Source organism: Mycolicibacterium sp. XJ879 (assembly GCF_053483935.1).
Window position 1 is genome coordinate 284029 of the sequence record NZ_JBEFTH010000005.1, and the last position, 55945, is coordinate 339973.

At 67.5% G+C, this 55945-nt stretch carries 57 protein-coding genes and 1 pseudogene (2 of these 58 running past the window's edge); 29 read left to right on the forward strand and 29 right to left on the reverse strand.

The window, feature by feature from the left end; genetic code table 11:
- Nucleotides 1-189 carry the 5' portion of a GntR family transcriptional regulator gene (locus ABQF13_RS14230; RefSeq protein WP_448393391.1) on the reverse strand. It extends 462 nt beyond the left edge of the window, so the window shows 189 of its 651 coding nt (coding positions 1-189); the start codon lies at nt 187-189; its stop codon lies off the left edge, out of view.
- Between the two features lie 76 nt (nt 190-265).
- Between ABQF13_RS14230 and ABQF13_RS14235 the strand changes: the two genes are divergently transcribed.
- Nucleotides 266-2173, forward strand: a complete 1908-nt coding sequence (locus ABQF13_RS14235) for an ABC transporter family substrate-binding protein (RefSeq protein ID WP_448393392.1) — start codon at nt 266-268, stop codon at nt 2171-2173.
- A gap of 100 nt (nt 2174-2273) precedes the next feature.
- Here the strand turns inward: ABQF13_RS14235 and ABQF13_RS14240 are convergent, their stop codons facing one another.
- The gene (locus ABQF13_RS14240) at nt 2274-3521 is read right to left on the reverse strand and encodes an ICP22 family protein (RefSeq protein WP_448393393.1); all 1248 of its coding nucleotides are present in this window, start codon (nt 3519-3521) and stop codon (nt 2274-2276) included.
- 406 nt (nt 3522-3927) lie between these two features.
- Nucleotides 3928-5160: a chloride channel protein gene (locus ABQF13_RS14245; protein ID WP_448393394.1), complete on the reverse strand. Its 1233-nt coding sequence runs from the start codon at nt 5158-5160 to the stop codon at nt 3928-3930.
- Nucleotides 5161-5564: 404 nt separating this feature from the next.
- Between ABQF13_RS14245 and ABQF13_RS14250 the strand changes: the two genes are divergently transcribed.
- The 3 genes from ABQF13_RS14250 to ABQF13_RS14260 all read left to right on the forward strand — a co-directional run bounded on the left by ABQF13_RS14250 (nt 5565) and on the right by ABQF13_RS14260 (nt 8762).
- Nucleotides 5565-6902, forward strand: a complete 1338-nt coding sequence (locus ABQF13_RS14250; RefSeq protein WP_448393395.1) for a hypothetical protein — start codon at nt 5565-5567, stop codon at nt 6900-6902.
- 448 nt (nt 6903-7350) lie between these two features.
- Nucleotides 7351-8226: an N-acetyl-1-D-myo-inositol-2-amino-2-deoxy-alpha-D-glucopyranoside deacetylase gene (gene mshB, locus ABQF13_RS14255; protein ID WP_448393396.1), complete on the forward strand. Its 876-nt coding sequence runs from the start codon at nt 7351-7353 to the stop codon at nt 8224-8226.
- 107 nt (nt 8227-8333) lie between these two features.
- Nucleotides 8334-8762 carry a hypothetical protein gene (locus tag ABQF13_RS14260; RefSeq protein ID WP_448393397.1) on the forward strand — a complete coding sequence of 143 codons (429 nt, stop codon included), beginning with the start codon at nt 8334-8336 and terminating at the stop codon, nt 8760-8762.
- Here the strand turns inward: ABQF13_RS14260 and ABQF13_RS14265 are convergent.
- Nucleotides 8759-9805 carry a hypothetical protein gene (locus tag ABQF13_RS14265; RefSeq protein WP_448393398.1) on the reverse strand — a complete coding sequence of 349 codons (1047 nt, stop codon included), beginning with the start codon at nt 9803-9805 and terminating at the stop codon, nt 8759-8761. The two genes, ABQF13_RS14260 and ABQF13_RS14265, sit on opposite strands and share 4 nt — an antisense overlap.
- A gap of 191 nt (nt 9806-9996) precedes the next feature.
- On the opposite strand from ABQF13_RS14265, the gene ABQF13_RS14270 reads away from it, so the two are divergent.
- Nucleotides 9997-12576 (forward strand): bifunctional FO biosynthesis protein CofGH, encoded by a 2580-nt coding sequence (locus tag ABQF13_RS14270; RefSeq protein WP_448393399.1) that lies wholly within the window; start codon nt 9997-9999, stop codon nt 12574-12576.
- A gap of 87 nt (nt 12577-12663) precedes the next feature.
- Here the strand turns inward: ABQF13_RS14270 and ABQF13_RS14275 are convergent, their stop codons facing one another.
- The 3 genes and pseudogenes from ABQF13_RS14275 to ABQF13_RS14285 form a co-directional block, all read right to left on the reverse strand.
- Nucleotides 12664-13197 (reverse strand): DUF1353 domain-containing protein, encoded by a 534-nt coding sequence (locus tag ABQF13_RS14275; protein ID WP_448393400.1) that lies wholly within the window; start codon nt 13195-13197, stop codon nt 12664-12666.
- Between the two features lie 192 nt (nt 13198-13389).
- A pseudogene (locus tag ABQF13_RS14280) lies at nt 13390-13476 on the reverse strand (hypothetical protein); the annotation flags it as partial.
- On the reverse strand, nt 13473-14027 hold the full coding sequence (locus tag ABQF13_RS14285; protein WP_448393401.1) for a PadR family transcriptional regulator: 555 nt from the start codon (nt 14025-14027) through the stop codon (nt 13473-13475). The pseudogene ABQF13_RS14280 and the gene ABQF13_RS14285, both read right to left, overlap by 4 nt.
- A 212-nt stretch (nt 14028-14239) precedes the next feature.
- Between ABQF13_RS14285 and fdxA the strand changes: the two genes are divergently transcribed.
- Both fdxA and dapC read left to right on the forward strand, forming a co-directional pair.
- Nucleotides 14240-14563 (forward strand): ferredoxin, encoded by a 324-nt coding sequence (gene fdxA / locus ABQF13_RS14290; RefSeq protein ID WP_069407480.1) that lies wholly within the window; start codon nt 14240-14242, stop codon nt 14561-14563.
- A gap of 26 nt (nt 14564-14589) precedes the next feature.
- Nucleotides 14590-15711 carry a succinyldiaminopimelate transaminase gene (gene dapC / locus ABQF13_RS14295; RefSeq protein WP_448393402.1) on the forward strand — a complete coding sequence of 374 codons (1122 nt, stop codon included), beginning with the start codon at nt 14590-14592 and terminating at the stop codon, nt 15709-15711.
- Nucleotides 15712-15731: 20 nt separating this feature from the next.
- Here the strand turns inward: dapC and ABQF13_RS14300 are convergent, their stop codons facing one another.
- From ABQF13_RS14300 to ABQF13_RS14320, 5 genes are all read right to left on the reverse strand, one after another.
- Entirely contained in the window at nt 15732-16313 is a 582-nt protein-coding gene (locus ABQF13_RS14300) for an MPT63 family protein (RefSeq protein ID WP_448393403.1), read from the reverse strand.
- Nucleotides 16314-16415: 102 nt separating this feature from the next.
- Nucleotides 16416-16568: a helix-turn-helix domain-containing protein gene (locus ABQF13_RS14305; protein ID WP_448393404.1), complete on the reverse strand. Its 153-nt coding sequence runs from the start codon at nt 16566-16568 to the stop codon at nt 16416-16418.
- Between the two features lie 313 nt (nt 16569-16881).
- Nucleotides 16882-17385 (reverse strand): Rv2253 family sensor-like surface protein, encoded by a 504-nt coding sequence (locus tag ABQF13_RS14310; RefSeq protein WP_448393405.1) that lies wholly within the window; start codon nt 17383-17385, stop codon nt 16882-16884.
- A 281-nt stretch (nt 17386-17666) separates the two neighbouring features.
- A complete protein-coding gene (locus ABQF13_RS14315) occupies nt 17667-18044 on the reverse strand; it encodes a VOC family protein (RefSeq protein WP_448393406.1) in 378 nt (125 codons plus the stop codon).
- A 57-nt stretch (nt 18045-18101) separates the two neighbouring features.
- Nucleotides 18102-18593: an NUDIX domain-containing protein gene (locus tag ABQF13_RS14320; protein WP_448393576.1), complete on the reverse strand. Its 492-nt coding sequence runs from the start codon at nt 18591-18593 to the stop codon at nt 18102-18104.
- Nucleotides 18594-18671: 78 nt separating this feature from the next.
- On the opposite strand from ABQF13_RS14320, the gene ABQF13_RS14325 reads away from it, so the two are divergent.
- From ABQF13_RS14325 to ABQF13_RS14335, 3 genes are read left to right on the forward strand one after another with little or no spacing between them, the layout of a single operon-like run.
- A complete protein-coding gene (locus ABQF13_RS14325) occupies nt 18672-20078 on the forward strand; it encodes an acyl-CoA synthetase (protein ID WP_448393407.1) in 1407 nt (468 codons plus the stop codon).
- Nucleotides 20069-20428, forward strand: coding sequence for a VOC family protein (locus ABQF13_RS14330; protein ID WP_448393408.1), 360 nt, complete (start codon nt 20069-20071; stop codon nt 20426-20428). The genes ABQF13_RS14325 and ABQF13_RS14330 overlap by 10 nt, the downstream gene beginning before the upstream one ends.
- 58 nt (nt 20429-20486) lie before the next feature.
- Nucleotides 20487-21020 (forward strand): M15 family metallopeptidase, encoded by a 534-nt coding sequence (locus ABQF13_RS14335; RefSeq protein WP_448393409.1) that lies wholly within the window; start codon nt 20487-20489, stop codon nt 21018-21020.
- A 102-nt stretch (nt 21021-21122) separates the two neighbouring features.
- Here ABQF13_RS14335 and dapD read toward each other — a convergent pair whose 3' ends face one another.
- A complete protein-coding gene (gene dapD, locus ABQF13_RS14340) occupies nt 21123-22067 on the reverse strand; it encodes a 2,3,4,5-tetrahydropyridine-2,6-dicarboxylate N-succinyltransferase (RefSeq protein WP_448393410.1) in 945 nt (314 codons plus the stop codon).
- Between the two features lie 34 nt (nt 22068-22101).
- On the opposite strand from dapD, the gene dapE reads away from it, so the two are divergent.
- The 4 genes from dapE to ABQF13_RS14360 all read left to right on the forward strand — a co-directional run bounded on the left by dapE (nt 22102) and on the right by ABQF13_RS14360 (nt 26529).
- A complete protein-coding gene (gene dapE / locus ABQF13_RS14345; protein WP_448393411.1) occupies nt 22102-23169 on the forward strand; it encodes a succinyl-diaminopimelate desuccinylase in 1068 nt (355 codons plus the stop codon).
- Nucleotides 23170-23250: 81 nt separating this feature from the next.
- Nucleotides 23251-24858 (forward strand): ABC-F family ATP-binding cassette domain-containing protein, encoded by a 1608-nt coding sequence (locus tag ABQF13_RS14350; protein WP_448393412.1) that lies wholly within the window; start codon nt 23251-23253, stop codon nt 24856-24858.
- A 66-nt stretch (nt 24859-24924) separates the two neighbouring features.
- The gene (locus tag ABQF13_RS14355; RefSeq protein WP_448393413.1) at nt 24925-26037 is read left to right on the forward strand and encodes a hypothetical protein; all 1113 of its coding nucleotides are present in this window, start codon (nt 24925-24927) and stop codon (nt 26035-26037) included.
- 15 nt (nt 26038-26052) lie between these two features.
- A complete protein-coding gene (locus ABQF13_RS14360) occupies nt 26053-26529 on the forward strand; it encodes a hypothetical protein (protein WP_448393414.1) in 477 nt (158 codons plus the stop codon).
- A gap of 38 nt (nt 26530-26567) precedes the next feature.
- Here the strand turns inward: ABQF13_RS14360 and ABQF13_RS14365 are convergent, their stop codons facing one another.
- On the reverse strand, nt 26568-26888 hold the full coding sequence (locus ABQF13_RS14365) for an ESX-1 secretion-associated protein (protein WP_448393415.1): 321 nt from the start codon (nt 26886-26888) through the stop codon (nt 26568-26570).
- Nucleotides 26889-26931: 43 nt separating this feature from the next.
- Nucleotides 26932-29013, reverse strand: coding sequence for an AAA family ATPase (locus ABQF13_RS14370; RefSeq protein ID WP_448393416.1), 2082 nt, complete (start codon nt 29011-29013; stop codon nt 26932-26934).
- A gap of 28 nt (nt 29014-29041) precedes the next feature.
- Here ABQF13_RS14370 and ABQF13_RS14375 point away from each other — a divergent pair, with 28 nt between their 5' ends.
- The 7 genes from ABQF13_RS14375 to ABQF13_RS14405 all read left to right on the forward strand — a co-directional run bounded on the left by ABQF13_RS14375 (nt 29042) and on the right by ABQF13_RS14405 (nt 34655).
- Complete coding sequence (locus tag ABQF13_RS14375; RefSeq protein ID WP_448393417.1) at nt 29042-29602, forward strand: cytokinin riboside 5'-monophosphate phosphoribohydrolase; 561 nt, start codon at nt 29042-29044, stop codon at nt 29600-29602.
- A gap of 57 nt (nt 29603-29659) precedes the next feature.
- Nucleotides 29660-31438 (forward strand): long-chain-acyl-CoA synthetase FadD6, encoded by a 1779-nt coding sequence (gene fadD6 / locus ABQF13_RS14380; protein ID WP_448393418.1) that lies wholly within the window; start codon nt 29660-29662, stop codon nt 31436-31438.
- 74 nt (nt 31439-31512) lie between these two features.
- Nucleotides 31513-32388, forward strand: coding sequence for a dihydropteroate synthase (gene folP, locus ABQF13_RS14385; protein ID WP_448393419.1), 876 nt, complete (start codon nt 31513-31515; stop codon nt 32386-32388).
- Nucleotides 32385-33335, forward strand: a complete 951-nt coding sequence (locus tag ABQF13_RS14390) for a glucosyl-3-phosphoglycerate synthase (RefSeq protein WP_448393420.1) — start codon at nt 32385-32387, stop codon at nt 33333-33335. The genes folP and ABQF13_RS14390 overlap by 4 nt, the downstream gene beginning before the upstream one ends.
- Before the next feature lie 30 nt (nt 33336-33365).
- On the forward strand, nt 33366-33731 hold the full coding sequence (locus tag ABQF13_RS14395) for a DivIVA domain-containing protein (RefSeq protein ID WP_448393421.1): 366 nt from the start codon (nt 33366-33368) through the stop codon (nt 33729-33731).
- Nucleotides 33728-34330 carry a DNA-3-methyladenine glycosylase I gene (locus ABQF13_RS14400; protein WP_448393422.1) on the forward strand — a complete coding sequence of 201 codons (603 nt, stop codon included), beginning with the start codon at nt 33728-33730 and terminating at the stop codon, nt 34328-34330. The genes ABQF13_RS14395 and ABQF13_RS14400 overlap by 4 nt, the downstream gene beginning before the upstream one ends.
- A gap of 157 nt (nt 34331-34487) precedes the next feature.
- Nucleotides 34488-34655, forward strand: a complete 168-nt coding sequence (locus ABQF13_RS14405) for a DUF3117 domain-containing protein (RefSeq protein ID WP_066857137.1) — start codon at nt 34488-34490, stop codon at nt 34653-34655.
- Nucleotides 34656-34666: 11 nt separating this feature from the next.
- Here the strand turns inward: ABQF13_RS14405 and glgA are convergent, their stop codons facing one another.
- The gene (gene glgA / locus ABQF13_RS14410; RefSeq protein ID WP_448393423.1) at nt 34667-35830 is read right to left on the reverse strand and encodes a glycogen synthase; all 1164 of its coding nucleotides are present in this window, start codon (nt 35828-35830) and stop codon (nt 34667-34669) included.
- Between the two features lie 91 nt (nt 35831-35921).
- On the opposite strand from glgA, the gene glgC reads away from it, so the two are divergent.
- Nucleotides 35922-37136 carry a glucose-1-phosphate adenylyltransferase gene (gene glgC, locus ABQF13_RS14415; RefSeq protein WP_448393424.1) on the forward strand — a complete coding sequence of 405 codons (1215 nt, stop codon included), beginning with the start codon at nt 35922-35924 and terminating at the stop codon, nt 37134-37136.
- Here glgC and ABQF13_RS14420 read toward each other — a convergent pair.
- From ABQF13_RS14420 to ABQF13_RS14450, 7 genes are all read right to left on the reverse strand, one after another.
- Complete coding sequence (locus tag ABQF13_RS14420) at nt 37133-37711, reverse strand: DUF4126 domain-containing protein (RefSeq protein ID WP_448393425.1); 579 nt, start codon at nt 37709-37711, stop codon at nt 37133-37135. The two genes, glgC and ABQF13_RS14420, sit on opposite strands and share 4 nt — an antisense overlap.
- Nucleotides 37712-37750: 39 nt before the next feature.
- Nucleotides 37751-39034, reverse strand: a complete 1284-nt coding sequence (locus ABQF13_RS14425) for a DUF222 domain-containing protein (RefSeq protein WP_448393426.1) — start codon at nt 39032-39034, stop codon at nt 37751-37753.
- 299 nt (nt 39035-39333) lie between these two features.
- Nucleotides 39334-40008 carry a methyltransferase family protein gene (locus ABQF13_RS14430; RefSeq protein WP_448393427.1) on the reverse strand — a complete coding sequence of 225 codons (675 nt, stop codon included), beginning with the start codon at nt 40006-40008 and terminating at the stop codon, nt 39334-39336.
- A 3-nt stretch (nt 40009-40011) separates the two neighbouring features.
- Nucleotides 40012-41628 (reverse strand): ABC transporter permease, encoded by a 1617-nt coding sequence (locus ABQF13_RS14435; protein WP_448393428.1) that lies wholly within the window; start codon nt 41626-41628, stop codon nt 40012-40014.
- Nucleotides 41625-42539 carry an ABC transporter ATP-binding protein gene (locus ABQF13_RS14440; RefSeq protein WP_448393429.1) on the reverse strand — a complete coding sequence of 305 codons (915 nt, stop codon included), beginning with the start codon at nt 42537-42539 and terminating at the stop codon, nt 41625-41627. Before ABQF13_RS14440 ends, ABQF13_RS14435 begins: the two co-directional genes overlap by 4 nt.
- Complete coding sequence (locus ABQF13_RS14445) at nt 42514-43176, reverse strand: TetR/AcrR family transcriptional regulator (protein ID WP_448393430.1); 663 nt, start codon at nt 43174-43176, stop codon at nt 42514-42516. The genes ABQF13_RS14440 and ABQF13_RS14445 overlap by 26 nt, the downstream gene beginning before the upstream one ends.
- A 94-nt stretch (nt 43177-43270) precedes the next feature.
- Nucleotides 43271-43930 carry an O-methyltransferase gene (locus tag ABQF13_RS14450; RefSeq protein WP_448393431.1) on the reverse strand — a complete coding sequence of 220 codons (660 nt, stop codon included), beginning with the start codon at nt 43928-43930 and terminating at the stop codon, nt 43271-43273.
- Between the two features lie 176 nt (nt 43931-44106).
- Between ABQF13_RS14450 and sigE the strand changes: the two genes are divergently transcribed.
- The 4 genes from sigE (at nt 44107) to tatB (ending at nt 47296) form a co-directional block, all read left to right on the forward strand.
- Nucleotides 44107-44877: an RNA polymerase sigma factor SigE gene (sigE, locus tag ABQF13_RS14455; protein ID WP_448393432.1), complete on the forward strand. Its 771-nt coding sequence runs from the start codon at nt 44107-44109 to the stop codon at nt 44875-44877.
- 75 nt (nt 44878-44952) lie between these two features.
- Complete coding sequence (rseA, locus tag ABQF13_RS14460) at nt 44953-45348, forward strand: anti-sigma E factor RseA (RefSeq protein WP_448393433.1); 396 nt, start codon at nt 44953-44955, stop codon at nt 45346-45348.
- A 66-nt stretch (nt 45349-45414) separates the two neighbouring features.
- Complete coding sequence (gene htrA, locus ABQF13_RS14465; RefSeq protein WP_448393434.1) at nt 45415-46905, forward strand: serine protease HtrA; 1491 nt, start codon at nt 45415-45417, stop codon at nt 46903-46905.
- Between the two features lies 1 nt (nt 46906).
- Nucleotides 46907-47296, forward strand: coding sequence for a Sec-independent protein translocase protein TatB (gene tatB / locus ABQF13_RS14470; protein ID WP_448393435.1), 390 nt, complete (start codon nt 46907-46909; stop codon nt 47294-47296).
- A 7-nt stretch (nt 47297-47303) separates the two neighbouring features.
- Here the strand turns inward: tatB and ABQF13_RS14475 are convergent, their stop codons facing one another.
- The 5 genes from ABQF13_RS14475 to ABQF13_RS14495 form a co-directional block, all read right to left on the reverse strand.
- Entirely contained in the window at nt 47304-47957 is a 654-nt protein-coding gene (locus ABQF13_RS14475) for a VldE C-terminal domain-containing protein (RefSeq protein WP_448393436.1), read from the reverse strand.
- Nucleotides 47958-48011: 54 nt separating this feature from the next.
- On the reverse strand, nt 48012-49151 hold the full coding sequence (locus ABQF13_RS14480; RefSeq protein ID WP_448393437.1) for an Mrp/NBP35 family ATP-binding protein: 1140 nt from the start codon (nt 49149-49151) through the stop codon (nt 48012-48014).
- A gap of 35 nt (nt 49152-49186) precedes the next feature.
- Nucleotides 49187-50614, reverse strand: coding sequence for a lytic transglycosylase domain-containing protein (locus ABQF13_RS14485; protein ID WP_448393438.1), 1428 nt, complete (start codon nt 50612-50614; stop codon nt 49187-49189).
- 124 nt (nt 50615-50738) lie between these two features.
- Complete coding sequence (locus ABQF13_RS14490) at nt 50739-51251, reverse strand: DUF1003 domain-containing protein (RefSeq protein WP_448393439.1); 513 nt, start codon at nt 51249-51251, stop codon at nt 50739-50741.
- Nucleotides 51248-52540: a magnesium transporter MgtE N-terminal domain-containing protein gene (locus ABQF13_RS14495; protein WP_448393440.1), complete on the reverse strand. Its 1293-nt coding sequence runs from the start codon at nt 52538-52540 to the stop codon at nt 51248-51250. The genes ABQF13_RS14490 and ABQF13_RS14495 overlap by 4 nt, the downstream gene beginning before the upstream one ends.
- A gap of 25 nt (nt 52541-52565) precedes the next feature.
- Here ABQF13_RS14495 and ABQF13_RS14500 point away from each other — a divergent pair, with 25 nt between their 5' ends.
- The gene (locus tag ABQF13_RS14500) at nt 52566-53522 is read left to right on the forward strand and encodes an HpcH/HpaI aldolase/citrate lyase family protein (protein ID WP_448393577.1); all 957 of its coding nucleotides are present in this window, start codon (nt 52566-52568) and stop codon (nt 53520-53522) included.
- A 9-nt stretch (nt 53523-53531) separates the two neighbouring features.
- Here ABQF13_RS14500 and ABQF13_RS14505 read toward each other — a convergent pair whose 3' ends face one another.
- Nucleotides 53532-54155, reverse strand: a complete 624-nt coding sequence (locus ABQF13_RS14505; RefSeq protein WP_448393441.1) for a DUF4190 domain-containing protein — start codon at nt 54153-54155, stop codon at nt 53532-53534.
- 106 nt (nt 54156-54261) lie between these two features.
- Here ABQF13_RS14505 and ABQF13_RS14510 point away from each other — a divergent pair, with 106 nt between their 5' ends.
- On the forward strand, nt 54262-54789 hold the full coding sequence (locus ABQF13_RS14510) for a YflT domain-containing protein (RefSeq protein ID WP_448393442.1): 528 nt from the start codon (nt 54262-54264) through the stop codon (nt 54787-54789).
- 229 nt (nt 54790-55018) lie between these two features.
- Nucleotides 55019-55945 carry the 5' portion of an ABC transporter substrate-binding protein gene (locus ABQF13_RS14515; protein WP_448393578.1) on the forward strand. Its footprint extends 477 nt past the window's final position, so only the first 927 of its 1404 coding nucleotides appear in the window; its start codon is at nt 55019-55021; the stop codon falls past the right edge of the window.

Genomic DNA, 55945 nt, shown 5'->3' on the forward strand with positions numbered 1-55945 from the left:
CGTCGTCAGGATGCCGTCGTGTTCGAGTTGGGATATGGCCTCCTGAACCGGTATGCGGCTCAAGCCAAGTTCCCTGGTGATCGCGGTGCGGTCGATCCGGTCTCCGGTGCGCAATTTTCCGTTCAGGATCAGGTCGATGATGTGATCGACGACCTGATCCTTTTCCTTCACCCCGTAGATCTTCGGCATTTCCCCATCCCCCCTGCCGTTCGCTGAGCAAGTTTCTCACCGGCGGTCGGGTTTCGCGGGCGCAACATCACCAAAAATGGGCGGAACAGCTGATGCCGATACCCTGAACACCGTGTTGGGAGCCCTACGCGTCATTACCGCGCTATCCGCGCTGGTGACAGTGTTGGCGGCGTGTACGGTAAGCCCCCCGCCCGCGCCCCAGAGCACCGACACCACCGAGGTGGCGGCCCCGCCCCCGCCCCGGCTGACCCAGATCATCATGGCCATCGACTGGATCGGCCCAGGGTTCAACCCGCACCTGCTGTCCGATCAGTCACCGGTCAGCGCGGCGATCAGTTCGTTGGTGCTGCCCAGTTCGTTCCGCCCGATCCCTGATCCGAACACCCCGACGGGCTCGCGGTGGGAGCTCGACACGTCGCTGCTGGTATCTGCGGAGGTGACCGACGAGAACCCGTTCACGGTCACGTACCAGATCCGGCCGGAGGCGTCCTGGACCGACAACGCTCCCATCGTCGCCGACGACTACTGGTACTTGTGGCAGCAGATGGTCAGCCATCCCGGTGTCGTCGACCCGGCCGGCTATGACCTGATCACCGGCGTGCAGTCAGTGGAGGGCGGCAAGACCGCGGTGGTGACCTTCTCGCAGCCCTATCCGGCATGGCGCGAACTGTTCAACGACATCCTGCCCGCCCACATCGTCAAGGACATCCCGGGTGGATTCGGCGCGGGGCTCGCGCGGGCACTGCCCGTCACCGGCGGCCAGTTCCGGGTCGAGACCATCGACCCACAACGGGACGAGATCCTGCTGGCACGCAACGACCGTTACTGGGCACAACCTGCCAAACCCGACCAGATCCTGTTCCGCCGCGGCGGTGACTCCGCAGCGCTGGCCGACTCGATCCGAAACGGCGACACCCAGGTAGCGCAGGTGCACGGAGGCGCTGTCGTTTTTGCGCAGCTGTCCGCGATTCCGGATGTGCGCACGGCCCGCATCGTCGCTCCCCGGGTCATGCAGTTGACGCTGCGCGCCCAGCAGCTTCCGCTCGCCGACACCCTGGTGCGCAAGGCGATCCTGGGCCTGCTCGACGTCGATCTGCTCGCCTCGGTCGGTGCCGGTGACGACAACACGGTGACGTTGGCGCAGGCGCTGGTCCGCTCGCCGTCCGATCCGGGTTATGTGCCAACGGCACCACCGGCGATGACGCAGGGCGCGGCGCTGGACCTGCTTTTCGACGCCGGTTACGAACTCGAACCGGGCCAGACCGTGCCCGGTGCGCCCGGGCCGGTTGACACGCGCGGCAGCATCACCAAAGACGGTGTGCCGCTGACCTTGGTGCTGGGTGTGGCCGCAAACGATCCGACGTCGGTGGCCGTCGCGAACACCGCGGCCGACCAGCTGCGCAACGTCGGCATCACCGCGTCGGTTTCGGCACTGGATCCGGTGGTGCTGTACGGCGAGGCGTTGGCGAACAACCGCGTCGACGCCGTCATCGGCTGGCGTCAGGCCGGCGGTGATCTCGCGACCGCGCTGGCGTCGCGCTTCGGGTGCCGCGCCCTCGAGGCGACCGCGGTGGCGACCAAACCGGGCGCCCCGGCGGCGCCGGACGGAACGGGTGAGCCGACGGTGCCGCCCACGGACACACCGCCGCCGGAGCCGCCGGTGACCACGCCGACCGCCGCGACCACCACACCCAACCCGGAGCCGGAATCCGGTGAGCTCGTGCAGGCGCCGAGCAACATCACCGGCATCTGCGATCGCAGCATCCAGCCGAAAATCGATGCGGCACTGGATGGTACGGAGGCTATTGCCGACGTGATCACCGCCGTCGAACCGCGGCTGTGGAATATGGCGACGGTGCTGCCGATCCTGCAGGACACCACGATCGTCGCCGCTGGGCCCAGCGTGCGCAACGTCAGCCTTTCAGGTGCCGTGCCGGTGGGCATCGTGGGTGACGCAGGCAACTGGATCAAGACGCCGCAGTAGCACGGCGACGCCCGACCTCAGCGCCGAGTGTGGGCTTGATGCACGCATTTTTGCGCAGGACGTGTCCCAACCCCACACTCGGCGGTCGGTTAGCCGATTTTCACTCGCTGTCGGAGCCGTCGCCCGAATCGCTGTCGGTATCCGCGTCTGACTCCGCGGTGTCGGACTCTGCGGCGTCACCGGAATCGGCGGACTCGGTGTCCGCGTCGTCGCCGGCTGTATCGCCCGGGCTCACCTTGTTGCCGTCCGAGAGATCCGTTTGCCCGTTGTCGGATTCGGTCTCTTCCTCGGCTGTTGGGTTCTCGACGTTGACCTCTTCGTCAACCGCGGACTCGGTGGTGTCGTCCTCTTCGGCCGCTTCTTCTTTCCCAGCATCCTCGGCGTCGTCGGCCTCTTCGGTGGCGTCGGTTGCCGGAGTCTCGCCGCCCCGGTCGTCGCCGCCCGTGGTCGCCGTGCTGGTAGACGCCGCTTGCACCTCCGCGGCAGGAAATGCCGCCTCCACGTCAAGGTTGACCGTCAGGGCCGGGGAAGTGGTGGTGGCGGTGACGGCTGCGGTCTCCGGAGTGGCCTCGGTTTCTTCTGCCTCGTTCGCCGTGTCCGGGGTGATGGCGCCGAGGATCATGTCGCGGATGTCGACGATGACGCCGAGCGCACCGCCGCTCGGTCCGATGAGGCCGGGGAAACCGTTCTCGGGGTAACCGTTGATCACCCCGTTGAGGATGGTCGCCGGGGCGTTGATGAACGCGTTGACGACGCCAGTGAAGTCGCCGGCACCCACCGCGTCGACGACGTCCTGAACCGCCTCCGCGGTGGCCTGGAACAGCGAAAGCGGCGGGCTGATCAACCCGATGCCCACCATCGGAATGACTTGCGGAATGAGATCGATGACGGCGACGAGGTTGTTGATCGGCACCTGCAACGGTGGAAGTAGCGGAAGCGCCGCCAAAATCACGCCGGTGGACAACGTTTCGGCAGCCTGCTGGATCTGCCCGGCGGCTAGTTGGTCAATCGCCGTGCGGAACGTGGCGGGAATGCCGACGGGGTTGCTCGCTTCGAACAGGCGGTGAATGGCTGCACCGAGGTCCTGCACCATCGTGAGTTGATTGACGGCCACCTGCTGAAGAATCGGCGCGATGCCTTCCTCGAACAGGTCGTTGCCGAGATAACCCAAGCTCGACAACGTGTTGTCGAACAGTTCGGCGTATGTCGCGGTCAGGGCAACAGGTGGGGAGTAAATCGGAGTTGCTGCTATTTCGGGTACCGGCGGCGCGACCGGAGCGACGGCGATGACACCGGCACCGATCAAGGCAACACCTGTGGTGACAGTTGAGCGAACAGCAACTTGCATTGCATCTCCTTTGTTTCCACCGCGAACCGGACAGCCATGAAGGCTTGAGCAAGCCTAGGGCAAATGTACGTAACCCGTAAACCCAATGAACGCAGTATCTTTCGCGGGTGAGGCAATCTTGAATGAACTTTCGTGAGCTGTACGGTCGTGGCAAAGACCGCGTAGCGGTATATGACGTCGACGCACTGGATGTCATTTGTTGAGCGGTTCGTTGCGTGGATCCGCAAAGTACGTCACAAGCGCACCAAAACCGAATGGGTGTGACGGTAAACGAGGTTGCTGATAATGAGTGGTTGCGGTGTATGCATCGTCAACTGGCCGGGTTCCGCGCGTCAAGCGGCGCACTTGGCAATCTGGGCGGTCGAGCGCGGGATCGAAGTATTCGTCCGGCGTGCCGACGGCGCGGTTAACGGTTGTCGGTCGCGTGTCGTTCGCGCAGCAGGCGCAGTGCGTGGGCCGCGTAAGCGGCGACGGCGAACACAACCAGCAGCCAGTACGGCGGGTGTGCCAACTCCCAGACGAACAGCGCGGCAAAGCCAGGTGCACGCTGGGTGATGGCGAGGACGCCGGCCGCACAGGTCAACGACACTGCCGGCGCGTCGATGTTGGTGCCTGCCAAGCCATTCAGGCCGAGCACGACCACCGATCCCGCCGCTGCGCCGGTCGCCAGGGCCGGCGTGAGCATGCCGCCGACCGCGCCCGCGCGCAGGAACAACGCCGTCAGCAGCGGCTTGAGGAGCAGGATCACGGCCGCCGAGCCCAGCGTCAGGCTGCTGTTGATGCTCACCGTCAAGATGCTTCGGCCGTTGCCGGGTAGTTCGGGCCACCAGATCGAGCAGATTCCGATCGCCAGCCCGGCCGCCGCGATCGAGGGGATCAGCAGCCATGAGCGCAGTTGTTGGTGTGGCCGGGCTGCCGCCATGATGCGGTCGAAGGCCAATCCGACCGCGGCCGCAAGCGGCGAGATCGCCAACGCCAGGAACACGAACAGGTAGGAGAGATCGTCGTCCGGCCAGGTCAGCGCATGCTCGAAGTGCGTGACTGGGGAGGCTACTGCGACCGCGATGCTCGACGTGATCAGCGCCGTGCCCACCACCCTGGGATGCCACGTCCCGAGCAGGACCCTGGCGGCGAACAAGGCGCCGCCCAGCGGGACGCGGTACACCGCGCCCAGCCCGGCTCCGGCTGCGCATACCAACAGGATTTCGCGGTCGCGCGACGTCAGCGCCAGCCGGGCCGTACCGAAATCGCTGAGCGCGGCGGCGAACTGACGGGGCGCACCTTCGCGACCGAGCGATGCGCCCGAGCCGACGAGCAGCACTTGAAGTGCCGCGTCGATGGACAACGGCCACCGGGGCAGCCGCCGGGGCGCGGTGATCGCCGTCGACAGCGGCGGAACATCGGCCCGTCGCCGAAGCAGCCACCAACCGAACCCGGCGAGCGCGCCACCGACCGTCGGCCCTAGCGCACGCCGGACCGGGCTGCTGCCGCCGACACCGGTCAGCAGCGCGCCGAACGAATAGTGATAGGTGAGGTGTTCGACGCCGTGCAGCAGCAGCGTGGTGGCGGCACCCGCCAGGCCTGCCAGCAGGCCGACGACGACGATCGCGCAGCAGAACTCCAGGGTGCGCCGCGACACCACGTGAATCTATGCCAGGCGCGGGGCCGGCTGGTGGGAATGGGCGCGAAGCCCGAAACAATGTTTGCTAGAAGGAGGTTCGCAGACCGCCTAATATTTGCATCATCAAAGGTGGCGCCGGTGTTGGCCGGGCGAACGTGCGGGCAGGCCAGCTCCGCACTATTTGCCCGGTAGGTCGGGCTGGACTGCATGGAGAAGGGATGGCGCGGGGGTACTTCAGCTATCCGTGATCGGTGTGCGCACTGTGCGTAGCAAACGGTCGGTCGGCCCGGTGTGTGCTGAAACGGCCGCTGCGAACGCGGTGCGGAACTCGCTGAAAGCAAAATTTACTAAATCGTTAACAGTTAACTGACTCTCGGGTAACGTGTGCTTGACATGGTCGACGTCTACGTAAAGGAGAAGCCATGCAGGGAGCCGTTCGCCCCTACGTAACCGCGGGGGTGGCGTTGGTCGGAGCCAGTGTCATCGCCGTCAGCCCGGTGGCGCCGCCAGTTCCGGACATCAAGGTTGCAGCAGCACCGAGCGTCAGCACGGCGATGCAGCTCACCTCGACGTCCAACCCGCTGCTCGCATTCTCGGAGCTCTTCGCTAACACCCTGACCAACACGTCCGGGTTGTTCGAGCAGTTCGCAGCCTCCCCGGCGCCGATCCTGCAGCAGGTGCTGATCAACCAGGGCGCCAACTTCGGGCTGATCGCCGCGACGGCCGAACAAATCGCTTTCTTGCTTCCCGGCCTGGTGGAAGAGGTCGGCACCAATCTGCGTGAGGTGGCCACGCAGATAGCCGCTGGCGACTTCGTCGGCGCGGGAGAAACGCTGAACCAGACGTTGATTCTGGCGGGCCTTCCGCTGCTCGGCCTCATCGGGCCGCCGCTGACCATCTTGCAGAACACCACGCAGAATATCGCCAACGTGTTCGCCGAACTGCCGAACCAGGTGTTCCCGCTGCTCTCGGCGATCGTCCTGTCGCCGGTGAACTCGATCATCAACGGGACGGCCGATATCGCCCAGACGGTCTTCGACGCCGTCACCGCGGGTGACTTCCTCACCGCGGCAGGCGCGGTGATAAGTGCGCCCATCGTCATGGCTGATGTGGTCCTCAACGGCTTCAACGGTGTTCCGGGTCTGCTGACCCCGCAGGTGAACCCATTCACGGCAGGTCCGATCGGTGCCTTGCTGGGCCTGCGCAACGTGATCGCGGACGCGTTGCAGCCGATCGTCGTGCCCTCGAGCGCCGGGTTTGCGGCGAACGAGGCCCCCGACGTGGAGGCCGAGGTTCTCACGCTCAACGTCGACGCCGGCGCGAGGACCGCAGAGATCGCCGCCGCGTCTTCGGCCGAGGTCGAAGGTGACGAAACCGGCTCGGTCGCGGCCACCGGGGGCACCGACGGGTCCGGCGCCGCAGGCGCGCTCGATGAGGACGGCGAAGTCGAAGAGGTCGAAGCGGAAGAGGAGAAGGTCGTCGACGACGCGGCAGCGGACGAAGAGGCCGAACCCGTGACCGAGGAGACCGAGGAAACGGAGGAGAAGCCCGGCACCGGCGAGGTCCGTGAGAGCCTGAAGGCCGCTCCCGGCCAGACGGGTCTGAGCAGCGGCGGCGAAGCCGGCGACAGCGGTGACGCGTCGGACGACGGGCAGACGACCAACGCGGCCGACACCACTGCCGGCGACTCAGACAACGACGGTGACGCCGGTGACGGCGACACCGGTGGCTCGGAGTCCGGTTCGGGCGGCGACGAGTAACCAGGCACCAAACAGATCGGTCCCCCTCCCGTTTCGACAGGAGGGGGACCGATTGCTCTCAATTCGGGGCCGATGCCGAGTCCTCGGGGCCCGTATTCCCGCCGATATGTTAGCCAGGGTTAGGTTCGGCTAACTCGAAGTCTGTGCAACCATTTCTCTTGCTGGGTCGATCACGGCCTTATTTCGGCCATCGAACGGCAAATAGACACGGCCGTCAAGCCGGATATGCAGCACCGGTGATGTTGCCTGGCTAGCTATTACAGCGCCCGCCACGTGGTGGAACCGCGCTCTGGGAGGTGTCAGACCGCTCGATCTGTCTCGGTCGACAATCGGCGCAATTTTGTATATCGCGCCGATGCGGTAGCTGGAAATCGAGCGCGAGGGTCGAAAGTGCCGATCCACCGATATGGCTGGCGGGTGCGCGCAGCCACCGGGCAAGCTGTTGCGAATGGAGACCCCGCGACTGCTCTTCGTCCACGCCCATCCCGACGACGAGACCATCGCCACCGGCGCGACGATCGCCCACTATGTCGCCCGGGGAGCGCAGGTGCGGGTGGTCACGTGCACGTTGGGTGAAGAGGGCGAAGTGATCGGCGAGCGGTGGGCGCAACTCGCCGTCGACGAAGCCGACCAACTCGGTGGCTTCCGCGTCGCCGAACTGACCGCCGCACTGCGCGCCTTGGGCCTCGATGAACCGGTCTATCTGGGTGGCGCTGGCCGGTGGCGCGACTCAGGCATGGCGGGGACACCGCCGCGGCACAGGCAGAGATTCATCGACGCCGACCCGCGTGAAACGGTCGGCGCGCTGGTGGCGCACATCCGCGAGCTGCGCCCGCACGTCGTCGTCACCTACGACCCGCAAGGCGGCTACGGGCATCCGGACCACATCCACACCCACGAGGTGACGATGGCCGCCGTCGCCGCCGCCGCCGGTTCCGAACATCCCGGCGAACCGTGGAGCGTGCCGAAGGTCTACTGGTCGGTCTTCGCGAGATCCGCGGTCGCCGAAGGGTTGGCGGCCCTGACCGACGTGCCGTCCGGATGGATCCGGGTGTCCGCCGACGACCTGGGGTTCGGCTTCGAAGACGACGCGATCGACGCGGTCATCGACGTCGAAGAGCAGCTGTCCGCCAAGACCGCGGCGCTGCGTGCCCACGCCACACAGGTCACTGTCGCGCTCGACGGACGGTCTTTCGCGCTGTCCAACAACATCGCGCTGCCGATCGGCGCGATCGAGCACTACGTCCTTGCGGCGGGCACCGCGGGACAGCGCGATGCTCGCGGCTGGGAGACCGATCTGCTTGCGGGGCTCAACCTGCAGTAGGCGAAGGGGTAAGCTGCCGACAACACCGGCGCGTGGAAGGGACGACAGATGGACCAGGACCTCGATCCCAACCTGCAGCACTGGCAGGACCGGTTCGACAACTTCCAGTGGGTGATCGGCTCCATGGTGTCGCTGCTCGACAGCATCCCGACCTGACCCCTCCGGCCACCACCACCGATCGTCTGCGCGTGGTGGTTCTGACGTTGCTTGCGCTCGACGGCGTGCTGTGCGCCATCGCCGCGGCGTTCCTCCTGCCATTGCGGATCGGCTCGGTGCCGTTTCCGATCAGCGCACTTCTCGCGGGCTTGGTCAACGCGGCGCTGGTGTGGGCGGCGCTGCACTGGACGTCGTCGCCCCGCATCGCCGCGCTGCCGCTGTGGACCTGGCTGGCCACGGTGGCCGTGATGTTCTTGGGTGGGCCGGGTGACGATGTCGTCTTCGGAGGTTCCGGGGTCATGGCGTACGCGGTGTTGCTGCTGCTCGTGCTCGGTGCGCTGCCGCCGGCCGCGGTGCTTTGGCGGTACGTGACGCCCTAGGCCTGACCACCATCCCCGTCGTCGCCTGCGTCGCCTGCGTCGCCTTCGTCACCGCTGTCGCCATCGGCCGCATCGACGCTGGGTGACTGCGTCACGGTGTCGCCGCTGTCGGTCGAGTACTCGGCCGCCTCGTCGGCGTCGTCGATCGCCGCTGCTTCCTCGACATTCTCGATCTCTTGGGCTTCGGTGACCTCGGTGGCGTCCTCGATGTCCTCGAGCTCGTCGACCTCGGTGGCCTCGGTGGCCTCGGTGGCCTCTTCGGTCTCTTCAACTTCCTCGGCCGGCCCCTCGGCCTCTTCGGTTACCTCGACCGGCTCCTCGGCCTCTTCGGCTTCGTCTGTTGATTCGGTGGTCTCGGGGGCCGATTCGGCGGGCTCTTCGGAGGCCTCTTCAGGCTCGGCTTCTTCGGGCACCGTTGTCTCCTCCTCGGTGGCCGCGAGCGACATCGCCGCCATCGGCTCCTCGACCGCTGACTGCAGCGGCGGGATCGGCGGGAGCGGCGGGATGAGCCAACCGAAGAAGAAGTTGAACTCGGCGATCACGAAGTTCTGCAGCGAGTTCCACGTCACCGAGCCGAGCGTGGACAGCCCGTCGATGTAGCTGTCGAGGTTGAGTGGGTCGTCGACGACGGGCGCGACGAGATCCACCACAAAGCTGTTGGCGATCGGCCGGATCAGGGTGAAGTAGAAGATGTCGATCTGAGCGCTGATGTCGTAGCCGATCGGGATGAAGTAGCCGAACGGGATGAAGTCGGCGGCGTAGGCCGCGAGCTCGACCCAGTAGTCGATCCAGGGCAGCACCCTGTTCCAGGCGTTGATGATGGCGTCGCCGGTGGCGTTGAGCGTTACCGGGTCCGCGGTCGCCGTGACCGGTTGGACCGCCGCGAGCAGTTCGATGAACTCATCGGAGACCACCCGAACGGGGGCTGAGTGATAGCTGGTGCTGATATCGGGTGGCGGCGCCTGAACCGGGGCGATCGCGATGGCGGTGGCTCCGACGACGGAGATGCCCGACATCAGAACAGACTTGACGGATACGGCCATTCGAGGCTCCTCTGGTGCCTGCCACCGCGGTGGGTGGAACTTACGTTGCTGTCAATCTACGGGGATTATCGCGCAGATGGGGTGTACGCCACGGCGGACCGACCGGACTACTGTGGCCGGTATGCCAGGCGCAGTCGTTTCAATATGTGAGACAGGCGGATGATCGCCGCCGACGTCGGGGTTACACGAGAGTGGCTCTGAACCCGCAGCGCGGCGCCGACCTGCCCAATCCGTTGCTCCCACCGAAGTCCGACGTACCGAGTTCCGCCGCCCTGCGGCGTGTCCTGCGCCGTGCTCGCGACGGCGTGGCGCTCAACGTAGACGAAGCCGCGATTGCGATGACCGCGCGCGGCGACGACCTCGCCGACCTGTGCACCAGCGCGGCACGGGTGCGTGACGCGGGACTCGAGGCGGCCGGCCGACGCGGCCCCAACGGCCGCCTACCGGTCACCTATTCACCCAAGGTGTTCATCCCGGTCACCCATCTCTGCCGCGACACCTGCCACTACTGCACCTTCGTCACCGTTCCCGGCAAGCTGCGCGCGGCCGGGCTGGGCATGTACATGGAGCCCGACGAGATCCTCGACGTGGCGCGCCGCGGGGCCGAATTAGGTTGTAAGGAAGCGTTGTTCACGCTCGGCGACCGACCCGAGACGCGCTGGGACGAGGCAAAGCAATGGCTCGACGAACGCGGCTACGACTCCACGCTGGACTACGTGCGGGCGATGGCGATCCGGGTGCTGGAGGAGACCGGCCTGCTGCCGCATTTGAACCCCGGGGTGATGAGCTGGTCGGAGCTGTCGCGGCTCAAGCCGGTGGCCCCGTCGATGGGCATGATGCTGGAAACCACGTCGCGGCGACTGTTCGAGACCAAGGGCCTGGCGCACTACGGCAGCCCGGACAAGGACCCGCAGGTTCGCCTGCGCGTGCTGGCCGACGCGGGCCGGTTGTCCATCCCGTTCACCACCGGCCTGCTCGTCGGCATCGGCGAAAACCTGACCGAACGTGCCGAAACCATCCACGCGATCCGGCGCTCCCATAAGGAGTTCGGCCATGTGCAGGAAGTCATCGTGCAGAACTTCCGCGCCAAGGACCACACCGCGATGGCATCGTCGCCGGACGCTGCGTTCGACGACTTCATCGCGACCGTGGCGGTCACCCGGCTGGTGATGGGGCCCAAGATGCGGGTGCAGGCGCCGCCGAACCTGGTATCGCGCTCGGAGTGCCTGACGTTGGTCGGCGCGGGTGTCGACGACTGGGGCGGCGTGTCACCCCTGACGCCCGACCACGTCAACCCGGAGCGCCCGTGGCCGGGGTTAGACGAGTTGTCCTCGGTCACCGCCGAAGCCGGCTACGACCTGATGCAGCGGCTCACCGCCCAACCGCAGTACGTCCAGGCGGGCGCGGCGTGGATCGATCCGCGGGTGCGTGGCCACGTCGACGCGCTCGCCGATCCGGCGACCGGGTTGGCAGCCGATGTCAATCCCGTGGGGCAGCCGTGGCAGGAGCCCGACGAGGCATGGGAGTCCCTGGGCCGCACCGACCTTCATTCGGCCATCGATACCGCGGGACGGTTGACCGACACCCGCAGCGATCTTGGCAGCGCGTTCGGCGACTGGGAGTCGATCCGGGAGAAGGTGAACGAACTGGCCGCTCGGGCGCCCGAGCGCATTGACACCGACGTGCTGGCCGCGCTGCGCAAAGCCGAACAGGATCCGGCGGGCCTGTCCGACGACGAGTACCTGGCGCTCGCGGTGGCCGACGGACCGGCATTGGACGCTGTTGGGGCCCTAGCGGATTCGCTTCGTCGCGACACCGTCGGTGACGACGTGACCTTCGTCGTCAACCGCAACATCAATTTCACCAACATCTGCTACACCGGATGTCGGTTCTGCGCGTTCGCGCAGCGCAAGGGCGACGCCGATGCGTACTCGTTGTCTGTCGACGAGGTCGCCGACCGAGCGTGGGAGGCGCACGTGGCCGGCGCCACCGAGGTGTGCATGCAGGGCGGTATCGACCCCGAACTGCCGGTGACGGGCTACGCCGACCTGGTGCGCGCGGTCAAGGCGCGGGTTCCTTCCATACATGTGCACGCCTTCTCGCCGATGGAGATCGCCAACGGCGTTGCCCGCAGCGGGCTCTCGACGCAAGAGTGGCTGACGGCGTTGCGTGAGGCGGGTCTGGGGAGCATCCCGGGCACGGCGGCGGAGATTCTCGACGACGAGGTGCGCTGGGTCCTGACCAAGGGCAAGCTGCCGACGTCGATGTGGATCGAAATCGTCACCGCCGCCCACGAAGTCGGGTTGCCGTCGAGCTCGACGATGATGTACGGCCATGTCGACACCCCGCGGCACTGGGTCGGCCATCTGCGGGTGTTGCGCGAGATCCAGGACCGCACGGGCGGATTCACCGAGTTCGTTCCGCTGCCGTTCGTCCACCAGAGCTCGCCGCTGTATCTGGCCGGCGGTGCGCGGCCGGGGCCGACGCACCGCGACAACCGCGCGGTGCACGCGCTGGCGCGTATCATGTTGCACGGCAGGATCGCCAACATCCAGACCAGCTGGGTCAAGCTCGGCACCGAGCGCACGCAGGTGATGTTGCGTGGCGGCGCGAACGACCTCGGCGGGACACTGATGGAGGAGACCATTTCGCGGATGGCCGGTTCGGAGTTCGGCTCGGCCAAGACTGTCGAGGAACTGACGGCGATCGCCGAGGGTATCGGCCGCCGCGCTCGGCAGCGCTCCACGACATACGACCCGCTGGCGGCCTAGCCCGCACTTTTCGGTGCGCGAGCGTGCGTGTCTGCGCACCGCCACGCGGGCTCCGAGCCGCATTCCGTGCACCCTCGCGGAAAACGGTCAGGTTTTCAGCTGAATCCGCGGCCGTGCCTCGTCGGGAACCACGACTGCGATGAGCATCTCGAGAAACCAGAACACGAAGGTCGAGGCGAGGATCGCGACGGCCGGTAGCAAAACGATGGGCAGCGCAACGAACACTAACAGCATCAGCGCGCCCAGCACATCCTTTTGCCATCCGGCGCCGCCCCTACCCTGCACAATCGCTGCCATCCGCACCGCGGCCCACATGACCCAGCGCCGCAGCAGGCTCACGCCGTCGCGTTGCATCTGGCGGCGGAACCGGTAATCGGCTTGGCGGCGGTCGCAACCGGTGCGCTCCGGGTAGCGCCACAGATAATCGTGCAGCACGGCCGCCCGTGCATAGCGGCCGGCGCGCGGGATGAACCACGACACCACACCCGGGACCGACACCAGATCGGTGGCGAAATCTCTGGGTACTTGGAAGGTTTCGTTGAACTCATCGAAGATCAGCGGCTGGGTGGTCCGCCACTCGTCCCAGGCGCTTTCCTTGAAGACCTTCTTCGCCGCGCGCAAGCTGTCCAACTCGTCGGCGGTGAGCTGGCGGACATGCACGACGGCGTTCCGGTGGATGGGTGCACAGCGCTGCATCATTCTGCAGGTATAGCAAGGCTGTCGCCGCAATACCGCGATTTCGAAACCAGGGTTGTGGTCGCCGTGAAATCACAACCCTGCGGCAGTTCGCGGACGCTACAGCCAGGGCGCCGGGCCGGTGTGCATAGCTCCCATCATGACGCGGTTGCGCAGCGTGGTGAACCCAAGAGCCAACGGCGACAACAAGTTCGGATAGCTCATGTGGCCTCCAACGCCGCAGCAACTTCGTCGAGCCAGCCGATCGCGCCTTCCTCGGCGCGGATACGGCCGCGCAACACCAGATACTGGTGCAGTGCACCGCCTTTGAGGTTCACCGGGTTGGGAAACTGTCGCTTCTGGTAACCCCGGTAGGTGTTGAGCAGGTCGACTCGTTCGGCACGCAGCGCGATCACCTGGGCGTGCAGCGCGGTGACGTCGCCGTAGGTTGCGCCACGGACCTTCACGGCCAGCTCGCGCGTGCGGTTGTCGGCCACCGTGTTGCCCCGGCCGGACAACGGTTCGGCGATCCATCGCGCCAGCTCGGCGTGCCCGGCGTCGGAGACCGTGTAGACCTTCTTGTCCGGTCGGCCCTGCTGGACAACCGGCGTCGCATGGACCCAGCCGTCGTCTTCCATGGTGCGCAGCGTCCGGTAGATCTGCTGGTGCGATGCGGCCCAGAAGTAACCGATGGACCGGTCGAACCGACGGGCAAGCTCATAGCCGGAACCGGGCTGTTCGCTCAGCGCCACCAGGATGGCGTGGGGTAACGCCACGTCGGCAGCATAGAACCTGCGGCAGACATATGCAATTTGTTGCAGTGCACTGAGGCGCATAGGGGAGTCGCGGTAGGCGGCCTGTATGTGCAACGTTTAGTATCAGTAACCACGCGCCACCCTTAGCCGAGGGCGAGCGCGGACATAAGGCACACTGAGACCACCGTCCAAGAACGAACAGCCCCGCTGGACAGGAGATCGAGGAGCAACCTGTGACGTACACGATTGCCGAACCCTGCGTCGACGTCAAAGACAAGGCGTGTATCGAGGAGTGCCCTGTCGACTGCATCTACGAGGGTGCACGCATGCTGTACATCCATCCGGACGAATGCGTCGACTGCGGCGCATGCGAGCCGGTCTGCCCGGTCGAGGCCATCTACTACGAAGACGATGTGCCCGACCAGTGGAGCGAGTACACCCAGATCAACGCCGACTTCTTCGTCGAGCTGGGATCGCCGGGCGGCGCGTCCAAGGTCGGCATGACCGAGAACGACCCGCAGGTCGTCAAGGACCTGCCGCCCCAGGGCGAGGACTGATAACGGTTCGTCAGCGGGGCGGGCACATGTCCGTGGAGCAGCGCGCGGTGCGAAATCTCCGCTCGGCGTCGCTGCCGGTGTTCCCGTGGGACACCCTGGCCGACGTCACCGCGCTGGCCCGCTCGCACCCTGACGGCATCGTCGACCTGTCGGTCGGTACCCCGATCGACCCGGTGGCGCCGGTGATCCGCGAGGCGTTGGCGGCCGCCAGCGCCTCGCCGGGTTATCCGACGACCGCCGGCACGTCGGCGTTGCGGGAATCGGCCGTCGCGGCGTTGGCCCGTCGCTACGGGGTCACCGGGCTGTCGGAGGCGGCGGTGTTGCCGGTGATCGGCACCAAGGAGCTGATCGCCTGGCTGCCGACGCTGCTGGGGCTGGGGTATGAGGACACCGTCGTGGTGCCCGAATTGGCCTACCCCACTTACGATGTGGGCGCGCGGCTGGCCAGAGCGCAGGTGCTGCGGGCGGACTCGCTGACCCAGCTCGGCCCGCAGCGGCCCGCGCTGGTGTACATCAACTCACCGAGCAACCCGACGGGCAAGGTGCTGGGCGTCGACCATCTGCGCAAGGTCGTCGGCTGGGCGCGAGAGCGCGGCGTGTTGATCGCGTCCGACGAGTGCTATCTGGGGTTGGGCTGGGACGCCGAACCGCTGTCGGTGCTGCATCCGTCGGTCAGCGAGGGTGACCACACCGGGCTGTTGGCGGTGCACTCGCTGTCCAAGTCGTCGTCGCTTGCGGGGTACCGGGCCGGTTTCGTGGCCGGCGATGCGGCGCTGGTGGCGGAGTTGTTGGCGGTGCGCAAGCACGCCGGAATGATGGTGCCGACGCCGGTGCAGTCCGCGATGGTCGCCGCGCTCGACGACGACGAGCACGAGCACGAGCAGCGTGCCCGCTACGCGCGGCGACGCGATGTGCTGCTGCCGGCGCTGCGCGCGGCCGGGTTTACCGTCGACGACTCGGAGGCGGGGTTGTATCTGTGGGCCACGCGCGGCCAGCCGTGCCGAGACACCGTCGCATGGCTGGCAGGGCGTGGCATCCTGGTGGCGCCGGGTGAGTTCTACGGTCCGCGCGGGTCACACCACGTGCGCGTCGCGTTAACCGCACCCGACGAGCGCATCAACGCTGCCGCACAGCGACTCTCGGCCTGAACCACAACCACGACCGTCTACTACTGCTCTTCGGTGATCTCCTCTTCCACGATCACCTCGGTCTCGGTCTCGGTCTCGGTCTCTTCGATGATGACCTCGTCGACGACCTCTTCTGGTGCAGCCGTAGCACCAGTCCAGACCAACAGGTCTTGGCCGCCGGCGTTGTAGATGACGCTGTTTGGAACCGGGCCGGTGACGTCGAAGAACAGTTCGCCCTCCGATGATGCGCCCTCGGTGAGGGTGGCGGGGTTGACGCCCTCCGGTGTCGGCACGGTGAAGATCGCGCGATACGTCTCGCCGTTGGCCGCGCGGGCGTTGAAGTTGGAGATGATCGGCGTGACTGTGCCCCTGACCGCTGTGACGGTGGCGTCGGCCTCATACAGCGTACCGACCGGCTGGTAGCCCGGCAGAACGTCGTCGCTCGGCTCCAGTTCTTCAACCGTCCAACCGGTGACGACAACACCGCTGGCGTCGATGAGTTCTTGAGCCGCGCCGAAGGACGCGGTGGTGGGGTAGCTGTCGGCGGCAGCCATGGGCGCCATGGCGATTCCAAGCGTCGCGATACCCGCGACGGCCATGGGTGTCATGATGCTGGTTTTCATGTGTGCTCCCAAATCGGTCGAAGGATGCTGACGAGAACGCGGCCGCCCCAATTGCACTCACGGCCGCCTCCTTTGCAAGCTTAGTATCCACGATCGGCGTCGTCAGGAGGTAGCTGGCAGATTCAGCGACAACAGCAGTTGCACATCGGGATCCGGCAGTGACGTGGACAGCAACTGTTCGGCACGGCGCACCCGGCGACGAAACGTGTTGGGACGGATCTGCAATCGCTCGCTCGGCCGCCGCGACGATGTCACCGCTTTCTACCTGCGGTGCCTGAAGATACCGATGGCCTGCGATGGCTATCCCTTGGGCGCCACACACGACCGCGGGACCGTGCACGTGGTATCTGGAATCGCGGTCCAAAACGACAGGCGAACAACGGTTTCGAATACCAGATGCTCTGAGGCATTCGCGACAACGAACAGCAGCGGCATACCGACGACGGCAACCGTGTCCGCAGCTACGTGCCGGTTAGACACCCAGCGTTATGCCTACTTTCTGCGCCGACCGGCCGAACGCCCGGCCCCACCTCGCGTTCTTCCCACGTGCATTGGTCGAACGCGGACGCTAGAGGGGGTACGCGGCGACCGGCATGGTGACGGTGCCGCGGCACGGGCCGGAAAGGATCTCGGTGCGCCACGTTCCGAACATCGACCCGTCGACATCAGGAGCGTAGAAAACCCGTGACTGCGCCGGCGCGTACTGCGTGGGCAACCCGTCACCGCGGAAGCATTCCCACTGCCAGTTGTACGAATACTGCCACCGCGACCCGTCCCAGGTGTACCGGACAGGTTGCGGGATGGTCGGATTGCTCGGTGCGGGCCCGTCCACGACAGTGGCCACGCACAGCCCGCTCGAACAGTCGGTGGACAGCACATACTGGGCGCCGAAGTCCGGCTCGGCCTGAGCTGCGGCCACACTGGTGCCCATCTTCTCGGACGCGAAGGTGACGATCTGATAGCGCCCGTTCCATTGCGCGTCTGCCGCCGCAGCGGTCGGGACCGCCGAAACCCCTATCCCGGTCGCACAGACAAGACCGAGCAGCACGCTGGTCACGGGACGGGCAGACATGCCCGCCAGCCTATTTGGCACGCTCGCCAAGACGCGCCAGGACACGGTTTGCCGAAGGCTACGACGGGGTCACAGATTCGTATCGGCGAACAAGCGATGCACGTGCGTCACGACCACAACGCCCAGCGCGCCTGCGCAATCCGATCGTCAGCCGCAACCGAACCAGAATCAGCCCTGAGATTATGCGGGTTTGCCGCAACGCAGCAGCGCCCGCGCAGCGCCGAACTCGAGTGCCGATCGCCGCTTCGGCACACATCGGCCCGACAGCGGCCACCGGACACTCATTCGGGCCGAGGAGAGAAGATCCGGAAGGTGTTGTCTTCGGTGTCGCGAAAGACGACCCAATCCAGACCGTCGTCATGGTGATCGCTGACTCGGAGCGCGCCGAGCGATTCCACCCGGTCGGCATGGTGCGACCAAGACGGTCCGCCGTCGAAGTCGATCATCAGCCGATTCTGCCCGCTGGGTAGCTGCGCATCGGATCGGCGCTCGAACATCCACGTCACACCGCCGTCGTTGAGGCCTATGGTCGCGAAGTCCGCAGAAGCGCCGTCGTCCACCGGCCGGTTGAGCACCTTGGCCCAGAACCCCGCGAGCGTCGCGGCGTCGCGGCAAGCGAACGAATACATACCGATCCGCATCGTGCCGATTCCCGTCATGCTGCCTCCAGTTGTCGTGTGCACGTCCAGGAGGTAGACCGCGGTACGGGCGGAAAGTCACCGCATCGGCAAATGCTCGGCGAGCAACAGCAGCGCCCACGCCGCAACCGACTGGGCGTCGGTGATCTCGCCGTCGCGGATCATCCGTGCCACCTCCGCGCGGGCGAACCACTCGCTGTGCATGTCCTGTTCTTCATGCTCGCGTTCATGCTCGCCCTCGGTGATGCCCGTGGCGAGAAAGACCCAGCCGCGCTGGCTGCTCATCCCCGGGGCGACGTCGAGCTGACCGAGCACCCGCATATCGGAGGCCCGCAACCCGGTTTCCTGGCGCAGCTCGAGCGCGGCGAGGTCCGCAGGCGCCATCTCGTCGGCGCCCGGCGCGGTGCCCTGCGGAAATTCCCAGCGCCGTAGCCCGATCGGATAGCGGAACTGTTCCACGAGATGGAAACGGTCGCCGTCACACGCCATCACCAGCGCATACGACGGCTTGTCGACCACGGCGTAGACGCCGTCGCTGCCGTCCGGGTGGCGGATCGCGTCCTCGCGCATCGTCAACCAGTTGTTGCGGTACACCTCGCGCGACGCGATGGTCTGGATGGAGTTCACGCGCCCAGTATCCTCACGCACGTGTTGCTTGCCTCGCTGAACCCCGCGGCCGTCGCCGGCGGCGCCGATATCGGCGACGCGGTCCGCATCGACGGAGCCGTGCTGAGCCGCAGCGATCTGGTCGGCGCGGCCACCTCGGTGGCCGAACGGGTCGCGGGGGCAAGCTGCGTCGCGGTGCTGGCCACCCCGACCGCGTCCACGGTGCTGGCAATCACGGGCTGCCTGATCGCCGGCGTGCCCGTCGTTCCGGTACCCGCCGACGTCGGCGCCACCGAACGCAGGCACATCGTCACCGATTCAGGTGCGCAAGCCTGGCTGGGCGAGAAGCCGGCAGACGACCACGGCCTACAACACGTGCCGGTGCGGCTGCACGCGCGGTCGTGGCACCGCTACGTCGAACCGCCCGCCGATGCGCCCGCGCTGATCATCTACACATCGGGCACGACTGGCGCGCCCAAGGGTGTGATCCTGAGCCGACGCGCCGTCGCGGCCGACATCGACGCGCTCGCCGAGGCTTGGCAATGGACCCCTGATGACACGCTGGTGCACGGACTGCCCCTGTATCACGTGCACGGCCTGGTGCTGGGGCTACTCGGCTCGCTGCGCATCGGTAACCGGTTCGTACACACCGGAAAACCGGAACCGGCGGCCTATGCCGCCGCCGGTGGTTCGGTGTACTTCGGGGTGCCCACGGTATGGTCGCGGGTGGCCTCCGACCGCGCCGCGGCGCGCGCATTGGCGTCGGCTCGACTGCTGGTGTCGGGCAGCGCGCCCCTACCGGTTCCGGTGTTCGACAAGCTGGCCGGCGTCACCGGGCACCGGCCGATCGAGCGGTACGGCGCCACCGAGTCGCTGATCACGTTGAGCACCCGGGCCGACGGCGAGCGCCGGCCCGGCTGGGTGGGCCCGCCGCTGGCGGGGATCGAGACCCGACTGGTCGACGAGCACGGTGCCGATGTGCCTCACGACGGCGAAACCATTGGGCGACTGCGGGTTCGGGGCCCAACCCTGTTCGACGGGTACCTCAACAGACCGGAGGCCACCGCCGAGGTGCTCGACGACGACGGCTGGTACCGGACCGGTGACGTCGCGGTGATCGACGGTGACGGGATGCACCGCATCGTGGGCCGCGAATCCGTGGACCTGATCAAGACTGGTGGGTTCCGGGTCGGCGCAGGCGAAGTCGAGACGGTGTTGCTTGGGCATCCCGGGGTTCGGGAGGCCGCCGTTGTCGGCGTCCCCGACAACGACCTCGGCCAGCGCATCGTCGCGTTTGTCGTCGGCGACGCCGACCCGTCGACGCTGATCAATTTTGTGGCCCATGAACTCTCGGCGCATAAGCGGCCGCGTGAGGTGCGGCTGGTCGATGCGCTGCCGCGCAACCCCATGGGAAAGGTGCTCAAAAAGGAGTTGGCACAATGGGACTGAGGTTCGACGAGATCTGCATCGACGCAAACGACGCGACGATGCTGGGCTCCTGGTGGGCGCAGGTGTTGGGCTGGCAGAAGCACGTCGACGACGACGGCGACGTCGTGCTGCACGCCCCGCCGGGCGCGGGACCGAACTGGCTGTTCCTGTCGGTGCTCGACGCCAAGGTGGTCAAGAACCGCATCCACTTCGATTTCCGGCCCGACGATCAGCAGGCCGAGGTGCAGCGCGTGATCGGGATGGGTGCCCGGCATGTCGACGTCGGGCAGCGCGACGCCAGCTGGGTGGTGCTCGCCGATCCGGAGGGCAACGAATTCTGCATCCTTCCCTCCGCGAGCGTGCGTGGCTGAGGGCGACTCGCCGACCAAAGTCCGGAGTTTGCGCACGCTCGTGACCCTGGCAGCCGCGGTGGCATTCTCATTGTGCGCGTGCGGGACCGCGCCGCCACCGCCGAAACCGGAGCGCACAGTTCCCGTCGAGCCGCTGAGTATCGGCGGCGCGGCCACCGACACGGTGGGCGGCTGGCTGCCCGCGGGTAGGACACTGTCCCCGTTCGACGTATCCAACCCGATCGTGGGGTGGCTCGACCCGTTGCTGCTCAAGGCGGTTCAAGATGCCGCCCGGGCCGCCGCGGCCGACGGCATCGACATGCGGATCACCTCCGGCTGGCGGACATTGGGCTTTCAACGGCGGTTGTTCGACATTGGCGTGCAGAAGTACGGGAGCGTTGAGGCCGCCCGGGAGTTCGTCGCCGCGCCGGAGGCGTCTAAGCATGTCACCGGTGAAGCCGTCGACATCTCACCCGTGCAGGCCGACATGTGGTTGATTCGCAACGGGTCTCGGTTCGGGCTGTGTCAGATCTACGCCAACGAGATCTGGCATTTCGAGCTCGCGGTGGTCGACGGGCGCTGCCCGCCGTTGAAGCCCAACGCGGCGAGCTGAGGCTGGCGAGCGTGCGTAAACTTCGGGTTTTCGACGGCGTGTCGTCCTCAAACACGCCCGCTCGCGGCAAAGGGTAGCTCGCGCCCTAGTGAGCCAAACGGGCTAGTTCTGGTGCAGCGCTTCGTTGAGCGTGATACCGCTGCCGTCGCGCTTGACCACCTCCACCGCGCCGGTCACCGAATTGCGCCGGAACAAAAGGTTGTTGGCGCCCGAGAGTTCCCGCGCCTTGACGGTCTGGCCGTCGCCGGTCTGCACCTTGGTGCCCGCGGTGACATAGAGACCCGCCTCGACCACACAGTCGTCACCCAACGAAATGCCAAGGCCAGCATTGGCGCCGAGCAGGCAGCGCTTGCCCACCGAGATCACTTCGGTGCCACCGCCCGATAGCGTGCCCATAATCGACGCGCCGCCGCCCACGTCGGAGCCGTCGTCGACGACCACACCCGCCGAGATCCGGCCCTCCACCATCGAACTGCCCAGCGTCCCCGCGTTGAAGTTGACGAACCCCTCATGCATGACGGTGGTGCCCGACGCGAGGTGGGCGCCCAGCCGCACCCGGTCGGCGTCGGCCACCCGCACCCCCGCGGGCAGCACGTAGTCGACCATCCGCGGGAATTTGTCGACGCCGTAGACGGTGACCGGGCCGCGGCGGCGCAGCCGGGCGCGCACCATCTCGAACCCCTCCACCGCGCACGGGCCGTGGTTGGTCCACACGACGTTCGTCAACAAGCCGAAAAAGCCGTCGGCGTTGAGCCCGTGCGGGGCGACCAACCGGTGCGACAGCAGGTGCAGCCGCAGGTACACGTCGTACGCATCGGCCGCCTTGTCCTCCAGCGACGCGCTGACGGTGCGCACCGCGACCATCTCCACGCCACGGTCGTCGTCGCGGCCGGTGAGCTCACCCAGTTCCGCGGGCACCTCGGCCGTCGAGAGCCGGGTGGTGCCGGAGGGGCCGTCCCCGCTGAGTTCGGGGGCCGGAAACCAGGTGTCGAGGACGGATCCGTCGGCGGCGATGGTCGCAAGGCCGACGCCAGAAGCAGAAGTCACGTCGCATGAGGCTACTCGACTAACCTCGGACGGTGTGGGCCTGGACTTGCACGCTGATCCGATCGCGTTGACCGCGGCGCTGGTGGACATCCCCAGCGAGTCCCGCAACGAGCAGCGCATCGCCGACGAGATCGAGACCGCGCTGCGCGAGCAGACCAGCGGCTTCGAGATCATCCGCAGCGGCGACGCGGTGCTGGCCCGCACCCACCGCGGCCTGCCGTCGCGCGTGCTGCTGGCCGGCCACACCGACACCGTGCCGATAGCGGACAACGTGCCCGGCCGGCTCGAGGGCCCGTATCTCTACGGGTGCGGCACCTCCGACATGAAATCCGGGGACGCGGTCTTTCTGCACCTGGCCGCGACGGTCGCCGAACCGCAACACGACATCACCCTGGTGATGTATGACTGCGAGGAAATCGAAGCGAGCGCAAACGGTTTGGGCCGCATCGAGCGTGAACTGCCCGACTGGCTGGCGGCCGACGTCGCGATCCTCGGCGAACCGTCCGGCGGGTACATCGAGGCGGGCTGTCAGGGCACGCTGCGCGTGATCGTCACCGCCTCGGGAACCCGTGCCCACTCCGCGCGATCCTGGCTGGGCGACAATGCGATTCACAAACTCGGCGACGTGCTGGCGCGGCTCAAGGACTATCAGGCCCGCAGCGTCGACATCGACGGCTGCGTCTACCGCGAGGGGCTCTCCGCGGTCGGCGTCGACGGCGGAATCGCGGGCAACGTCATCCCAGACTCGGCATCGGTGACGGTGAATTTCCGCTTCGCACCCGACCGCAGCCCGCAACAGGCGCTGCACCACGTGCACGAGGTGCTCGACGGCCTCGACGTGCAGATCGAGCTCACCGACTCGGCGGCGGGTGCGTTGCCGGGGCTGACCAAGCCGGCCGCCGCGGCGCTGGTGGCCGCCGCAGGCGGACAGGTGCGGGCCAAGTACGGCTGGACCGACGTCGCACGCTTCGCCGCGCTGGGCATCCCGGCGCTCAACTACGGCCCCGGCGACCCGAATCTCGCGCACCGCGCCGACGAGCGGGTGGAGACCGCGGCCATCACCGCCGTTACCGACATGCTGCGGCGGTATTTAACCGGTTGACCGGATCCGTACGCTGAAAGCATGCGGTAAGACGACGACTCCGGTGTCCTAGTCGTTTTTCGTTATCGAGAGCTCTCTCGCATGTCTTCCATCGTCTGCTCGAATCTGTCGTTCGCCTGGCCGGACGACACCGCTTTCTTGGAGAACCTGTCGGTCAGCGTCGGGCCCGGCCGCACCGGGCTGGTCGCGCCCAACGGTGCCGGCAAGAGCACACTGCTCAAGCTCATTGCCGGCGAGTACCGGCCCACGACGGGATCGGTGGCCGTCGACGGCACGCTCGGCTACCTGCCGCAGACGCTGCCGTTCGTCGCCGAGCGCACCGTGGCCGAGGTGCTCGGCGTCGCCCCCGTCATCGCCGCGCTGAACGCCCTGGCCGACGGTGACGCCGGCGACGACGTGTTCGCCGCGATCGGTGACGACTGGGACGTCGAACAGCGCTGCCGGGCCGAACTCGACCGGCTGGGATTGGGGCACATCGCGCTGGACCGCGCACTCGGTTCATTGTCCGGCGGCGAGGTCGTCTCGCTCGGGTTGGCCGCCCAGCTGCTGCAGCGCCCCGACGTGCTGCTGCTCGACGAGCCGACCAACAACCTCGACGCCGACGCGCGCCACAAGCTCTACGACGCCGTCGAGGATTTCACCGGGTGCCTACTGCTGGTCAGCCACGACCGGGTGCTGCTGGACCGAATGGACCGTATCGCCGAGCTGCACCGCGGCGAAATCCTGTGGTACGGCGGCAATTTCACGATGTACACCGAGACCGTGGCCGAGGCGCAGCGCGTCGCCGAGAACAACCGGAGCCACGCCGAACAACAACTCAAACGCGAAAAGCGCGACATGCAGCTGGCGCGCGAACGTGCCGCGCGGCGGGCCAATACCGCCGCGCGCAACCTCAAAGACGCCGGGCTGCCGAAGATCGTGGCAGGCGCGATGAAGCGCAGGGCCCAGGAATCGGCGGGCCGCGCCGACGACGTGCATGCCGCCCGAGTCGGTGACGCCAGGGCGCGCCTCAACGACGCCCAGCGCCGCCTGCGCGACGACGACGCCATCGTGCTCGACCTGCCGCAGACCGACGTGCCCGCCGGTCGCACACTGCTGCGGCTCGAGGACGTCGCGGCCCGACGTGGCGCGCGCACCCTGTTCACCGGCGTCGACCTGAGCGTGCGCGGACCCGAACGCATCGCGCTCACCGGCCCCAACGGCGTCGGCAAATCCACCCTGTTGCGGATCGTCGACGGCACGCAGGCGCCCGCCGCCGGCACCGTGGGGCGCACCGACGGACGGGTGGCCTACCTGTCACAGCGGCTCGATCTGCTGGACCCGCGGCGTTCGGTCGCCGAGAACCTCGACGTGTTCGCGCCAGGCCTCTCCGAGACCCGGCGGCGGCATCTGCTCGCGCAGTTCCTGTTCGGCGGCGGCCGGATCCACCTGCCGGTCGGCGCGCTCTCCGGTGGCGAGCGGCTGCGCGCCACGCTGGCCTGCGTGCTCTTCGGCGAACCCGCACCCCACCTGCTGCTGCTCGACGAGCCGACCAACAACCTGGACCTGGCCAGCGTGGCGCAACTTCAGTCCGCGCTCAACGCCTACCGCGGCGCGTTTCTCGTCGTCAGCCACGACGACCGGTTTCTCGACGAAATCGGCGTTCAGCGCAGGCTCCGGCTATCTGACGGGCGCCTGCAGACGGCATAGTCGGCCCTGATCGGCGCCGATTTAAGCGGTCCGGTAGCTACCGCAGGCACGGTAAATTCGACCGTTATGGGGATCATGCCCGACGTCAGCCCGTACGGGTCGCAGACGGTGACGGGCCCGGGCTGGCCGAACGTCGACGAAGAGGTTCTGGCTGCGGCCGCCGCGGCGTATGAAACGTTCGCAGCCAAGGTGACCGGCACCGTGGTGCCGCAGCAGCAGGGCCAGTTGATGCAGCTGTCGGACACCTGGGAAGGGGCCGGATCGGTCGCCGCGGCCGGGGAGGCCAGCACGATCATCGGCGGCCACGAAACCAACGCCGCACAGGCCGCCGCGATCGCGGCCAAGCTGCGCGCGATGGAGGCCACCGTCGTCAAGACGAAGATGCTGGCCAACACCATCGCCCAAGAGGTCCAGCACGAGTGCGAGGCCATCGCGGCGATGCCGTTCGGCAACGCCCAGCAGCTGGTGCAGAGCCGCATCAAGATGGGCCTGTCGCAGAACATCGCCAACGTGACGACGAATACGACCGAGCTGGCCAACACGCTCGGGGTGCCGCCGAGCATCCCGTTCGTCGGCGCCCCGCCGGTGCCCGGCACCAAAGAAGCCCAGGACAGCGGGGAACAAGCCGCGCAGAGTCCGCAGCAGGCCATGCAGATGGCCACCCAGATGGGCTCGATGGCCACCCAGATGCCCATGCAGATCGGCCAGGCGCTGATGGCCCTACCGCAGCAGATGGGCCAACAGCTCTCGCAACCGTTGCAGCAGCTGACGTCGCTGTTCGGCCAGGGCGGCAAGGCCGACGCGCTGGGCTCGGCGGGCCTGCCGTTCTCGTCGTTCTCCAACCATCCGCTGGCCGGTGGCTCGGGGGCGGGTGGAGGTTCGGGCATGGTGCGCGCCGCGGGCCTGCCGGGCGCTGGCGGGATCCCGCTGCAGACCCCGCAGATGGCGAACCTGGTGGGCAGCAAGCCGGTGAGCTCCGCCCCCGCCGAGGGCGCGGCGGCCGGGTCCGCGGTGGCGGGCGGCGTCGCGCCGGCGGCCGCCGGGGTAGGCGGCGGCATGGGCGGGATGGCGCCGATGATGGGCCAGCGCGGCACCAGCGGCGGCACCGTGGCCGGGATCTCGGTGCCGGCACCGCTTGAACACGACCTCGACGAAGACGATGTCGACGACGACTGGTGAGGCAGGAGATACGCGATGTCTAGTCCGCTGAGAAAGCCCGAGGCCATCGGCTGGAACGCGGCTGCGGTCGAATTGCCGCAGATACCAACGATTCCGGCGGGCCAGGACGCGATGAGCTCGACCATCTCGGCCGTGCTGCCGACGCTGGGCGCGCAGCTGGCCGCCAACGTGGCGGCGCTGTCGGCCAAGGAGAACACCTTCTCCGGCAAGGTCGGCGCCGCTGAGGCGGCGTATGCCAACTCCGACGACGCCGGTTCGCAGTCGGTGGGCCAGGTCGTCGGGATGCTGGGCCAACTCGGCCAGCAGGGCATGCAGGTCGGCCAGGGCGGTCGCGGCGCCAGCGCCGCAGCAGACTCAGCGCAGCAGCGCGAACCGCTGCAGCGCGCGGATGACGACCGCGCGGAACCGGGCGAGCGCCCATCCGAATCGGCCCCGGTGGCACCGCCGCAGCAGCCGGAAACCGGCGGCGACGACGTCGCGCGCAGGGTGTAACGCGTCGGGCGTGGCCAGCCCTCAGCGCAAAATTTCAGTCAGTCGAGGTCTTCCGCCGCGGCCCGCACCCGTTCGGCGCCCGTGCGGTCGCCCTGCTCATACATCTGGGCGGCTTTCTGCAGAAGTTCGGCGATGGTGCTACCCGAGGTGGCGGTGGTCTGCATGGTGCCGTGGCGGGTGCCCAGCACCCCCGCCAGCGCGGTGCTCACCGCGGACGCGATGGCCCCGTGGCTGGTCTGCACACCGGTCGCGTCGGTCGCGCCCGGGCCCATCAACTGTGACAACCCGCCCACGACCCGCTCGTGGATCTGCGCGCAGGACCGCACACCGTCGGTTTGTACGTACAGGTTGGCGCTCATGACCAGAGTCTAAAGCTGCGACTACAGCGGTCGAGACACCAATTCAGCCGCTCTGCGCCGACGCGTCCTCGGCGGCCCGCATCATCCCGATCGCGGCGTAACGCTGCGCGACGTCGGCCAGCGCGTTCGCGTCCCGATCCACCAGCGCGTGGGCGTGCGCCAGCGCCACCTGGCCCACCGCGCACTCGCATTCGGCGCCGACGCGGGCGAGCCCGTCGACCGCGCGGATATCGCCGAGCCGCACCGCGTCCAGCAGCGCGCGCAGCGCCACCGCCGACTGCCCGCCCCGCTCGGCGCTGCGCACCGCATCGCGCGCGGCGTCGACCCCAGCGTGCCGGTTACGGCGCGCAGACATCGTCCACGCCCGCGCCAGCGCGAGCTCGGGGGCAAACAGCATGGACTTCAAACCGTGCCGGGATTCCGCGCGCGACAACGCTTTGCCGGCCTCGACCGTGGCGCCCAGCTGGCCCAGCGCCTGTGCCAGCAGCATCCACGCCAACGGGCCCCACGAATAGCCGGTCGGGGCCAGCGCGGCCGCCGCCGGCCGCAACAGCGCCACGGCCTGCTCCAGCTCACCCTTGGCGATCAGCACGTCGGCGACCAGCACCTCACCGATCGCGCGGCCGGGCTGCTGCAGCTGCGCGAAATCGGCGAGCCGCCGGCCCAACGCCTGCGCCTCGTCCAGCTCCCCGCCCATCACCAGCGCCGTGGTCTGGCCGAAGCCGCTGGTGAACCGCAGCAGGCCGGGATGCCCGGCGGCGATCGCGCGCTCGGCCAGCGCGTCGACCTCGCCGAAACGTCCCATTCGCGCAGCGCTCAACGCCGCGGCCGCCGCCGCCCAACCGACCGCGGTGTCGTCGGCCGCAGGGGACGTCAGAACATCGTCGGCGATCTGCTTGGCCCGCGCGGGGTTGCCCGCGTTCATCGCGAACGTCGCCGACAACGCGTCCAGCGTCGTCTGCGCCGTCGGCGAGGCGACGCGGTTGCGCGTCGCCCGCAGGAACGCCGTCGCCCGCTCCGGTTCGGACAGCATCCAGAACTGGTTGGCCGCCCGCGGCAACGCCCACGCCATCAACTCGGTCTCCGACAGCGCCGACGGATCCACCGCGTCGAGCACCGCGTCGGCGTCGCGGCCCCTGCCCTGCCACGCCAGCGCGTACCCCAGCGTCAGCCGCGTGCGCAGCTGGGGTGCCCGCTGCAACGCCACCCGGCCGAGCCGCTCGGCGAGCACCAAATCGCCGAGCCGCAATGCTTCCTCGGCCGCGGCGGCCACCTCGTCCGGTGGCTGCGGGCTGTCGCAGTCCAGCGCCAACACGGCGCGCCGCAACCGGGCGACCACCCCGTCGACGGGCGCGGCGGCCAACCGGTCGACCACCTCGGTGCGTAACCTGCGCAGCTCGGGCCCGCCCAACGCGTCACGCACCGCGTCGACGAACAACGGATGCGCCGGACGCGCCCACCCCGCGTCGACCACGACCGCGGCGCAGGACTGCGCCTCGGCCAGTGCGTCGCCGCCCAGCAGCTCCGCGAGCGAGCGTTGCGGCAGCGGGTCGTCGACGGCCAGGAACTGCAACGCCCGTCGTCCCGCATCCGGAAGCGAGCGCACGAAGTCACCGATCACGGCGGCCAGCCGGTTGTCGTCGTGCCCTGGGGGCTGCAGGTCGACGCGCTCGAGCAACCCGTCCTCCCACAGCGTCGAGATCTCCTCGGCGACAACACCGTTGGGCGCGACCGTCACGATCAGCTTCGCGGTCCCGGCGACGGCCAACTGGTAGATCAACGCCGCGGACAGCCGGTCCAACAGATGCGCGTCATCGACCACCAGCAGCCGACCATCACCCAGCGTCTCGCGCGCGGTGCGCAGCACCTCCGCGGTCTTGCCCGCGTCGGGGATATCGATCAGGTGGCCGACGGCGGCGAACGGCACCGCGGCCATCGGCGTCGTCGCGGTCACCCAGTCGACGCGGTCGAACCGAGAGCCCAACCGCTGCACGGCCGCACGGGCCACCGTCGTCTTGCCCACGCCTGCCGGGCCGATCAACACCGCACCGGCGTGCCCGGAAACGCCGGTGTCGACGGCATCCAGCACGGGCTCGGGCGGTGCGGTGACCCACTCAACTGGCACGGCCGGATCATATGGTCAGCTTGTCCGCATGTCCGCAGAACCCGACCGCGAATGGGCGGTGTGTGTCTACTGCGCCGCAGGACCGACGCATCCAGAACTACTCGAGCTGGCCGCGCGTGTCGGCGAAGCGATCGCCATGCGCGGGTGGGCCCTGGTGTCCGGCGGCGGAAACGTCTCGGCGATGGGCGCGCTGGCCAACGGCGCCAGGGCGCGCGGTGGGCGCACCGTCGGTGTCATCCCCAAGGCGCTGGTCCATCGCGAGGTCGCCGACGTCGACGCCGACGAGCTCGTCGTCACCGACACGATGCGGGAGCGCAAATCGGTCATGGAGGATCGCGCCGATGCGTTCATCGCGCTGCCCGGCGGCATCGGCACGCTCGAGGAGTTCTTCGCTGCCTGGACTGCCGGATATTTGGGTATGCATGAAAAACCGGTGGTGATGCTGGATCCCGTCGGACATTACGACGGCTTGATCGCGTGGCTGCACGGCTTGGTCGAGAGCGGGTATGTCGCCCAGGAGGCCATGGACCGGCTGGTGCTCGTCGACGACGTCGAGGTGGCGATGGAAGCCTGCGCACCCCGCGAGTGAAGTTGAGCACCGGTAATTAGGGTGAGGCGCACATGGAGCAGTTGAGGGGAGCCGAGCATGACTGAGGACACGTCAGGGACCCGGACCAACGTCGGGCTGCTGGATGTTGCCGGCAAGTTGCCGGGCCTGCTTCTCGATGTGCCGACCATCCTTCGCGGCGTGGTCACCGGGTTCGGCGCCCGCCCGTCGGCCAAGACATCCATCGGCAAGGTGTTCCAGGACCGCGCGGCCAAGTACGGCGACAAGGTGTTCATCAAGTTCGCCGACGAGCAGATCAGCTATCGCCAGGCCAACGAGGCCGCCAACCGCTATGCGGCGGTGCTGGCGGCCCGCGGGGTCGGCCACGGCGACGTCGTCGGGATCATGTTGCGCAACTCGCCGGACGCGGTGCTGGTCATGCTGGCGGCTGTCAAGTGCGGCGCGATCGCGGGGATGGTCAACTACAACCAGCGCGGCGAGGTGCTCAAGCACAGCTTCGGGTTGCTGGGCGCCAAGGTCGTCGTCGCCGAGACCGGCTTCGTCGACCCGATCACCGAAAGCGGCGCCGACACCAGCGGGCTGATGACCGACGATGAGCTCAAGCGCCTTGCCACCACCGCGCCGACAACCAACCCGCCGACCACCGCGGCCGTGCTAGCAAAGGACAAGGCGTTCTACATCTTCACCTCGGGCACCACCGGCATGCCCAAGGCCAGCGTGATGACGCACTATCGGTGGTTGCGCGCGCTGGCCGGGTTCGGTGCGCTCGGCATGCGGCTCACCGGCCGCGACACCCTGTACTGCTGCCTGCCGCTGTACCACAACAACGCGCTGACCGTGGCGTTGTCGTCGGTGCTCAGTACCGGTGCCACGCTGGCGCTGGGCCGCTCGTTTTCGGCCTCGAAGTTCTGGGACGAGGTGATCCGCTACGACGCCACCGCGTTCGTCTACATCGGCGAGATCTGCACGTACCTGCTCAACCAGCCGCCCCGCGCGGCGGACCGTCAGCACAAGGTTCGGGTGATCTGCGGCAACGGATTGCGCCCGGCGATCTGGGACCAGTTCACCGAGCGGTTCGGCATTGAGCGGATCTGCGAGTTCTACGCGGCCAGCGAGGGCAACACCGCATTCGTCAACGTGTTCAACATCGACAAGACCACCGGCATCTGTCCGTCACCGGTGGCGTTCGTCGAGTACGACGCCGACACCGGTGAGCCCGTGCGGGGCGCCGACGGCCGGGTTCGCAAGGTGCGCAAGGGTGAGCCGGGCCTGTTGCTATCCAAGGTCAGCAGCTTCCAGCCGTTCGACGGCTACACCGACAAAGGGGCCACCGAAAAGAAGTTGGTGCGCAACGCTTTTCGGGACAACGACGTGTGGTTCAACACCGGCGACCTGATGCGCTCGCAGGGCTTCGGCCACGCGGCGTTCATCGACCGGCTCGGCGACACGTTCCGGTGGAAGGGCGAGAACGTGGCCACCACCGAAGTGGAGGCGGCGATCTCCGCCGACCCGCAGGTCGAAGAAGCGACGGTGTTCGGCGTCGAGGTGCCCGGTGCCGGCGGCCGGGCCGGGATGGCCGCGATCCAGTTAAAGGACGGCGCGGAGTTCGACGGCAAGGCGCTGGCCAAGGCCGCCCATGAGCAGCTGCCAGGCTATGCGGTTCCGCTGTTCGTGCGGGTGGTCTCCGAACTCTCCTACACCTCGACGTTCAAGGCGCAGAAAGTCGACCTGCGCAAGCAGGGCTACGGCGGCGAGGTCGACGACGCCATCTACGTACTGGCCGGCCGCGACGAGGGCTACATCGAGTTCTACGACGAGTACCCCGACGAGGTGAAGGCCGGCAAGCGCCCCATGTAGTGGTGATTACGGTGCGCAAACCATCGCGTAGCGCAAGTTAGCGCACCGAAATCGCAGGACCGTAGCCTGGAAGCGTGCAGTCGACCTTTCTGGGCCGCCCCGTGGCGGGTGATCGGGCGCTGATCATGGCGATCGTCAACCGCACACCCGACTCGTTCTACGACCGCGGGGCCACCTTCGCCGACGAGCACGCCAAGGCGGCCGTGCACACGGTGATCGAGCACGGCGCGGACGTCGTCGACGTGGGCGGTGTCAAGGCGGGCCCCGGCGCGCCGGTCGACACCGACGAGGAGATCGCCCGGGTGGTGCCGTTCATCGAATGGGTGCGCAACGCCTACCCCGACCAGTTGATCAGCGTCGACACCTGGCGCTCGACGGTGGCCAAACAGGCCTGCGCGGCCGGTGCCGACCTGATCAACGACACCTGGGCGGGCCACGATCCGGCGCTGCCCGAGGTCGCCGCGGAGTTCGGTGCGGGCCTGGTCTGCTCGCACACCGGCGGCGCGGCGCCGCGGACCCGGCCGTTTCGGGTCAACTACGGCGTTTCCGAGCGTGGCGTCGTCGACGACGTCATTGCCGAGGTGACCGCCGCCGCCGAGCGTGCGGTGCAACTGGGCGTGGCTCCAAACGCCGTATTGATCGACCCGACGCACGATTTCGGCAAAAACACTTACCACGGTCTTAGTTTGTTGCGCCACGTGAAAGACCTTGTAAAAACTGGATGGCCGGTCCTGATGGCGCTGAGCAACAAGGATTTTGTCGGGGAGACTCTGGGTGTGGGTTTGACCGAACGCCTGGAGGGCACGCTTGCTGCGACGGCACTTGCCGCTGCGGAGGGAGTTGCCATGTTCCGAGTACACGAGGTCGGGCCCACGCGACGCGTTCTCGAAATGGTCGCGTCGATTCAGGGCGCGCGTCCACCGGCGCACACGGTGAGGGGACTGGCATGACACTCACACCCGAGCTTCCCGCTACGGACGTTGTCACCGCACGGTGGCTGGCCGAGCGGAGCTGGAACCGGCCGTCGTGGACGGTCGCCGACCTCGAGGCCGCCAAGGGCACCCGGACCGTGTCGGTGGTGCTGCCCGCGCTCAACGAGGAGGACACCGTCGGCGGGGTCATCGCGACCATCGCACCACTGGTCGGCGGTCTGGTAGACGAGCTGATCGTGCTGGATTCCGGCTCGACCGACGACACCGAGATCCGCGCGCTGGCTGCCGGCGCCCGGGTGGTCAGCCGTGAAGCGGCCCTGCCCGAGGTGGCGCCGCAGCCCGGCAAGGGTGAGGTGCTGTGGCGCTCGCTGGCCGCCTCCACCGGCGACATCGTCGTGTTCGTCGACTCCGACCTGATCGAGCCCGACCCGATGTTCGTACCCAAGCTGCTGGGTCCGCTGCTGACCACCGAGGGCGTGCACCTGGTGAAGAGCTTCTACCGGCGGCCGCTGAAGGTCAGCGGCAGCGAGGACGCCAACGGCGGGGGCCGGGTCACCGAGCTGGTGGCGCGACCGCTGCTGGCGGCGCTGCGCCCCGAGCTCGGCTGCCTGTGCCAGCCGCTGGGCGGGGAGTACGCGGGCACCCGCGAATTGCTGATGTCGGTGCCGTTCGCGCCGGGTTACGGCGTGGAGATCGGCCTGCTCATCGACACCTATGACCGCTTGGGGCTGGATGCCATCGCCCAGGTCAACCTCGGGGTTCGCAGCCACCGCAACCGGCCGTTGACCGAGTTGGCGACGATGAGCCGCCAGGTCATCGCCACGACGCTGTCTCGCTGCGGGGTGCCGGATTCCGGGGTGGGGCTGACCCAGTTCTTCGCCGACGGCGACGACTACACCTCACGCACGTCGGCGGTATCGCTCACCGATCGGCCCCCGATGGCCACCCTGCGCCCGAACGCCTGATTGTCGGAGCGCTGAGGCAGTATCGATGCCGTGACGCTTGTTCTGGTCTATCTGGTCGTGCTCGTCCTGATTGCGGTCGTGCTGTTCGCGCTTGGCACCGTTCTGTTCGGGCGCGGGGAGCCGCTGCCTCCGCTGCCGCGCGGGACGACGGCCACCGTGTTGCCCGCCTCCGGAGTCACCGGCGCCGACGTCGAAGCGGTCAAGTTCACCCAAAGCCTGCGCGGCTATAAGACCAGCGAAGTGGACTGGGTGCTCGACCGGCTCGGCCAGGAGCTGGATCTGGTGCGCGGTGAGTTGGCGGCCGTGCGCGCGGCCTACGGCGTCGGCGACGACGACTCCGAGGAGCCCGAGGATGACGACGTGCATGCGGGGCCGTCCGCGCAGGACGAATCGTGACCACCGACGACGACGGCCGGGTCCGCTGCGCCTGGATCGACGCGGCCCGCCTGGCCCCCGCCGATTACGTGCTGTACCGCGATTACCACGACACCGAGTGGGGCCGGCCGCTGCGCGACTCCGCGGCGCTGTTCGAACGCATCAGCCTCGAGGCGTTCCAGAGCGGGTTGTCGTGGCTGATCATCCTGCGCAAACGCGACAACTTCCGGCGCGCCTTCCACCAGTTCGACGCCGCGCGCATCGCCCGCTACACCGACCGTGACGTCCAGCGGTTGACGGCCGATACCGGAATCGTGCGCAACCGCGCGAAGATCGAGGCCACCGTCGCCAACGCCCGCGCGGTCGTCGACCTCGCCGAAAACGGGGTGGACCTGGCCGAGCTGCTGTGGTCGTTCGCCCCTGCCGGCCGGGCCCGGCCGGTTGACATCGCGCACGTCCCGGCGGTGACCCCCGAATCGACGGCGATGGCCAAAGAACTCAAGCGTCGCGGCTTTTCCTTCGTGGGTCCGACGACCGCGTACGCCTTGATGCAGGCCACCGGAATGGTCGACGACCACACGGCCGACTGCTGGGTGCCCGCACCGTCGTCGCAGTCTTAAGCCGGGTCTTTGCACACCGAGCGGCGACGATAGGGAACAATAGGGGGAGTTCAATAGCAGTTCAGTGCCGGGAGCTGCCAACGGGTGGGCGCTCTTGGCCCCGACCAAGCCCGCTGGCTAGTCCCCGGCGGGCGGTTCATTGTGGAGGGAGCACTCGATGGCGGCGATGAAGCCCCGGACCGGAGACGGTCCACTGGAAGCGACGAAGGAGGGGCGCGGCATCGTGATGCGAGTACCACTGGAGGGCGGTGGGCGACTCGTCGTCGAGTTGACCCCTGACGAGGCCGCGGCACTCGGCGAAGAGCTGAAGAACGTCACCAGCTAGTCCGCCCGGGTCTACGCACACACCTTGCGGTAGATCTCGAGCGTCTGTTCGGCGATATGCGCCCAGGAGAATTCCTGGATGCACCGCTGCCTGCCTGCCTGACCGTAGTGGCGCGCCGTGTCCGGATCACCCACCAGCTCGTTGACCGCCTGGGCGAGCCGTTCCTCGAAGCCCGCAGGGTCGTTCGGGTCATAGCTCACCAGCAGGCCGGTCTCGCGGTCCGCCACCACCTCGGGGATGCCCCCGACATCGGAAGCCACCACCGCCGTCCCGCATGCCATCGCTTCGAGGTTGACGATGCCCAGCGGTTCATACACTGACGGGCACACGAACGCGGTTGCAGCCGACAGTATTTCGCGGATCTTGTTGACCGACAGCATTTCTCGGACCCAGAACACGCCGCTGCGCGCGCCGGTGAGATCCTGCACGGCTTCGGTCACCTCCGCCGCGATCTCGGGGGTGTCGGGAGCCCCGGCGCACAGCACCAGCTGAACGTCTGGCGCGAACCGGTGCGCCGCGGCGACCAGATGGGCGACGCCTTTCTGCCGGGTGATGCGTCCGACGAACGCCACGATCGGACGCGACATGTCCACACCCAGCTCGGCCAGCACCGACTCGCGCGCGTCGGGCACCGCCGGATACCAGACGTCGGTGTCGATGCCGTTGCGCACTACGTGGACTCGGTTGGGATCCAGCGCGGGATAGGTGCGCAGCACGTCGTCGCGCATGCCGGAGCTGACCGCGATGACCGCGTCGGCGCCTTCCACCGCCGTCTTCTCCACCCACGACGACACCCGGTAGCCGCCGCCGAGCTGTTCGGCCTTCCACGGCCGCATCGGCTCGAGTGAATGCGCGGTCACCACGTGCGGGACGCCGTAGAGCAGCGACGCCAGATGTCCGGCCAGCCCGGTGTACCAGGTGTGTGAATGCACGACGGTGGCCTGCGCCGCGGCGTTGGTCATTGCCAGATCCGCGGACAGCATCGACAACGCTGGGTTCGCGCCCGACAGGGCGGGATCGGGTTGCGCGACGACGGCGTCGGTCCTGGGCGCACCCATGCAGTGCACGTCGACCTCACACAGTCGGCGCAGTCGCGCGACGAGTTCGGTGACGTGCACCCCGGCCCCGCCGTAGACCTCGGGCGGGTACTCCCGGGTCATCATCGCCACCCGCATGGGATCGACGATAGTGACGGCCGCTCACCGCTGCAGCCTGATGTCGACGTGGGTGTTGGCAGTGAAGAGAATCGGCCGATAGGTTTGGAATATGAGGGAATTGCCACACGTGCTGGGCATTGTCCTGGCCGGCGGGGAGGGCAAGCGGTTGTATCCGCTGACCGCTGATCGGGCCAAACCGGCGGTTCCCTTCGGTGGTGCCTACCGGCTGATCGACTTCGTGCTGTCCAATCTCGTCAACGCCCGGTATCTGCGCATCTGTGTACTGACCCAGTACAAGTCGCATTCACTGGACCGGCATATCTCGCAGAACTGGCGACTGTCTGGTCTGGCGGGTGAGTACATCACCCCGGTGCCCGCCCAACAGCGGCTGGGCCCACGGTGGTACACGGGTTCGGCCGATGCCATCTACCAGTCAATGAACCTCATCTACGACGAGGATCCCGACTACATCGTCGTGTTCGGCGCCGACCACGTCTACCGGATGGACCCCGAGCAGATGGTCCGCTTCCACATCGAGAGCGGCGCCGGCGCGACGGTCGCCGGTATCCGGGTGCCGCGCACCGAGGCCACCGCGTTCGGTGTCATCGACGCCGACGAGTCGGGCAGGATCCGTGCCTTCGTGGAGAAACCAGCGGACCCACCCTCGGTGCCGGACAATCCCGACGAGGCGTTCGTGTCGATGGGCAACTACATCTTCACCACGAAGGTGCTCATCGACGCGATCCGCGCGGACGCCGAGGACGACCACTCCGACCACGACATGGGCGGCGACATCATTCCCCGGCTGGTCACCGACGGGATGGCCGCCGTCTACGACTTCAACAACAACGAGGTCCCCGGCGCCACCGAACGCGATCACGGCTACTGGCGTGACGTGGGAACCCTCGATGCGTTTTACGACGCGCATATGGATCTGGTGTCGGTGCATCCGGTGTTCAACCTGTACAACAAGCGCTGGCCGATCCGCGGTGAGATGGAGATGCTGGCACCGGCGAAGTTCGTCAACGGCGGCTCGGCGCAGGAGTCGGTGGTCGGTGCCGGCAGTATCGTTTCGGCTGCCTCCGTTCGCAATTCGGTGCTGTCGTCCAACGTCGTTGTCGACGACGGGGCCATCGTGGAGGGCAGCGTGGTCATGCCCGGAACGCGGATAGGTCGCGGCGCGGTGGTGCGCCATGCCATCCTCGACAAGAATGTCGTGGTGGGTCCTGGCGAGATGGTGGGCGTCGATCTCGACAAGGACCGCGAACGGTTCGCGATCAGCGCCGGCGGTGTGGTGGCGGTCGGCAAGGGCGTCTGGATCTAAGCCTCGGTTGGTCGGCGTCGGCGTCGTAACCGCACGGCCGCCCAGGCCAAACCGATCACCACCACGAGCACAAGTACGGGCACCAGGATCGCGACGAAGACCAGGCCGAAGCTGACCCCGTCCTCGACGGTGCTCAGCACCGGGGCGGCTACCCCGGCGGTCGCGACGTTGGCGGCAGGGCGCACCGTGGATTTGGTCAGCGAAATCACCAGTGCCACAACGACACCGATGAGCACAGCGACCCATTGACCGGATTGGGCGAACGCGCCGGGATCGGTGACCGCCGAAGTCTGTGCGGCGGTGCCCGAACCGAACACGATGCCGCCCGACGTCGGCCGGATGAACGTTTGAACGGCGTCGTTGACGGTGTCGAGTGCGGGCACCTTATCGGCGATGACCTCGATCACCAACAGCACCGCGACGATCAGCATGACCCAACCGTTCTCCAGCCAGGCCCAGCCCTGCGGCAGCGCGACCAGATCGGTGAACCGGGACAACAAGCCAAGCGCCAGCAACGGGATGTAGGCGTTGAGCCCGGCCGCGGTGGCCAACCCGAGCCCGGTCAGCACTTCCATGGGGACAGTATGGGCGCACGCGCTACCACGGCCTGCGAATCAGGCAGCGTCGCGCCACGCCAACACGTCGGCGAAGGCGATCTCGATGCTGCTCGCCGGGGGTCGGGGCGAGCCGGGCAGTGGTGGCGCCTTGGATCTGTGGCGGGCCTTGGTCGGAGTGGTGATCTCGGAGGTGTGGGTGCCGTCTTCATCCCGCCGGGTGGTGACCCGCCAACCCGGGGCTTCCTTGGCGTAGTTGCAGGCTTCGCAGTCGCCGAGACCGTTCAGCTCGCTAGTCTGTCCACCCACGGCGTGGGCGGTTGCGTGGTCGATGTGTCGAATTGGGGCATCGCAGTATGGGGTGCGGCAGGTGTCATCGCGGAAGGCGATGAACTTTGCGAGGGCTTTGGGGAACAGCCGGGCCCGGGATTCCATGGCGACCAGCGCACCGGACGACGGGTGACGGTACAGGCGGCGCAGCGTGGCTTTGGAGCGTTCGTCGGCGATCGCGTGGCTGGCCAAGCGGCGCGCGATTGCGGCCGGAATCGGCCCGTATCCCGGAACCCGCGCCGGAGTCTGGTCGTCGCCCAACAGGGTCTCATCGGTCACGACGAGGTCGACCGCGATTGGCGTCGGAACGTCGGCCGGTTGGCCGGTCACGCGCTCGACGAGCGTATCGGCCATGACCTGGCCGCGCGAGCGGTTATCGAACGTGGTGTCGGCTTGCCGTCGCAACGCTGCATACACGCTGATGCCCTGGGTTAGCGGCAGCAGCGCGGTCACATAGACCATGTTGTCGGGTGCTGGACGGGTGGTCACGGTGCGCTCCCGCTCGGCACGCACCGTGCGGTCGACGACCGCTTGCGGGTCCAGTTCGTAGGCAATGGCCTTCGCCGCGGCGGCGATTCGCTTATCGCCCTTGCCTTCGAGTTCGGATTGATCCGCGCACATCTTCGCATCGAGCTTCCCGCGGTCTTCCACGGTCAAGCAGGCCGACTCGCGCACGATGAGGGTGGCCCGCCATTCCGACAGCGTTCCTGCCTCGAGCGCAGCGAGCGTGTGGGGCATCTCGTAGACGAGCGCCTTGGCGAAACCCAGATGGCGATTGCCGCGATTCGGCGAATCATGCCGAGCCAACGCGATCTCGCTGGCCAGACCGCGGCAGCGTTTGGCGGTAGGAATCCCTTCGGCTTCCTCGCGGGCGCGGCGCTTCTGGTCGAGTGCGGCGGTGAGTCTGGCCTGCCCGGCGGCCGCGACGGACTTGAAGTGTTCGAGTTCGGCGATGCACTCGACCAGCGTCGCCTCATCGGCGTCGGTGTCGAGGACTGCCAAAGTGTCGAACATACGTTCGAGTATAACGCACAAGGCGACAACTTTCGCGAGGAGTTCGCGGGCTGTGGACAACTAAGCAGGCGCGGCTGGCCACCTGAGCTGACGGCGGTGATATCGGCCACCGCCGAGCCTGAATAAAGCGATGCGACGGAAAGTCGCCGTCGTACTCGGAGGCTTCGGACGGACGGGGCAAAATTTCGATGCGCGCGTCTCGGTACCCGACGCACGCCGGTGCCACTGCCACGCCGTGGCCTTACGCACGCCAGTTGTGTCCGGTTGCGGGGCGCGCATTGGCTGGCGCCGGTCCGCGCTCACCAGACGCAGGGCAGCAACCGGTAGTGCACCTTCTCGGTGTACTGGTCATAGCCCACGAGTTCGGTGCGTAGTGCCTGCTCCTCGTCGAGGATCCGGAAGACGAGCATCGCAACGGTGGGTATCACGGTCACCAGCCCCCAATACGAGTCCAGCGCAAGCGGCGTGCCGATCATCATGATCAGCGTCCCGGAGTACATCGGATGACGAACCACGCCGTACAGGCCCGTCGAGACGAGCTTCTGTTCTACTTCGACCGTGATGGTCGCCGCGGCGTAGTTGTTCTGGATGACCACGATCTGCGCGAGGGTGAGCCCCACCCACACCAGCGCGTTGCCGACGATGACCACCGCCGTCGGCACGCTCGACCAGCCGAACCGGTGATCGAGTGCGCTGATCACCAGGACCGCGAGGACCGACAGGATCGTCGCGGTGATGATGAGCTTCTGCACCGTGCGGGTTTCGGCGAACGGCCCCGCGCGCATGCGCCGGCGCAACGCATCGGGCATCCGCACCGCCAGGTAGAAGGTGGGGCCCATTGTCCCAACGACGAACACCGCGATGAAAACCCAAGCCTGCCAATAGTGGAAGGTGCCGGCGGGCCAGAACAACCCCACGCCGAAGAACACGACGCCGAAGACGGCCGAGGCGAGCACCTGAAAAGCAATCTTCATAGATCACACCGCGTCGCGCCCGCGGTAGATCAGGCCCGCGCCCAGCGTCAGCAACCCGGCGACGACGACCATCACCACCATCGCCGCCACGGGGACATCCATCGGCGCCGTCGTTTGACCCACTGGGGAGAGGTCCAGCAGCCACTGCGGAAGGCGTAGCAGCGCACCAAGATACAGCGACACGATCACGAACGTGACGACAAGCCAGGTGATCCAAACCTGGCGCAGTGCGAATGCGATCGCCGCGATACCCGCGATCACCGCCATCGCCGGAAGGTGCGCCAACGCGGCGAGCGTCAGTCGGACGACGGCGTCGGGTTCACCGAGCGCGATACCGGCGCCCAATCCGTTGCCCAAACCGGCGCTGAAGAGCAACACGAATGCACCGACCAGCGAAGCCGCCACCGTCGAAAGCAGCCAGCGCCACCGCGATACGGATCCGGCCAGCACGGCCTCGGCGATGCCCGACTGTTCGTCGGCGTTGAGCCGCAACACCGTGATCGCGACGAACGCGGTCGCCGCGGCCGCCAAGAACTGTGTCATGGAGGTGTAGATGCCGTCGTTGCCCTGCGCGGAGAGCATTTGGGCGACCAACTCGTTCTCCTCGGCCATGTCCAACAGCGACTGGGTCAACGACCCGAATGACAGGCCGGCCAAGAACAATCCGATCGACCAGCCGATGACCTGGCCGCGTTGCTGCATAAGGTCCAGCCCTAGGACACCGCGGATCGGCGGGGCGTCGGGATGCGTACCGCCGGACGGCAGCCTTCCCGCGTCGTACTCGCGGGACCGTTGCAACACGGCGGCCGCCACCAGAAGTGCGCCGGCCAGCGCGACGAGCATGGCCAGCGGCCACCACCGCAGATCGACGAACGCCCGCATCTGCTGGGCCCAGGCGATCGGGGAGCACCAACTCAGCGCGCTGCCCGAATGTTCGATCACATCGCCGACCCCCCGGACCACCACCGCGGCGGCCAGCACCGCCATCGCCATCCCGGTGGCCATCCGCGCCGTGCGCCACAGCTGCGCGGTCACCGCGGCCACACCGCCGAACACCATTGCCACCCCGGCGATGCCGAAGCTCACCGCCGCGGAGTCGACCAGCGCCAGGCCGGTTGCGGCCGTCGCGGCGGTCATCGTCACCGCCAGCACCGCGTTGAGCCCGGCGACGACGAGGATCGCCGCGCCGGTTCGGGCATACCGTCCGACCGGTGCTGCCAACACCAATTCGGATGCACCGCTTTCCTCTTCGGTACGAGTGTGCCGTACCACGGTGAGAATGGCCAGGATCGAGGCGGCGACGATAACGCTGAGCATGACCTCGTTGGCGAACATGGCTCCGATGTCGGTCTCGTTGCGCCCGAACATCGGTCCGCTGAACATGATCCCGGCCGGAGTCTTGATCAGGTTGGCCCGCGCTATGCGGTCGGCTTCCTCCGGATAGGCCAGCTCGAAAGCGGAGGGGGTGTACCACATGGTGAGCGTCAGCGCCGCGATCCACACCGGCAGCCGGATACGGTCGCGGCGCAGCGCCAGGGCGATGAGCCGGCCGAGACCGGTCAGCGAGGAGCCCGTCTGATGCGCATGACGAGCGCCAACAGCGGTCGCAACGGCGGTCATCGTTGGGCCCCTTGATATTCCCGCAGAAACATATCCTCCAGAGAGGCAGGAGACACCGTGAGTTCGTCGATACCCAGCGTGGTCAACTGGCTCATCGCGTGGTCCAGATCGTCGCGGTCGACCGAGAAGGTGCTCAGGCCGTCGTCGACGGCGAAGTCGTGCACGAACCGAGCCGAACGCAGGCCGTCGACGGGCGAGCGGGTGCGCACCTGCACCGTCGTGCGCATCAGATGTCGCAATTCGGCCAGACGCCCGGATCGAACGGTGGCGCCGGCTCGGATGATCGTCACCGAATCGCAAAGGCGCTCCACCTCGGCGAGGATGTGGCTGGACAGCAACACCGATGAGCCCTTGTCGGCCGCCTCCTGAACACAGAGCTGAAACGCCTTGTCCATCAACGGGTCCAGGCCCGAGGTTGGTTCATCGAGGATGTAAAGCTCGGCGTTGGTGCTGAACGCCGCGATCAGCGCCACCTTCTGCCGGTTGCCCTTCGAGTAGGTGCGGGCCTTCTTGTCGGGGTCCAACTCGAAGCGTTCGATCAACTCGTCGCGACGTTTGGTGTCGAACTCGTCGCGAAGGCTGGCCAGAAAGTCGATCGCCTGGCCGCCGGTCAAGTTGGGCCACAACGTCACATCACCGGGTACGTAGGCGATCCGACGGTGCAGCGCCACCGCGTCGTGCCACGGATCCCCGTCGAGCAGCCGCACCGTGCCGCCGTCGGCGCGTAACAACCCGAGCAAGACGCGGATGGTGGTCGACTTACCCGAGCCGTTGGGCCCCAGAAATCCCGCGATGCTGCCCGGTTCGACGACCATGTCCAGGCCGTCGAGGGCCTTGGTGCTTCCGAAATGCTTTTCCAGTCCGTGTATTTCGACTGCAGGGCGCTCAGCTCGTGGCGACGTCGTAGTCATGTGCCCCTCCCTGGGATTGGTTCCGGCTGCGAAACGCGTCGTACATGGTGGAGTCGGCCATCACGCCCTCGGTGTAAATCTCGAGAGCGGGCAGCATCATCTCTTCGCTGTAGTCGCGAAGCACCGCACGCAGATCGGTTGGGTTGTCGTGCAATTGCAGGTACAGCAGGAACCCGCCGCCGCCGCTGAGCACCATGTACTTGGCCCTGGCGGTGGGATCGCGGCTGGGTTTGAGGACGCCGTTGTGGACGCCCTCGGCGATGTACTCCTCGGCATCGGCGATCATCTTGCGCCACAGCGTCTTGGCCAGCTCGCTGCCCGACTGCATGCTGCGCACCAGGTAGGCCATCAGCGGGGCGTAGGACTCGATCTCGGCCAGCTGCGCAAACCACGTCGCGGGATCGTTGGCGCGCATCGACTCCAGCTTGCCGCTGCGCACTTCCTCGGCGATGTGGTCGTCGCACGCCGTGCGCAGGCCCTCCTTGGATCCGAAGTGGTGAATCACCAGCGCCGCGGAGACGCCCGCCGCCTCGGCGATGGCCCGCAGGCCGACCTGGAAGCCGTGCTGACCCCACTGGTCGATCGCGGCATCGCGGATTCTCGCAACAGCCGTGCGATCTTCAGGCACTGAACGCATGTTCAATACACTAAACGCACGTTTAGTCAGGGGTCAAGGTTTGTGTGCGTCCAGCCGCGCTGAGCGCAACAAGACGCACACAAATCGCAAAAAATCAGTCGCGTGCGGCGACGAGCAGGCCGTCGCCCAGCGGGATCAGCACCGGGGTGAGCCGCTCATCCTCGGCGATCAGCCGCGCGGCCTCGCGCACCGCGGTCACCTCGGCGTCGTTGGCGCGCGCATCCCCGGCGCGACCGTCGAGGGCGGCGCGGTGCACGACGATTGCACCGCCGGGGCGCAGCAGCCGCACGCCCTCGGTGACGAACTGAGGCTGATCCACCGGATCGGCGTCGATGAACACCAGGTCGTAGGACTCGTCAGCCAGCCGGGTGAGCACATCCTGCGCCCTGCCGCTGATCAGCCGGGTGCGGCCGGGTCCGATACCGGCCTCGGTGTAGGCCTGCTTGGCGATGCGCTGATGTTCGGGTTCGACATCGATGGTGGTGAGCACGCCGTCCTCACGCATGCCCGACAGCAGCCACAGCCCGCTGATGCCTGCGCCGGTGCCGACTTCGACGACGGCCTTGGCGCCGGTCATCTTGGCCAACACACACAGCAGTGCACCGACGGCGGGGGTGACCGCGCCGGCACCGATGTCGTCGGCGCGATCGCGGGCGGCCGCGACAATCGCGTCCTCGGAGATCGACTGCTCGGCGTGCGCGACGATCGACTCAGCGCGGCTTTGCTGACCGCTGCTGTCGTCGGTGCCCGCCATGCCCGCAGCGTAGAGCCAACCGACGCCGCCCGACCCCCGACACGCCCGGGCCGACACCGTAGTATTCGCCCGCAGCAACCCGGTTCTCGCAGGTGAAAAATGGGTAGAAAGCATTCTCAGGAAATGTTCAGTTTGCTCATATGCGAACCACACCAGGGTCGGAGACCGTATTGCCCATGGACGACGGCACACGCTGGCATTCCGGGAATACGCGCCGCAATTTGGACGTTTACGCCGATATCGAGCCGTCGATTCGTGATGACGGCTGTGACCAGGAGGAAGTGACGATCATTTCAAGTGCGCCCAGCGCTCCGGTTTCCATGACCCATTTCGAGACCCACCTCGAGCAGTACACCGATGGGACGTGGGTGGAGCCGTCCGACGAGCCCACCGGCACCGCGATCTTCGACGCCACCGGTGACAAGTCGACGATGCCGTCGTGGGATGACCTGGTGCGTCAGCACGCCGACCGGGTGTACCGCCTGGCCTACCGGCTCTCCGGCAACCAGCATGACGCCGAGGACCTCACGCAGGAGACCTTCATCCGGGTTTTCCGGTCCGTGCAGAACTATCAGCCCGGCACGTTCGAGGGCTGGCTGCACCGCATCACCACGAACCTGTTCCTCGACATGGTCCGCAGGCGCGGGCGCATCCGCATGGAAGCACTGCCCGAGGACTACGACCGGGTGCCCGCCGAGGACCCCAACCCCGAGCAGATCTACCACGACTCGCGGCTGGGCCCCGACCTGCAGGCCGCCCTGGACTCGCTGCCGCCGGAGTTCCGTGCGGCGGTCGTGCTGTGCGATATCGAGGGGCTGTCCTACGAGGAGATCGGCGCCACGCTCGACGTCAAGCTCGGCACCGTGCGCAGCCGCATCCACCGCGGACGCCAGGCGTTGCGCGAATATCTGGCCAAGCACAGCGACCAGACGGCCAAAACCGCCTGACCTTTGCAGGTCTAAGCGCACCCGCCGCGCTACATTCGAGTAAGCACCGACAAGCGAAACGAGAGGAGCTCGGTGATGGTCGACCGGGGACATGTGTTCCGTCGGGCGTTTTCCTGGCTGCCTTCTCAGTTCGCGTCGCAGAGCGACGCACCGGTCGGGCCGCGCCAGTTCAGTTCCACTGAGCACCTTTCGACCGAGGCCATCGCCGCGTTCGTCGACGGTGAGCTACGGATGAACGCTCACCTGCGCGCGGCCAGCCATATGTCGATGTGTCCGCAGTGCGCGGCCGAGGTGGACGCCCAGCGTCAGGCGCGTGCGGCGTTGCGGGATTCGCATCCGATCGTCGTGCCGACGGAGTTGTTGGGCCTGTTATCGGAGATCCCGCGTTCTGCTCCCCATCAACCGCCAGCCGAATCCGAGCCGACGCAGTTTGCTGGAGACGCAACGCGGTCTCGGCGTAAGCGCCGGTAGGGTGGTGCGGACACGACAGCGGCCTGCGTTTGAGGCAGCGGGCGCTTCCACAGGGGTGATAAACGGGTGACCAATCTGGACCAGTCCGGCCGTGAGCGCCTCGAACCGCGCCCCGTCTCGCGTCCGCCGGTCGATCCGGCGGCGCGACGTGTGTTCGGCCGCCCCGACGGGGTCAGCGGATCTTTCGTAGGCCAGGACCGCTTCCGCGATCAATCCGAGTTCACCCCGAAGGACCGCACGCCGGACCCGGTGCTGGCCGAGGCGTTCGCCCGTCCGCACCCGGCTGTCGACTCGCTGCAGCGGCATCCCGCCGACGTCGGCGCGCTGGAGGCCGAACGCGACGGACAGGGCGCCGACCCGGCGGCCGATCCGTGGCGCGATCCGGCGGCTCCGGTGGCGTTGGGCACGCCCGCGCTTCAGGAAGCCCCGCACGCACCGGTCAGCGTCAGCATGGGCAGGCTCAGCGTGCGCGACGTGTTGTTTGGCGGCAGGGTCTCCTATGTGGCCCTGGCGGTTCTCGGCATCGCCGCGATAGTGATCGGATTCGCCGGCGGTTGGGTCGGACGCACGACGGCCGAGGTGACCGAGGCGTTCACGACGTCGAAGGTGACGTTGAACACCAGCGACACCGGCCAGCCGCCCGAGGGCCGGTTCGCCAAAGTGGCTGCGGCGGTCGCAGATTCGGTGGTCACCATCGAGGCGAAAAGCGATCAGGAGGGCTCGCAGGGCTCGGGTGTGGTGGTCGACGAGCGTGGTTACATCGTCACCAACAACCACGTCATCTCCGAGGCCGCCAACAACCCGAGCAAGTACAAGATGACTGTGGTGTTCAACGACGGCGAGGAAGTGCCCGCCAACCTGGTTGGGCGCGACCCCAAAACCGACCTGGCCGTGTTGAAAGTCGACAACGTCGACAACCTCGCCGTGGCCAAGATGGGCGACTCCGACACGCTTGAGGTCGGCGATGAGGTGATCGCCGCGGGCGCCCCGCTGGGGCTGCGCAGCACCGTGACCGCCGGCATCATCAGCGCGCTGAATCGACCGGTGCCGCTGTCGGGCGATGGCTCCGACACCGACACCGTCATCGACGGTCTGCAGACCGACGCGCCGATCAACCACGGCAACTCCGGCGGACCGTTGATCGACATGGACGGCAACGTCATCGGTATCAACACCGCGGGCAAGTCGCTGTCGGAGAGCGCCAGCGGGCTCGGCTTCGCGATTCCGGTCAACGAAGTGAAATCCGTTGTGGAGACGCTGATCCGCGACGGCAAGATCGCCCATCCGACGCTGGGTCTGACAGCGCGCTCGGTGAGCAACGAGCTGGCATCGGGGGCGCAGGTGGCCAACGTCAAGGCCGGCAGCCCCGCGGAGCGTGCGGGCATCCTGGAGAACGACGTCGTCGTCAAGGTGGGTGACCGCAAGGTCGCTGACGCCGACGAGTTCGTCGTCGCGGTGCGCCAGCTTCAGGTGGACCAGCCGGCCCCGATCGAGGTGCTGCGCGACGGTCGTCCCGTCACGCTGACGATCACCCCGATCCCAGACAACACCGTCTGACATGTTCGCCAACGTCGGCTGGGGCGAAATGCTGATCCTGGTCATCGCCGGTTTGGTGATCCTGGGACCCGAACGGCTGCCCGGAGCGATCCGCTGGACGTCGTCAGCGCTGCGGCAGGCGCGCGACTACATCAGCGGCGCCACCACGCAGTTGCGGGAGGACCTCGGACCCGAGTTCGACGATCTGCGAGAGCCGTTGGGCGAGCTGAACAAGCTGCGCGGGATGTCGCCGCGGGCCGCGATCACCAAACACCTGCTCGACGGTGACGACTCCCTGTTTACCGGGCGGTTTGACGGCCCTGCGGTCGAAAAGCCCGTCAGCTCACCGGCGCCCACCCCGCACCCACCGCCGCCCCCTTCGGTGACGCCGTACGACACCGACGCCACCTGAGCCCGCGTCAGATGAAGTAGCTCTCGTCCCCGGTCGGATATCCGCCGCCGTTGGTGGCGATGTGGATGTGGTCGAAGTGGTTGGCGGTCTCGTTGCCGTAGTCGGCGGTCCAACTCGGGGCGCCGACGCCGGGATAGAACCCCTGCCGCCAGATCACATGGATGACGCCCCAGCGTTTGGCGTTCGCCAGCGCGAACCCGGCGATCTGGTTGCCGAGCTCGATACCTTTTTCGCTGCCGTGGTTGGGGATCATCACGTCGATGGCCAGCCCGTTGGGATGCCACTTCAACGGGTCCTGCCGGTAGCCGCCGATGCTGGTGATCTCCGGGAACAGCACGGACAGCGCCCTGGCCACCCGAATGGTGTTGACCTGCAACCCTTCCTCGGGCGCGACGCCGGGCGGTAACTCGAAGGTGACCGCGGCGCTGGCCACCGGCGCGCTGGCCGCCATCAACTCAGCCTCGGTGGGTGTGTCCACCGGCGGGGGTGGTGGCGCGGGCGGTTCGGCGACCTCACCGGGCGGAACGGAGGCCGCCGGGGTCTGGGGCGGATGTTCGGCGGTTTGGGCATAGAACAGGCCTGCGGCCACGACGATCGAGGCGGCCAGCGCCAACGACCGGCGGCGCCCGCTGGCTAACCGATCTTTACCCACGAACAGCACTGTAACGCCGCATTGGACGACCCGTGGCGATCTTTGACATCGGACACGCGACCGTTATTGCCTGCCAGCAGGATCCAGACCCAGCGACATGCCGGCCAGCCCGCGCTTACGGCTCGACAGCGCCTCGGCGATACTCCGCAACTCCTTACCGGCGGCCGAGTCCGGCGCCGAGAGCACCAGCGGCACACCGGAGTCGCCCGCGGTCACCAGCGCCGGGTCGAGCGGCACCTGACCCAGCAGCGGGACGTCGGCGCCGACGGATCGCGACAGCCGCTCGGCGACCTGCTTTCCGCCGCCCTCTCCGAAGATCTGCATGGTGGTGCCGTCGGGCAGCAGGAGCCCGGCCATGTTCTCCACGACGCCGACGATGCGTTGACGCGTCTGCAGCGCGATCGCTCCGGCGCGCTCGGCGACTTCGGCGGCCGCCAACTGCGGGGTGGTCACGACGAGGATCTCCGCGCCCGGAATCAGCTGGGCCACTGAGATGGCGACGTCCCCGGTGCCCGGCGGGAGGTCGAGCAGCAGCACATCCAGGTCGCCCCAGTAGACGTCGGCCAGGAACTGCTGCAGCGCACGGTGCAGCATCGGCCCGCGCCACACCACCGGGGTGTTGCCCTGAGTGAACATCGCGATCGAGATCACCCGGACGTCGTGGGCGACCGGCGGCAGGATCATCGACTCGACCTGGGTCGGACGGTCGGTGGTGCCCATCATCCGCGGCACGGAGTGGCCGTAGATGTCGGCGTCGAGCACGCCGACCGAGAGCCCGCGCGCGGCCATGGCCGCCGCGATGTTCACCGTGACGCTCGACTTGCCGACACCGCCCTTGCCGGAGGCGACCGCGTAGACCCGGGTCAGCGAGTCCGGCTGGGCGAACGGGATAACCGGTTCGCGCGAGTCGCCGCGAAGCTGCTTGCGCAATTCGGTGCGTTGCTCGTCGTTCATCACGTCGAGGCTGACCTTGACCGCGCCGGTGCCCGGCACGTCGGCGACCACCCGGCGCACGTCATCGGAGATCTCGGTCTTCTTCGGACACGCGGAGGTGGTCAAATACACCTCGACGTGCACGCCGCCGTCGGCTTCGACGGTGACGTCCTTGATCATGCCGAGCTCGGTGATCGGCCGCCGCAGTTCGGGGTCGATCACCTTGGCCAGCGCGGCACGAACCGCAGTTTCAAGCTCAGGTCCGGACATCGCCTCCGAGTCTAGGCGCGACCCGAAATTCGTGGTTAACCCACCGGTCCGGGCGGTGGTCCCGGCATTGGGGGCCCAGCGGGGCCAGGGGCCGGCCCGGGCGCGGGTCCCGGCGCGACGGGTGCTGCCGGGCCTGCAGGCATGGGCGCCGGCGGCGCCCCCAGCGGAGGCGGTGCGGGCGGAAGCATCGGCTGCGCCACGGCGGGCCCGGGTGCGCCGAGCGCCGGCTGCAGCGGGGGCGGCGGCACGTTGTCCTCGATGCAGAACACCGCGCACTCGGGTTGCTGCGGCTGCATCCACGGCGGGGTCCACGGCGGCGGAGCCGGCGCCTGCGGTTTCGGGGTGAGCTGCGGCACCGGGCCGGGCAGCGGTCCGAGCTGTTGGCCCGGTGCGAAACCGGGCACGCTGGTGATCTGGTTGGCGACGCTGTCGCGCTGCAACAGCGACATCAACGCCATCGGGTCGTTCTCGGGCAAGGCCAGCGCGTTGAGCGGCAGCCCGGGGCCCAGCCCTTCGTAGCTTTCGAGGCTTTCGAGGTGCTCCATACCGGTCTCGCTGAGCGCGGGAACCGAACCGGTGATCGGCGGCAGATCCATCGGGACCACACCGGTGGCGTAGGCCGCGGCCCAGCCGAGCACGTTGCGGGCATAGGCCACCGAGTTGTTGTAGCGCAGGATCGAGGCCATCACGTGGGACTGATCGCGCAGATTCATCCCACCGCTGCACAGGTAACGCGCGGCCGCCAGGGTCGAGTCGAAAAGGTTTTGCACCTCGGCCTTGCCGTCGCCGTCGCCGTCGGACGCATAGCGCGCCCAGGTGCCCGGCAGGAACTGCATCGGCCCCATGGCGCGGGCGTAAGTGACGCGGTCGGCGGTGCGGCTCTGAACGATGACCTCGTTACCGGGCAGCGTGCCGTCCAATACCGGACCGAGGATCGGGCTGACCGCCGTGCCGCTGGCGTCGGTGGCGCCGCCGTTGGCGTGCATCGACTCGATGCGGCCGATACCGGCCAACAGGTTCCAGCTGACGCCGCACTCGGGTTGCGCGACGGCCATCATCCGCTCGGCGTTGCGGTACGCCGACAACGCCATCCCCGGGATACCGAGTGCGCCAGGTGAATTCACCACTGCGGCGGGCGGGGGAGAGGACACCGAGGTCGAGGCGATGTGGAACGGGGACGGTGCTTTGGTGACCGCGACGACGGACGCGCCGCTGCGGGTGTCCGGTGCGGGTGCGACGGCGGCGAGCGGCGTCACCGCGGCGTCGCGCACCTGGGTGCGCGTGGACTGGGCGGACGCGCCGACGCTGCCGGCGAGAACGACCGGGGTGATGATGGCGATGGCCATCCCCGCCCGTACCCGCGGCGGAGAGATCGCGTCATGCACACCCAGGCCCGACTTGGGAAGTACGCGCCCTGCTTGGCGCCGCACGGCTTTGAGGGCGGCGACTCCTCTGATGTGCACTCAACCGTCCTTGTTCTGCGATCGCTTGTGAACCAGGTCACCATACCTAGTCGATAACGGAGTTGTTACAGCAATGGCGTTAGCCGATGCAAGCTTTCTGTCGCGGCGCGCCGCTCGGTGCCCTTCAACGACCGGTGTCGTCGTCGTGGGCAGTGGTGGCCGACTGCTGCATCGCCGCGAGCATCTCACGCAGTTCGTCGAGTTCGCGGCGCAGGTAGTCGCGGGTGGCGACCTCGCCGACGGCCAGCCGAAGGGCGGCCAGCTCACGGGCCAGGTACTCGGTGTCGGCCTTGGTCTGTAAGGCGCGACGACGGTCTTCGTCCAGCGAGACGCGGTCGCGGTTTTCCTGTCGGTTCTGCGCCAGCAGGATCAACGGTGCGGCGTAGGCGGCCTGCGTCGAGAACGCCAAGTTGAGCAAGATGAACGGATACGGATCCCAGCGCAGGCTGACAGCAAACAAGTTCAGGATTATCCAGACGACCACGAGGATCGTCTGCCACGCCAGATAGCGGCCCGTACCCAGGAACCGGGCGATCGACTCGCTGACCCGCCCGACCGCCTCGGGGTCGTAGTTGAAGCCGAAGCGGCGTGACGTCAGCGGCGTGTCCAGTCGTCCGCGGCTCGTGGGCTCGGTCATGTCGCCCCCTCGGCGCCGGACAGTTCGGGCTCCTCGGTGTCGCGCCAGTCCTCAGGCAGCAGGTGGTCGAGGAGATCGTCCACCGACACCGCTCCGAGCAGGTGGTTCTCCGCGTCGACGACGGCCCCGCACACCAGGTTGTATGCGGCGAAATACCGCGTCACCGCCGATAGCGAGTCCTCGGGCGCCAGGTTGGGCAGGTCGGTGTCGACGATGCCGCTGACTAGTTCGGCCGGGGGCTCGCGCAGCAGCCGCTGCAGATGCACGCAACCCAGGTAGTGGCCGGTCGGCGTGGCCGTCGGGGGGCGCGTCACGAACACCAGCGACGCCGCCGCCGGGGTCAGGTCGGGGTCGCGGACCCGGGCCAGCGCCTCGGCGACGGTGGTGTCGGGTGCGAGGACGACGGGTTCGGAGGTCATCAACCCGCCCGCGGTGTTGGGGGAGTGCGACAGCAACCGCCGCACGTCCTCGGAGTCCTCGGGGTCCATTCGACGCAGGAAGTGTTCGGCTTCTGACGGGTTCATCGCGCCGAGCAGGTCGGCGGCGTCGTCGGGGTCCATCGCCTCCAGCACCCGGGCGGAGCGCTCCGCCGGAAGCCGTTTGACGACGTCGGTCTGGTCGTCCTCGGGCAGTTCCTGCAGCACGTCCGCCAAGCGTTCGTCGTCGAGGGCGTTGATCAGCTCATAGCGCCGCTTGGCGGGCAGCTCGCGGATCGCCTCGGCGACCTCGACCGCGCGCTGGCCCTCGAACAGGTCGAGCAGCTGGGCCACACCCTGGTCGGGCATTGCCAGACCCGACGGCGTCAGACCCTGCACCCGACGCCAGTCCACGACGTGCACATTGCTGCGGCGGCCCAGCCGGCGCTGCGGGCGCACGGCCACCTTGGTGACCACCCAGTCGCGGGTGCGGGTCTGTTCGATGCCCAGATCGACGACGATCACGTCGATTCCGGCCAAATGCGACAGCTCGGGATCGTCGACGCGGACCCGGGTCTCGATGATCTGGCCGAGTACCAGCACCTCGCCCGGGCGCTGGGCGAACCGGCGCAGCGATACGCTGCCGGTCGACAGCGTCACCGCACCCGGCTCGATCGCGGTCACGCGCAGGATCGGAACGAAAATCCTTCGGCGCGTGAGCAGTTCGATGACAAGGCCGAGTACCCGCGGTTGCTGGCGCACGATGCTGATGCTGACCACCACATCGCGGACGCGGCCGATGGACTCACCGTCGGGGCCCAGTACCACCATCCCCGCGAGTCGGGCCGCATAGACCCTGTTCACCGCCGCCATGAGTCAAAGGGTAGAGAGTGTGGTTGTGGAAAACCGGTATCGACCCCGCCGAACAGTGCTTTCCGTTCCCGGCAGCAGCGCCAAGATGATCGAGAAGGCGAAGTCACTGCCCGCCGACGAAGTGTTCCTCGACCTGGAGGACGCCGTCGCGCCCGAGGCCAAGGCCGACGCACGCACCGCGGTCGCGGCCGCGTTGGCCGAGCCCGGCTGGTCCGGCCAACTGCTCGGGGTGCGGGTCAACGACTGGACCACACCGTGGACCCACGCCGACATCATCGACGTGGTCGCGGGCGCCGGTGCCGCGCTCGACATTGTCGTGCTGCCCAAGGTGACTGACGTTTCGCATATCGAGGCGCTGGATTTGTTGCTGAGCCAGCTGGAGACGACGCACGGGCTGCCCGTGGGTCGCATCGGGATAGAGGCGCAGATCGAAAATGCGCAGGGGCTGACGAACATTGACGCGATCGCCGCCGCCCCGCGAGTGCAGGCGCTCGTGCTCGGCCCGGCCGATATGGCGGCCAGCCTGAACATGCGCACCCTCGAGGTCGGCGAGCAGCCCGAGGGATACGACGTCGGCGACGCCCATCACCACGTGCTGATGCGGATCCTGATCGCTGCGCGCACCAACGGCATCCTGGCCATCGACGGACCCTTCTTGAAGATCCGCGACGTCGACGGGTTCCGCCGGGTGGCGGGCCGGTCGGCCGCGCTGGGATATGACGGCAAATGGGTGCTGCATCCCGACCAGATCGCCGCGGGCAACGAGATTTTCAGCCCCCGTCAAAAGGACTACGACCACGCCGAGCTGATCCTGGAGGCCTACGAATGGCACACCTCGCGTGCGGGCGGCGCGAGAGGCGCAGCGATGCTCGGCGACGAGATGATCGACGAGGCCAGCCGGAAGATGGCGCTGGTGATCGCGGGTAAGGGTCGCGCGGCGGGCATGGTCCGCAGGGAGCCGCCGTTTCAGCCGCCGTCCTGACGGCGAGGGTCAAGCACTCAAGAACGCGATGCCCGTGACGACGCTGATGAGGAACGTCACGGCGCCGATCGCGATACCGGCGATGGCCATCCCGCGTCCGCCCTCACCGGAGGTCTTGATCTGGTTGAGCGCGATGACTCCGAGCACGATGCCGATGATCGACCCGATCCCGCACAGGAACGGGATGACGCCGATGACGGAGGCCACCAGCGAGCCGATCGCCATCCCGTTGACCTTCTGGCCAGGTGCGCCGTATCCGGGCGCCGGGTAGCCCGGCCCGTATCCCTGCGCTCCGTAGCCCGGCGGAGGCCCGTAGCCAGGTGGGGGCGCCCCGTAGGGCGGCGGCGGCGCTCCGTACGGCGGAGGCGGCGGCGGGTACGTGGGGTACTGCGGTGGCGGGAGATAGCCGCCCGGCGGTGGATAGCCGGAGGGGTAGGCCGACGACGGGTCGTAGCCCGGTGGACCCGGGTACTGCTCATCCGGCGGGCTGAAGGCCGGCGGCGGGGGGTATTCGGGTTGCTCTTGCGCTTCCGACGGCGTTTCGGTCGACTGGTGCGGTGCCTGCTCGACCGGCGTCGGCTCGGACGAACCGGATGGCGTGGTTTCTCCTGAGTCTTCGCCGGGATTTGTCATGCTGTTCAACCTAGCGCAAATGCCTGGCACGATTGTGGCCGCTCACGCGTTGACCAGGATAGGAGAATTACCTGATCAGGCGCATGATTAAGGAGTTTGAAAACCGATGACCAGCCCGTTTCAACCTGGACCGAACCCCGGCCCGACGCCGGGAACGCCGAGGGTGGGACGTGGTGCCCCGCCACCCCTGCCCACACCACCGAAAGGCTGGCCCATCGGGTCGTATCCGACGTACGCCGAGGCGCAGCGAGCCGTCGACTACCTGTCTGACCAAGAGTTCCCGGTGCAGCAGGTGACGATCGTGGGCGTGGACCTGATGCAGGTCGAACGTGTCACCGGTCGACTGACATGGCCAAAGGTGCTCGGCGGGGGCGTGCTGACGGGCGCCTGGCTGGGTCTGTTCATCGGTCTGATCCTGGGCTTCTTCAGCCCCAACCCGTGGAGTGCACTGGCCACCGGTCTGATCGCCGGTGTCTTCTTCGGGTTGATCACCTCAGCGATCCCATACGCGATGGCGCGCGGCACAAGAGATTTCAGCTCGACGCTGCAATTGGTGGCGGGCCGCTACGATGTGCTGTGTGATCCGCAGAACGCCGAACACGGCCGGGATCTGCTGGCGCGCTTGACGATCTGATCCCCTCCTCGGCGCGAGCGTGCGTGTTTGCGGGCGACACGCCGTCTGCTTAGCCGAGTTTGCGCACGTTCGCAATTGCGTAACGGTGGGCGACGCGCGCACCCATGGTGTTGCAATCACGCATAACTCGCAATACGGTTTGCGCGCGGAGATTCCCGCCGGAGTCGCTTCGGCGACGGCATTGGACCATCGAGGTGGCGGTGACATCGACGCGGACTGGAGGCGGGTGGTGCGCGTCCCCTACGTGCGTGTGGGTGCTGCGGCGTTGGCCGCGCTGACGACGGCGTCAACCGTGGCGGCGTGCGGTTCTGACAGCGACGGAATCGTCATCAACTACTACACGCCGGCTAACGAAGCGCAGACCTTCACGGCGGTCGCCGAGCGTTGCAACGAACAGTTCGGCGGCCGGTTCACCGTCCGGCAGATGAGCTTGCCCAAGGGGGCTGACGATCAGCGGTTGCAGCTGGCTCGGCGGCTGACCGGAAACGACAAGACGCTCGACGTGATGGCGCTCGACGTGGTGTGGACAGCCGAGTTCGCCGAGGCCGGTTGGGCGCTACCGCTTTCCGACGATCCGTCCGGGCTGGCTGAGGCCGACGCCACCACCAACACCCTGCCCGGTCCGCTGGAGACGGCCAAGTGGGAGGGCCAGCTTTACGCGGCGCCTATCACCACCAACACCCAGTTGCTTTGGTACCGCGCCGATTTGATGGACGAACCGCCGACGACCTGGGACGGCATGGTCGCGGAGGCGACGCGGTTGCACGCAGCGGGCAAGCCGAGTTGGATCGCTGTGCAGGGCAAGCAGTACGAAGGCCTGGTGGTGTGGTTCAACACGTTGCTGGAAAGCGCTGGCGGTCAGGTGCTTTCCGAAGACGGAGAGACCGTCACGCTGACTGACACCCCCGAACATCGGGCCGCCACCGTCAAGGCGCTGCAGATTATGAAGGACGTTGCTACCGCGCCGGGCGCCGATCCGTCGATCACCCAGACCGATGAGACCACCGCGCGGCTGGCGTTGGAACAGGGCAAAGCCGCACTGGAGGTGAACTGGCCCTACGTCCTGCCGTCGCTGCTGGAAAACGCCGTCAAGGGCGGTGTGAGCTTCCTGCCGCTCGACGAACGCCCGGATCTGCAGGACGCCATCACCGACGTC

What these genes read in the sequence shown, in the direction of transcription:
- ABQF13_RS14265 (WP_448393398.1), bottom strand. Translation starts at nt 9,805, where the DNA reads ATGGCCGTATCCGTCAAGTCTGTTCTGATGTCGGGCATCTCCGTCGTC.
- glgC (WP_448393424.1), top strand. Translation starts at nt 35,922, where the DNA reads ATGAGGGAATTGCCACACGTGCTGGGCATTGTCCTGGCCGGCGGGGAG.
- ABQF13_RS14425 (WP_448393426.1), bottom strand. Translation starts at nt 39,034, where the DNA reads ATGTTCGACACTTTGGCAGTCCTCGACACCGACGCCGATGAGGCGACG.
- ABQF13_RS14480 (WP_448393437.1), bottom strand. Translation starts at nt 49,151, where the DNA reads ATGTCCGGACCTGAGCTTGAAACTGCGGTTCGTGCCGCGCTGGCCAAG.
- ABQF13_RS14440 (WP_448393429.1), bottom strand. Translation starts at nt 42,539, where the DNA reads ATGACTACGACGTCGCCACGAGCTGAGCGCCCTGCAGTCGAAATACAC.
- mshB (WP_448393396.1), top strand. Translation starts at nt 7,351, where the DNA reads ATGGAGACCCCGCGACTGCTCTTCGTCCACGCCCATCCCGACGACGAG.
- ABQF13_RS14405 (WP_066857137.1), top strand. Translation starts at nt 34,488, where the DNA reads ATGGCGGCGATGAAGCCCCGGACCGGAGACGGTCCACTGGAAGCGACG.
- ABQF13_RS14310 (WP_448393405.1), bottom strand. Translation starts at nt 17,385, where the DNA reads ATGTCTGCCCGTCCCGTGACCAGCGTGCTGCTCGGTCTTGTCTGTGCG.
- ABQF13_RS14435 (WP_448393428.1), bottom strand. Translation starts at nt 41,628, where the DNA reads ATGACCGCCGTTGCGACCGCTGTTGGCGCTCGTCATGCGCATCAGACG.
- ABQF13_RS14320 (WP_448393576.1), bottom strand. Translation starts at nt 18,593, where the DNA reads ATGCGCGAGGACGCGATCCGCCACCCGGACGGCAGCGACGGCGTCTAC.
- ABQF13_RS14315 (WP_448393406.1), bottom strand. Translation starts at nt 18,044, where the DNA reads ATGACGGGAATCGGCACGATGCGGATCGGTATGTATTCGTTCGCTTGC.
- fadD6 (WP_448393418.1), top strand. Translation starts at nt 29,660, where the DNA reads ATGACTGAGGACACGTCAGGGACCCGGACCAACGTCGGGCTGCTGGAT.
- ABQF13_RS14250 (WP_448393395.1), top strand. Translation starts at nt 5,565, where the DNA reads ATGCAGGGAGCCGTTCGCCCCTACGTAACCGCGGGGGTGGCGTTGGTC.
- ABQF13_RS14495 (WP_448393440.1), bottom strand. Translation starts at nt 52,540, where the DNA reads ATGGCGGCGGTGAACAGGGTCTATGCGGCCCGACTCGCGGGGATGGTG.
- ABQF13_RS14450 (WP_448393431.1), bottom strand. Translation starts at nt 43,930, where the DNA reads ATGGCGGGCACCGACGACAGCAGCGGTCAGCAAAGCCGCGCTGAGTCG.
- ABQF13_RS14420 (WP_448393425.1), bottom strand. Translation starts at nt 37,711, where the DNA reads ATGGAAGTGCTGACCGGGCTCGGGTTGGCCACCGCGGCCGGGCTCAAC.
- ABQF13_RS14445 (WP_448393430.1), bottom strand. Translation starts at nt 43,176, where the DNA reads ATGCGTTCAGTGCCTGAAGATCGCACGGCTGTTGCGAGAATCCGCGAT.
- ABQF13_RS14360 (WP_448393414.1), top strand. Translation starts at nt 26,053, where the DNA reads ATGTCTAGTCCGCTGAGAAAGCCCGAGGCCATCGGCTGGAACGCGGCT.
- ABQF13_RS14430 (WP_448393427.1), bottom strand. Translation starts at nt 40,008, where the DNA reads ATGAAGATTGCTTTTCAGGTGCTCGCCTCGGCCGTCTTCGGCGTCGTG.
- ABQF13_RS14240 (WP_448393393.1), bottom strand. Translation starts at nt 3,521, where the DNA reads ATGCAAGTTGCTGTTCGCTCAACTGTCACCACAGGTGTTGCCTTGATC.
- dapC (WP_448393402.1), top strand. Translation starts at nt 14,590, where the DNA reads ATGTCCGTGGAGCAGCGCGCGGTGCGAAATCTCCGCTCGGCGTCGCTG.
- ABQF13_RS14505 (WP_448393441.1), bottom strand. Translation starts at nt 54,155, where the DNA reads ATGACAAATCCCGGCGAAGACTCAGGAGAAACCACGCCATCCGGTTCG.
- ABQF13_RS14355 (WP_448393413.1), top strand. Translation starts at nt 24,925, where the DNA reads ATGGGGATCATGCCCGACGTCAGCCCGTACGGGTCGCAGACGGTGACG.
- ABQF13_RS14365 (WP_448393415.1), bottom strand. Translation starts at nt 26,888, where the DNA reads ATGAGCGCCAACCTGTACGTACAAACCGACGGTGTGCGGTCCTGCGCG.
- ABQF13_RS14510 (WP_448393442.1), top strand. Translation starts at nt 54,262, where the DNA reads ATGACCAGCCCGTTTCAACCTGGACCGAACCCCGGCCCGACGCCGGGA.
- ABQF13_RS14350 (WP_448393412.1), top strand. Translation starts at nt 23,251, where the DNA reads ATGTCTTCCATCGTCTGCTCGAATCTGTCGTTCGCCTGGCCGGACGAC.
- ABQF13_RS14235 (WP_448393392.1), top strand. Translation starts at nt 266, where the DNA reads ATGGGCGGAACAGCTGATGCCGATACCCTGAACACCGTGTTGGGAGCC.
- sigE (WP_448393432.1), top strand. Translation starts at nt 44,107, where the DNA reads ATGGACGACGGCACACGCTGGCATTCCGGGAATACGCGCCGCAATTTG.
- glgA (WP_448393423.1), bottom strand. Translation starts at nt 35,830, where the DNA reads ATGCGGGTGGCGATGATGACCCGGGAGTACCCGCCCGAGGTCTACGGC.
- ABQF13_RS14330 (WP_448393408.1), top strand. Translation starts at nt 20,069, where the DNA reads ATGGGACTGAGGTTCGACGAGATCTGCATCGACGCAAACGACGCGACG.
- ABQF13_RS14490 (WP_448393439.1), bottom strand. Translation starts at nt 51,251, where the DNA reads ATGACCGAGCCCACGAGCCGCGGACGACTGGACACGCCGCTGACGTCA.
- ABQF13_RS14375 (WP_448393417.1), top strand. Translation starts at nt 29,042, where the DNA reads ATGTCCGCAGAACCCGACCGCGAATGGGCGGTGTGTGTCTACTGCGCC.
- ABQF13_RS14300 (WP_448393403.1), bottom strand. Translation starts at nt 16,313, where the DNA reads ATGAAAACCAGCATCATGACACCCATGGCCGTCGCGGGTATCGCGACG.
- tatB (WP_448393435.1), top strand. Translation starts at nt 46,907, where the DNA reads ATGTTCGCCAACGTCGGCTGGGGCGAAATGCTGATCCTGGTCATCGCC.
- ABQF13_RS14390 (WP_448393420.1), top strand. Translation starts at nt 32,385, where the DNA reads ATGACACTCACACCCGAGCTTCCCGCTACGGACGTTGTCACCGCACGG.
- rseA (WP_448393433.1), top strand. Translation starts at nt 44,953, where the DNA reads ATGGTCGACCGGGGACATGTGTTCCGTCGGGCGTTTTCCTGGCTGCCT.